Source organism: Gallibacterium genomosp. 1 (assembly GCF_000771875.1).
GTDB lineage: Bacteria > Pseudomonadota > Gammaproteobacteria > Enterobacterales > Pasteurellaceae > Gallibacterium.
The window spans coordinates 1-57,671 of record NZ_JPXX01000003.1 but is presented as its reverse complement, the minus strand read 5'-3'; the positions used below and the strand labels follow the sequence as shown (position 1 = coordinate 57,671).

Annotated in this window: 55 protein-coding genes, 1 other RNA gene and 1 riboswitch (1 of these 57 running past the window's edge); of the genes, 29 read left to right on the top strand and 27 right to left on the bottom strand. The window is 38.4% G+C overall.

The features are described 5' to 3' along the window. The 4 genes in view from JP36_RS00845 to JP36_RS00830 are tightly spaced (at most 11 nt apart) and all read right to left on the bottom strand, a layout consistent with a single transcriptional unit that may run on beyond the window. Positions 1-1,087, bottom strand: partial view of an FAD-dependent monooxygenase gene (locus JP36_RS00845; RefSeq protein ID WP_039171008.1) — the 5' portion only. It extends 134 nt beyond the left edge of the window; the window shows 1,087 of its 1,221 coding nt (coding positions 1-1,087); its start codon is at positions 1,085-1,087; the stop codon falls past the left edge of the window. After that, positions 1,087-2,274 carry a 2-octaprenyl-6-methoxyphenyl hydroxylase gene (gene ubiH, locus JP36_RS00840; RefSeq protein WP_039135215.1) on the bottom strand — a complete coding sequence of 396 codons (1,188 nt, stop codon included), beginning with the start codon at positions 2,272-2,274 and terminating at the stop codon, positions 1,087-1,089. The genes JP36_RS00845 and ubiH overlap by 1 nt, the downstream gene beginning before the upstream one ends. 2 nt (positions 2,275-2,276) lie before the next feature. Beyond that, the gene (pepP, locus tag JP36_RS00835) at positions 2,277-3,614 is read right to left on the bottom strand and encodes a Xaa-Pro aminopeptidase (protein WP_039171006.1); all 1,338 of its coding nucleotides are present in this window, start codon (positions 3,612-3,614) and stop codon (positions 2,277-2,279) included. Between the two features lie 11 nt (positions 3,615-3,625). Beyond that, a complete protein-coding gene (locus JP36_RS00830; protein ID WP_039135209.1) occupies positions 3,626-4,180 on the bottom strand; it encodes a UPF0149 family protein in 555 nt (184 codons plus the stop codon). A 138-nt stretch (positions 4,181-4,318) separates the two neighbouring features. On the opposite strand from JP36_RS00830, the gene JP36_RS00825 reads away from it, so the two are divergent. The 3 genes from JP36_RS00825 to JP36_RS00820 all read left to right on the top strand — a co-directional run bounded on the left by JP36_RS00825 (position 4,319) and on the right by JP36_RS00820 (position 5,484). Beyond that, a complete protein-coding gene (locus JP36_RS00825) occupies positions 4,319-4,621 on the top strand; it encodes a cell division protein ZapA (RefSeq protein ID WP_013745654.1) in 303 nt (100 codons plus the stop codon). A gap of 68 nt (positions 4,622-4,689) precedes the next feature. Continuing rightward, positions 4,690-4,869, top strand: a non-coding RNA gene (gene ssrS / locus JP36_RS11260) — 6S RNA. Between the two features lie 18 nt (positions 4,870-4,887). Then, positions 4,888-5,484 carry a 5-formyltetrahydrofolate cyclo-ligase gene (locus JP36_RS00820; RefSeq protein WP_039135206.1) on the top strand — a complete coding sequence of 199 codons (597 nt, stop codon included), beginning with the start codon at positions 4,888-4,890 and terminating at the stop codon, positions 5,482-5,484. Between the two features lie 79 nt (positions 5,485-5,563). On the opposite strand, the gene rne is transcribed toward JP36_RS00820, so the two are convergent. Beyond that, the gene (gene rne, locus JP36_RS00815) at positions 5,564-8,545 is read right to left on the bottom strand and encodes a ribonuclease E (protein WP_039171002.1); all 2,982 of its coding nucleotides are present in this window, start codon (positions 8,543-8,545) and stop codon (positions 5,564-5,566) included. 431 nt (positions 8,546-8,976) lie between these two features. Here rne and rluC point away from each other — a divergent pair, with 431 nt between their 5' ends. Further along, positions 8,977-9,942 (top strand): 23S rRNA pseudouridine(955/2504/2580) synthase RluC, encoded by a 966-nt coding sequence (gene rluC / locus JP36_RS00810; protein ID WP_039171000.1) that lies wholly within the window; start codon positions 8,977-8,979, stop codon positions 9,940-9,942. Positions 9,943-9,958: 16 nt separating this feature from the next. On the opposite strand, the gene recF is transcribed toward rluC, so the two are convergent. The 3 genes from recF to dnaA are packed head-to-tail and all read right to left on the bottom strand — an operon-like array spanning position 9,959 to position 13,520. After that, a complete protein-coding gene (gene recF, locus JP36_RS00805; protein WP_039170997.1) occupies positions 9,959-11,038 on the bottom strand; it encodes a DNA replication/repair protein RecF in 1,080 nt (359 codons plus the stop codon). Between the two features lie 2 nt (positions 11,039-11,040). After that, a complete protein-coding gene (gene dnaN, locus JP36_RS00800) occupies positions 11,041-12,141 on the bottom strand; it encodes a DNA polymerase III subunit beta (RefSeq protein WP_039170995.1) in 1,101 nt (366 codons plus the stop codon). An 11-nt stretch (positions 12,142-12,152) separates the two neighbouring features. Then, positions 12,153-13,520 carry a chromosomal replication initiator protein DnaA gene (gene dnaA, locus JP36_RS00795; RefSeq protein ID WP_039135194.1) on the bottom strand — a complete coding sequence of 456 codons (1,368 nt, stop codon included), beginning with the start codon at positions 13,518-13,520 and terminating at the stop codon, positions 12,153-12,155. A 331-nt stretch (positions 13,521-13,851) separates the two neighbouring features. Here dnaA and rpmH point away from each other — a divergent pair, with 331 nt between their 5' ends. The 5 genes from rpmH to mnmE all read left to right on the top strand — a co-directional run bounded on the left by rpmH (position 13,852) and on the right by mnmE (position 17,643). Next, positions 13,852-13,986: a 50S ribosomal protein L34 gene (gene rpmH, locus JP36_RS00790; RefSeq protein ID WP_013745661.1), complete on the top strand. Its 135-nt coding sequence runs from the start codon at positions 13,852-13,854 to the stop codon at positions 13,984-13,986. 12 nt (positions 13,987-13,998) lie between these two features. After that, positions 13,999-14,367: a ribonuclease P protein component gene (rnpA, locus tag JP36_RS00785; protein WP_039135191.1), complete on the top strand. Its 369-nt coding sequence runs from the start codon at positions 13,999-14,001 to the stop codon at positions 14,365-14,367. Next, on the top strand, positions 14,322-14,588 hold the full coding sequence (gene yidD, locus JP36_RS11255; RefSeq protein WP_021461367.1) for a membrane protein insertion efficiency factor YidD: 267 nt from the start codon (positions 14,322-14,324) through the stop codon (positions 14,586-14,588). Before rnpA ends, yidD begins: the two co-directional genes overlap by 46 nt. Continuing rightward, complete coding sequence (yidC, locus tag JP36_RS00780; RefSeq protein ID WP_039170993.1) at positions 14,588-16,210, top strand: membrane protein insertase YidC; 1,623 nt, start codon at positions 14,588-14,590, stop codon at positions 16,208-16,210. Before yidD ends, yidC begins: the two co-directional genes overlap by 1 nt. A gap of 71 nt (positions 16,211-16,281) precedes the next feature. Further along, the gene (gene mnmE / locus JP36_RS00775; protein ID WP_209434460.1) at positions 16,282-17,643 is read left to right on the top strand and encodes a tRNA uridine-5-carboxymethylaminomethyl(34) synthesis GTPase MnmE; all 1,362 of its coding nucleotides are present in this window, start codon (positions 16,282-16,284) and stop codon (positions 17,641-17,643) included. Between the two features lie 28 nt (positions 17,644-17,671). Here the strand turns inward: mnmE and JP36_RS00770 are convergent, their stop codons facing one another. Beyond that, positions 17,672-19,069: an alanine/glycine:cation symporter family protein gene (locus JP36_RS00770; RefSeq protein ID WP_039135182.1), complete on the bottom strand. Its 1,398-nt coding sequence runs from the start codon at positions 19,067-19,069 to the stop codon at positions 17,672-17,674. Positions 19,070-19,156: 87 nt separating this feature from the next. Further along, a riboswitch (glycine riboswitch) is annotated at positions 19,157-19,254 on the bottom strand. A gap of 170 nt (positions 19,255-19,424) precedes the next feature. After that, positions 19,425-21,854, bottom strand: coding sequence for a bifunctional aspartate kinase/homoserine dehydrogenase II (gene metL, locus JP36_RS00765; protein WP_039135179.1), 2,430 nt, complete (start codon positions 21,852-21,854; stop codon positions 19,425-19,427). Positions 21,855-22,006: 152 nt separating this feature from the next. On the opposite strand from metL, the gene metJ reads away from it, so the two are divergent. The 7 genes from metJ to JP36_RS00735 all read left to right on the top strand — a co-directional run bounded on the left by metJ (position 22,007) and on the right by JP36_RS00735 (position 28,103). After that, positions 22,007-22,324: a met regulon transcriptional regulator MetJ gene (metJ, locus tag JP36_RS00760; protein ID WP_039135177.1), complete on the top strand. Its 318-nt coding sequence runs from the start codon at positions 22,007-22,009 to the stop codon at positions 22,322-22,324. A gap of 206 nt (positions 22,325-22,530) precedes the next feature. Continuing rightward, positions 22,531-22,791: a FeoA family protein gene (locus JP36_RS00755; RefSeq protein WP_039135174.1), complete on the top strand. Its 261-nt coding sequence runs from the start codon at positions 22,531-22,533 to the stop codon at positions 22,789-22,791. Between the two features lie 4 nt (positions 22,792-22,795). Continuing rightward, on the top strand, positions 22,796-24,667 hold the full coding sequence (gene feoB, locus JP36_RS00750) for a ferrous iron transport protein B (protein WP_039170990.1): 1,872 nt from the start codon (positions 22,796-22,798) through the stop codon (positions 24,665-24,667). Further along, the gene (locus JP36_RS11250) at positions 24,664-24,807 is read left to right on the top strand and encodes a FeoB-associated Cys-rich membrane protein (RefSeq protein WP_081964318.1); all 144 of its coding nucleotides are present in this window, start codon (positions 24,664-24,666) and stop codon (positions 24,805-24,807) included. The genes feoB and JP36_RS11250 overlap by 4 nt, the downstream gene beginning before the upstream one ends. Before the next feature lie 320 nt (positions 24,808-25,127). After that, positions 25,128-26,114: a TRAP transporter substrate-binding protein gene (locus JP36_RS00745; protein WP_039171083.1), complete on the top strand. Its 987-nt coding sequence runs from the start codon at positions 25,128-25,130 to the stop codon at positions 26,112-26,114. Between the two features lie 69 nt (positions 26,115-26,183). Beyond that, a complete protein-coding gene (locus tag JP36_RS00740) occupies positions 26,184-26,816 on the top strand; it encodes a TRAP transporter small permease (protein ID WP_039135167.1) in 633 nt (210 codons plus the stop codon). A gap of 3 nt (positions 26,817-26,819) precedes the next feature. Then, positions 26,820-28,103, top strand: a complete 1,284-nt coding sequence (locus JP36_RS00735; RefSeq protein ID WP_039170987.1) for a TRAP transporter large permease — start codon at positions 26,820-26,822, stop codon at positions 28,101-28,103. 132 nt (positions 28,104-28,235) lie between these two features. On the opposite strand, the gene JP36_RS00730 is transcribed toward JP36_RS00735, so the two are convergent. The 3 genes from JP36_RS00730 to JP36_RS00720 all read right to left on the bottom strand — a co-directional run bounded on the left by JP36_RS00730 (position 28,236) and on the right by JP36_RS00720 (position 30,355). Then, positions 28,236-28,460, bottom strand: a complete 225-nt coding sequence (locus tag JP36_RS00730) for a YdcH family protein (RefSeq protein WP_039170983.1) — start codon at positions 28,458-28,460, stop codon at positions 28,236-28,238. A gap of 73 nt (positions 28,461-28,533) precedes the next feature. Then, complete coding sequence (locus JP36_RS00725; RefSeq protein ID WP_039170981.1) at positions 28,534-29,010, bottom strand: low molecular weight protein-tyrosine-phosphatase; 477 nt, start codon at positions 29,008-29,010, stop codon at positions 28,534-28,536. A gap of 88 nt (positions 29,011-29,098) precedes the next feature. Further along, a complete protein-coding gene (locus JP36_RS00720; RefSeq protein ID WP_039170978.1) occupies positions 29,099-30,355 on the bottom strand; it encodes an NRAMP family divalent metal transporter in 1,257 nt (418 codons plus the stop codon). Between the two features lie 352 nt (positions 30,356-30,707). Here JP36_RS00720 and JP36_RS00715 point away from each other — a divergent pair, with 352 nt between their 5' ends. Together JP36_RS00715 and yqfB are read left to right on the top strand one after the other, a co-directional pair. Then, positions 30,708-31,361: a trimeric intracellular cation channel family protein gene (locus JP36_RS00715; RefSeq protein ID WP_039170975.1), complete on the top strand. Its 654-nt coding sequence runs from the start codon at positions 30,708-30,710 to the stop codon at positions 31,359-31,361. Beyond that, the gene (gene yqfB / locus JP36_RS00710) at positions 31,361-31,690 is read left to right on the top strand and encodes a N(4)-acetylcytidine aminohydrolase (RefSeq protein WP_039135152.1); all 330 of its coding nucleotides are present in this window, start codon (positions 31,361-31,363) and stop codon (positions 31,688-31,690) included. Before JP36_RS00715 ends, yqfB begins: the two co-directional genes overlap by 1 nt. Here the strand turns inward: yqfB and JP36_RS00705 are convergent. The 3 genes from JP36_RS00705 to prfB all read right to left on the bottom strand — a co-directional run bounded on the left by JP36_RS00705 (position 31,654) and on the right by prfB (position 35,331). Continuing rightward, positions 31,654-32,481: a DNA ligase gene (locus JP36_RS00705; RefSeq protein ID WP_039170972.1), complete on the bottom strand. Its 828-nt coding sequence runs from the start codon at positions 32,479-32,481 to the stop codon at positions 31,654-31,656. The two genes, yqfB and JP36_RS00705, sit on opposite strands and share 37 nt — an antisense overlap. Before the next feature lie 145 nt (positions 32,482-32,626). Then, positions 32,627-34,135, bottom strand: a complete 1,509-nt coding sequence (gene lysS, locus JP36_RS00700; RefSeq protein ID WP_039170969.1) for a lysine--tRNA ligase — start codon at positions 34,133-34,135, stop codon at positions 32,627-32,629. Between the two features lie 97 nt (positions 34,136-34,232). After that, positions 34,233-35,331 (bottom strand): peptide chain release factor 2 gene (gene prfB / locus JP36_RS00695; protein WP_156106911.1). Its coding sequence is split into 2 segments (ribosomal slippage): positions 34,233-35,255 and positions 35,257-35,331, totalling 1,098 coding nucleotides; the frame shifts between segments, so codons are not numbered across the junction. A gap of 180 nt (positions 35,332-35,511) precedes the next feature. Between prfB and JP36_RS00690 the strand changes: the two genes are divergently transcribed. Continuing rightward, positions 35,512-36,351, top strand: a complete 840-nt coding sequence (locus JP36_RS00690; protein WP_039170966.1) for a formate/nitrite transporter family protein — start codon at positions 35,512-35,514, stop codon at positions 36,349-36,351. Positions 36,352-36,399: 48 nt separating this feature from the next. Here JP36_RS00690 and JP36_RS00685 read toward each other — a convergent pair whose 3' ends face one another. Both JP36_RS00685 and JP36_RS00680 read right to left on the bottom strand, forming a co-directional pair. Continuing rightward, positions 36,400-36,894 carry a YfbU family protein gene (locus JP36_RS00685; RefSeq protein ID WP_039170963.1) on the bottom strand — a complete coding sequence of 165 codons (495 nt, stop codon included), beginning with the start codon at positions 36,892-36,894 and terminating at the stop codon, positions 36,400-36,402. Between the two features lie 94 nt (positions 36,895-36,988). Then, on the bottom strand, positions 36,989-37,732 hold the full coding sequence (locus tag JP36_RS00680) for an MlaA family lipoprotein (RefSeq protein WP_039170961.1): 744 nt from the start codon (positions 37,730-37,732) through the stop codon (positions 36,989-36,991). 350 nt (positions 37,733-38,082) lie between these two features. On the opposite strand from JP36_RS00680, the gene carA reads away from it, so the two are divergent. The 8 genes from carA (at position 38,083) to apaH (ending at position 48,405) form a co-directional block, all read left to right on the top strand. After that, on the top strand, positions 38,083-39,240 hold the full coding sequence (carA, locus tag JP36_RS00675; protein WP_039170958.1) for a glutamine-hydrolyzing carbamoyl-phosphate synthase small subunit: 1,158 nt from the start codon (positions 38,083-38,085) through the stop codon (positions 39,238-39,240). Positions 39,241-39,266: 26 nt separating this feature from the next. After that, the gene (gene carB / locus JP36_RS00670) at positions 39,267-42,455 is read left to right on the top strand and encodes a carbamoyl-phosphate synthase large subunit (RefSeq protein ID WP_039170955.1); all 3,189 of its coding nucleotides are present in this window, start codon (positions 39,267-39,269) and stop codon (positions 42,453-42,455) included. Between the two features lie 151 nt (positions 42,456-42,606). Then, positions 42,607-43,926 carry an NCS2 family permease gene (locus JP36_RS00665; protein ID WP_039170952.1) on the top strand — a complete coding sequence of 440 codons (1,320 nt, stop codon included), beginning with the start codon at positions 42,607-42,609 and terminating at the stop codon, positions 43,924-43,926. Positions 43,927-44,057: 131 nt separating this feature from the next. Continuing rightward, a complete protein-coding gene (gene pyrR / locus JP36_RS00660) occupies positions 44,058-44,597 on the top strand; it encodes a bifunctional pyr operon transcriptional regulator/uracil phosphoribosyltransferase PyrR (protein ID WP_039153464.1) in 540 nt (179 codons plus the stop codon). 74 nt (positions 44,598-44,671) lie between these two features. Then, on the top strand, positions 44,672-45,613 hold the full coding sequence (locus JP36_RS00655; protein ID WP_039170950.1) for a peptidylprolyl isomerase: 942 nt from the start codon (positions 44,672-44,674) through the stop codon (positions 45,611-45,613). Positions 45,614-45,765: 152 nt separating this feature from the next. Continuing rightward, the gene (gene rsmA / locus JP36_RS00650; protein WP_039170948.1) at positions 45,766-46,614 is read left to right on the top strand and encodes a 16S rRNA (adenine(1518)-N(6)/adenine(1519)-N(6))-dimethyltransferase RsmA; all 849 of its coding nucleotides are present in this window, start codon (positions 45,766-45,768) and stop codon (positions 46,612-46,614) included. Next, positions 46,614-47,567 carry a calcium/sodium antiporter gene (locus JP36_RS00645; RefSeq protein ID WP_039170946.1) on the top strand — a complete coding sequence of 318 codons (954 nt, stop codon included), beginning with the start codon at positions 46,614-46,616 and terminating at the stop codon, positions 47,565-47,567. Before rsmA ends, JP36_RS00645 begins: the two co-directional genes overlap by 1 nt. 16 nt (positions 47,568-47,583) lie before the next feature. Beyond that, complete coding sequence (apaH, locus tag JP36_RS00640) at positions 47,584-48,405, top strand: bis(5'-nucleosyl)-tetraphosphatase (symmetrical) ApaH (RefSeq protein ID WP_039170943.1); 822 nt, start codon at positions 47,584-47,586, stop codon at positions 48,403-48,405. A 49-nt stretch (positions 48,406-48,454) separates the two neighbouring features. On the opposite strand, the gene hupA is transcribed toward apaH, so the two are convergent. From hupA to JP36_RS00615, 5 genes are all read right to left on the bottom strand, one after another. Continuing rightward, a complete protein-coding gene (gene hupA, locus JP36_RS00635; RefSeq protein ID WP_013745698.1) occupies positions 48,455-48,727 on the bottom strand; it encodes a nucleoid-associated protein HU-alpha in 273 nt (90 codons plus the stop codon). Positions 48,728-48,923: 196 nt separating this feature from the next. After that, entirely contained in the window at positions 48,924-49,514 is a 591-nt protein-coding gene (locus JP36_RS00630) for a YjaG family protein (RefSeq protein ID WP_039135120.1), read from the bottom strand. A 9-nt stretch (positions 49,515-49,523) separates the two neighbouring features. Beyond that, the gene (hemE, locus tag JP36_RS00625) at positions 49,524-50,591 is read right to left on the bottom strand and encodes a uroporphyrinogen decarboxylase (protein ID WP_039170940.1); all 1,068 of its coding nucleotides are present in this window, start codon (positions 50,589-50,591) and stop codon (positions 49,524-49,526) included. A gap of 3 nt (positions 50,592-50,594) precedes the next feature. After that, positions 50,595-51,374, bottom strand: a complete 780-nt coding sequence (nudC, locus tag JP36_RS00620) for an NAD(+) diphosphatase (protein ID WP_209434458.1) — start codon at positions 51,372-51,374, stop codon at positions 50,595-50,597. Between the two features lie 177 nt (positions 51,375-51,551). Beyond that, entirely contained in the window at positions 51,552-52,031 is a 480-nt protein-coding gene (locus JP36_RS00615) for a YchJ family protein (protein WP_039170934.1), read from the bottom strand. A gap of 278 nt (positions 52,032-52,309) precedes the next feature. On the opposite strand from JP36_RS00615, the gene JP36_RS00610 reads away from it, so the two are divergent. Next, positions 52,310-52,954 carry a TfoX/Sxy family DNA transformation protein gene (locus JP36_RS00610; RefSeq protein WP_039135111.1) on the top strand — a complete coding sequence of 215 codons (645 nt, stop codon included), beginning with the start codon at positions 52,310-52,312 and terminating at the stop codon, positions 52,952-52,954. 80 nt (positions 52,955-53,034) lie between these two features. Here JP36_RS00610 and JP36_RS11245 read toward each other — a convergent pair whose 3' ends face one another. Beyond that, a complete protein-coding gene (locus tag JP36_RS11245) occupies positions 53,035-53,301 on the bottom strand; it encodes a transposase (protein ID WP_081964317.1) in 267 nt (88 codons plus the stop codon). 183 nt (positions 53,302-53,484) lie between these two features. Here JP36_RS11245 and JP36_RS00600 point away from each other — a divergent pair, with 183 nt between their 5' ends. Continuing rightward, on the top strand, positions 53,485-56,274 hold the full coding sequence (locus JP36_RS00600) for an autotransporter domain-containing protein (protein ID WP_039170931.1): 2,790 nt from the start codon (positions 53,485-53,487) through the stop codon (positions 56,272-56,274). Positions 56,275-56,432: 158 nt separating this feature from the next. On the opposite strand, the gene JP36_RS11475 is transcribed toward JP36_RS00600, so the two are convergent. The 3 genes from JP36_RS11475 to JP36_RS11930 all read right to left on the bottom strand — a co-directional run bounded on the left by JP36_RS11475 (position 56,433) and on the right by JP36_RS11930 (position 57,481). Continuing rightward, entirely contained in the window at positions 56,433-56,618 is a 186-nt protein-coding gene (locus tag JP36_RS11475; RefSeq protein ID WP_039170928.1) for an integrase core domain-containing protein, read from the bottom strand. 12 nt (positions 56,619-56,630) lie between these two features. After that, positions 56,631-57,041, bottom strand: coding sequence for a DDE-type integrase/transposase/recombinase (locus tag JP36_RS11240; protein WP_234702130.1), 411 nt, complete (start codon positions 57,039-57,041; stop codon positions 56,631-56,633). A gap of 230 nt (positions 57,042-57,271) precedes the next feature. Further along, positions 57,272-57,481, bottom strand: coding sequence for a hypothetical protein (locus JP36_RS11930; RefSeq protein WP_081964319.1), 210 nt, complete (start codon positions 57,479-57,481; stop codon positions 57,272-57,274). Positions 57,482-57,671 lie beyond the last annotated feature (190 nt).

The following is a 57,671-nucleotide window of genomic DNA, read 5'->3' as shown; positions in this document are numbered from 1 at the left end:
ATTTTTTTAACGGCTGCTCACCGGCAAAAAGATCCTTAAAACCTTGCATTGCTGCCAACATTTTTAATGCTTCCGCCTTACGCCAACGCTCATAATGACGTAAATGACGATAACTGCCGATATCTTTATCCTGTGCTAAATGTTTATCCACCTCTTCCGCCAATGCCAACGCATCCATAAACCCTAAATTCACGCCTAAACCGGCAAGTGGATGAATAGTGTGCGCCGCATCGCCCACCAAAGCAATGCGCTGTGAGGCAAATTGCCGAGCAAATCGTGCTGTAAGTGGATAAACACTACGTTGCGTTACCAGCTTGCATAACCCCAATCTATTATCAAACGCTGTAGTTAAATAGCGATTAAACTGTTGCGGTTCACAACTCTTCATAGCCTCTGCCTGCACCGGATCCTGCGACCAGACTATCGAGCTTAAATTTGACTGATGTAACGGCAAAAAGGCTAAAATGGAATCCGGAGAAAAAATTTGGCGACAAATTTGTTGATGAGGTTCTTCCGTTTCCACATTACATACTAAAGCTGAATGTTGATAATCACGGAAAACCAGTGGAATATTTGCCTGTTGGCGTAACCACGAATTAGCACCATCTGCACCAACCACTAATTTTGCTACTAAAATTTCACCATTTTCTAAGCCTAAAATTGCATTATCCTGATTAATACCCAACGATACCGGTTTACTAACAATCACTTCTGCATTTTTTTGGGAAATAACCGCTTGATATAACGCTTGTCTAATCAATTGGTTCTCCACAATATGCCCTAGATGCTCAACTCCAAGTTGATCAGTATTAAGATCTATTCGTCCAAAGCTATCCTTTTCCCATACCTGCATTTCTGCATAGGCAGTTACTCGCCACGATTTTAACTGTCGCCAAACATCAAATTGTCGCAACATTGCTTCAGAAGAAAGATTTAATGCGCTTACTCTATAACCAACATCAGAGAAGTCAAATACCGCATTATTTGCCTCAATCACAGCTATCGAACAGGCACTCTGTTTTAGAGCCTGTGCAAATGCCAAACCAACCATTCCGCCACCAATGACGACAATATCGAACGTTTTCATTAAACTCTTCCCAAAGTAGGTTGTACAAAACGATTTCGTAATAAAGCGCAGCTACTTAATCCAATTAAACCCAAATTGCGCAAAATTTGTAACGGTAACAATGAATTACTAAAAATTTGCACTAAATTATCTGTTAAGCCAATAATATGCTGTTGATCGGCAAGGCGCTGCTGCTGATACTGTTGCAACATTGCTGCCGAACCGATCTCATCTGCTTCCGCCACGATTTTCGCTAATGCAAAAACATCACGAATTCCTAAATTAAAGCCTTGCCCTGCCACAGGGTGCAGTGTTTGTGCTGCATTTCCGACTAACGCAATACGATCTCCGACAAAAGATGTCGCCCGTTTTAACATTAATGGATAGGCATAACGGCGACTAACAGCCTGAAACGCACCTAAACGCCAACCGAACTGCTGTTGTAAATGCGATATGAATTGTTCATCATTCATATTAAGTAGCTGTTCCGGCGCTTTCGTACAAAACACTAATGACATCATTTTGTCCGCTAACGGCAATAATGCAATTGGCCCTTGTGTCGTAAAGCGTTCAAAAGCTCGCCCGTTATGTGAGCTGGAAATTCTCACATTAGCAATGATCGCTGTTTGTTGGTAATTATGCACCGTTTCGGTGGCAATCTTTGCCAATTCAGCAATTTTTGAATCACTGCCATCCGCTGCGACCAGTAATTTTGCACTTAGCTGTTGTCCACTTTGTAATAATACGGAAATCTGTTGTTTTGATGTTTGTAACTCAACAATGCTATCCGGACAAATAAAATCAATATTCTGTTGAGCCTTTAACGCTTGGCTAAACATTAACCCCATTTCGCTTAATGGAACAACCGCACCGACTTGCGACAAATGCAACTCTTGAGCATTAATTTCGACAATGCCTGAATGGTGCTGCTCAGAAATATGCACTTGTTTAATCGGTTCCGCAAATGAACATATTTTATCCCACAATGAATAGTGGTCGGAAAAAGGAATTTTGGCTAACTTACGACAAGTCCCATCAGATAAAGCAACACAACGAGTATCAAACCCAACTCCTTGTTGCTCCTGCTGCAACCGTTTTTCAACCACAGCAATTTTTAATCGCTGCAATGAAAAGTGGGATAACGCCAACGCAAGCGTCAAACCATTCATTGCACCACCACCAATGATCACGTCGTAGTGTTGTTGCATAATCAATCCTTGTTAGTAGCTGCCATTAAGGCTTCGATTTCATCTATCTCTTTTGGTACAGCAGCAGTTAACACTTTATTACCATACTCTGTAATCAGAAGATCATCTTCAATACGAACGCCAATTCCTCGATAAGCTTGCGGAATATCTTCCTCATTAGGAATGTATAACCCCGGCTCAACTGTTATTACCATTCCTGGTTCTAGCTTACGACTACGATTTTCACCATATTCACCAACATCGTGAACATCCAATCCGAGCCAATGTCCTAAACCGTGCATATAAAAGCGTAAATAGGCTTTATCTGCGATTAACTGCTCTACCTCACCGGATAAAATGCCTAATTTAGCCAAGCCTGCAACCTTAATTTTCAACACTTCATCATTCGCATGCTTGATGGAGCTGCCATTAACCAACAATTCTATCGCTCGTTTTTGTGCGTCAAGCACAATTTGATAAACCTCTCGCTGTGCTTGACTGAATTTGCCGTTCACCGGGAAAGTTCTGCTAATATCGCCGGCATACATAGCAAATTCACAACCGGCATCAATTAACACTAAATCACCGTCCTGCATTAAGCGATCATTTTCTGTATAGTGCAAAATACAGGCATTATCACCGCTTGCAACAATCGATCCGAAAGATTCAGATCTCGCACCGAAACGGTTAAATTCGTGCAACAATTCGCTTGCCAATTCATATTCAAACCGCTGCGGACGAGCCTGTTTCATTGCACGCATATGTGCCAATGCTGAAATTTGCCCTGCTTGCTGCATTAAACGAATTTCGTTTTCTGACTTAAATAGACGCATTTCATCTAAAATTGGACGCCAGCAAATTTGTGTCAATGGTACGCGCAATCCCTGACGCTGTTTAGCACGCATTAAAGACAATGTCTGACGCACAACTTCATCACCCCAAGCCTGAACTTCTTGCGCATAATAGAGTGTTTGTGTGCCGTTTAATAACAACGGTAGTTGTTGTTGCAAATCTTCAATCGAAAAAGCAGCATCCAAATTCAGCTCTGTTGTAGCCCTCTCTACCCCCAAACGGCGTCCGTTCCAAGTTTCCATTAATGGATCGGACGGGCGCAAAAACAGCATAGCGTGCTGTTCGTTATTGCTCTTTTTCAACAATAACACTGAATCCGGTTCGTTAAATCCGGTTAAATACCAAAAGTAACTGTCTTGACGAAACGGGTAGGTAGTATCCGCATTCCGCTTACACTCCAAACTTGAAAACAGAATAAGAGCGCTGTTATCCGACATTTGTTCCAATACACGCTGACGCCGTTGCTGAAACTCTTCTTTCGGCATTTCTGCCATATAACTTAAATCCATCAAATTCTTCCTTAATGCACAGTTTGGTGCATTGTTACCTGAGCCTGACCAAAATGGGAATAGAACAGCATTGCAATCGTTCTTAAATACTCAACAATCTCTTCAAAAGCTTGTTCCAGCCCCTCTTCATCATCACCGTCTTCATAGCCAAGTTGGCAAATTTCACGTAAATCAGATATTGCTTCAATAATATCTTCTTGTTTTTCTTGCTGTAAATTTGGTTGAGCTAATCCTAAGCCGAGTAAAAAATGATTACTCCATTCACTTAATGCATTGATATTTTGGAAAACATCGCCTGACTCGCCTAAATCAAGATCAAACTCAAATTCTGTAATATCAGCTAAATTTTTCTGTAGTGCTTGATAAAGTTCCGTGATCTTTGTTAATAATTGAATAGGGTAAGCGTGATCATCATTAGTAAATTTATAAAGCAAGGTTTTCCAACTTTCATCTCTAATACCGCCACAGATAAATCCGCTTAAAAGCCCGTGTAATTCAACACCGTTTAAGGCTATGCCTGCCTGTTTTAATTCATTGTTCAGTTGTTGAGCTGTTATTGCAACCATTCTATATTCCATCTGATCGTAAATGTTGTCATTCTATCACCAACCTTATATATCCACCAATAATCTATGACGAAACTTATTTGCTATGGCATAATACCGCCATTTCTATAATTTTATTATTTATCTAAGAGGTCTTTTATGTCTAAAAATATTGATTTGTATATTTTTGGTCAAAATCTGCGTTTAAGCTGCCCGGAAGATCAACAACAGGCATTAAGAGAAGCAGCTGAGGTTTTAGAAAAAAAGGTTTCTGAATTAAAAAATCGCACCGGAATTATTCAATTGGATAAAGCGCTCACTATTGTTGGTTTAAATTTATGCTATGAATTATTAACTCAGCAACAGCAAAATTCTGAACGAGAATATTTAATCAACAATAAAATTGAACAAATAGAACATTCTTTAAGCACTATTTTATCTAATATGCCTACCAGAAAATAAAATCTGATTTAAAACAAGAAATTCTAATCTCTGACTAGGCAAATTAAAAAATTTAAGGTACTATTATTCTCAACCTGGGGTGTTCGACAATGGGTTACGTCCCTGAGCCGATACTGATATTTTTTAGAGTTGGTTACCTACAGTCGGTGAGCATGCTTGTTATCAAGAAGCCTAATGATTGTAAGACTGACTCCCTTGAACCGTAGGGTTCAAGGACCGATCACCCACACCGGCACCTTGGGTTTCTAATTAAATTGAAACAAACAATGACTCTTCAATCCTCTATTGATATATCTGCAAATAAATCATATCAACGACAACAGTTGAGAAGATTTATTCGTCAAAGACGTTCCTCATTAACTTTACAACAACAGACAATGGCTGAACAGAAAGTTGCAAAAGTTGCTATGGATTTTCTAGCGCCTTTAAACGTAAAAAATATTGCAGTTTATTTATCTTTTGATGGGGAAATCTCAACGAGTTATTTAATTAAAACATTATGGCAGCAGGGTTACTGTCTCTATTTACCGGTATTACACCCTTTTAGCAAAGGGAATCTATTATTTCTTTCTTACACGCCAACAACAAAACTTGTTAAAAATAAATTTAATATTCTTGAACCGGAATTAGATGTCAGACAAGTTTTACCCCCTGATCGATTGGATATTATTTTTACCCCTTTAGTCGCTTTTGATCTGAAAAAAAATCGTCTTGGAATGGGAGGCGGTTTTTATGATAGAACTCTTGAAAATTGGCAAAATAAACCTTTTCTACCGATAGGATTAGCTCACCATTGCCAACAAGTTGAACATATTCCGACCGAAGATTGGGATATGCCTTTATTTGAAATTTTAGCCGTTTAATTCATTTCTTAATTTTCTATCCAAATAAAAAAGCCATACAAGCGACAAACTTGTATGGCTCTATGATTTTTCTGATTATCTATTCAGCTTTTGCTTGTGTCGGCTCCACAGTAGCGTGATCAATAGCAGTATGATAGCCTGCTGCGCCACGACCTCTAAAGCTATAACGTGAACCTTTCCATTCAACAATATTTAATAGCATCGTTGGCAACTCATCAGCCTGCGCTAATGTCATCCCTGCCTTAATATGATGTACCGCTGAAAATGTACCTAAACGACCATCAAATCGATAATCAGACAAATAAGGCTTTATCTTATCTTCTTTTTTCTCCTCTGAAACAGCAGATGATTGCTCCATTGTCCCATATCGAACTGCTGCCTGTTCGGCTTGCATCGCTTGATTAATGCTGCTGTTTGGTTTTGATTTTGCTTCCTTACCGTTCGCTTCCATTGTCAACACAGCTTCCAACGGACGAGGGTTGCTTTCTCTACTCTCCACTGCTGAAATTACTGGTACTAAAGTGTCATTTTTATGTTGTTTTTGCTGTTCAAGCATTTCATCAACAGAAACAAAGTTATTATTTTTCTCTTTTTCTATGCGGTTCACAAATGGTAAATGAATTTTTCCACTTGCTAATTCCGGTGAGGCTACCGCCATAAACAATGGCATTGGGGAAACAGTTTCTTGATAATGACGACGTCTGCGACTGTTCATTCGTAAATGACGCGGTAAACGACGGGTACGATTATTTTCACGATGACAGATTTCATTCTCTTCCGCATCCTCTGTATGGGCATTTTCCGCTACCGTTTCACTCTTCTCTTCTAAAAGCTGAGATTGTATTTTTTGCTTATCGTCTTGTATCTGCTCATTTTTTTCTTGTATAACTGTTGTTACGCCACTATTTTCCTTAACAACCTCAGTGACATTGTTTATTTCCATTTTTTCAATAGAAACTTGAGAAACATCCTCCGATTCAACCGTTTTTTCAACACTATTTCCTTCTCTATTAGCATTAAGCTGCGGATTATTTTCAGATAAACGAACTTTCTTACGTAAATCACGACGTTGGCGACGTGACGCAATCTGCTGTTCTTTACTATTTTCCTTGGTTTCATCCGCTTTCTTCGCTACCGAAACAGAGTCTGGCGCTTCATCCACCGCTTTGCGATTAGCGCGTTTTGTCCGCTTAAGCTCTTCCTTGTTTGAAGTATTAGAAGCATCTTTAGTACGGCGCTCTTCATTACGTCTATCTTTCTGACGATTGTTCTCTTTATCGTTGCGACGAGGACGTTTATTACCATTACGATTTCGATTCTGTTTCTCTTTTTCCTCTTGCGTATTATCAGCAAAAAACGCTTTTAATTTTTTCCATATGCGTGCTAATAAAGAATCTTTAATTTCTTCTTTTTTCACTAATGGTGCCGGCTCAGAAATAGTAATCTCCACCGCAGCCACTTCAGCTGCCGGATTAGCTGTCGTACTATTGGAAAGATCAATTGTACGATTGAGCAATGATTCTTCACTATCTGCATCTTCTTGAATATCGTGAAGTTTCGCCAAGTTATAACTTAAAGTGTGATTATCTTCCCCATCACGCAAGCGGAACACCGAGAAATGAGGGGTTTCCATTTGTTCGTGAGGCACTACAACAATTTGAACATTGTGGCGTTTTTCGATATCAGTAATTGCTTTACGTTTTTCGTTTAACAAATAAGTTGCAATTTTTACCGGTACAATTGTATGCACCTGTTTAGTATGTTCTTTTAACGCTTCCTCTTCCAACAAACGCAAAATGGAAAGTGACAATGATTCATTATCACGCACTTTACCTGTACCCTGACAACGAGGACAAATATGATGTGTCGATTCATTAAGCGAAGGGCTTAAACGCTGACGAGACATTTCCAATAATCCAAAACGAGAAATACGACTAATTTGGATTCTGGCACGATCTTGGCGCACTGCCTCACGCATTCTATTTTCCACTTCACGTTGATGACGAGCCGGTGTCATATCAATGAAGTCAATAACAATTAAGCCACCTAAATCACGCAAACGCAACTGACGTGCGATCTCATCGGCTGCTTCCAAGTTTGTATTCAATGCTGTTTCTTCAATATCTCCACCTCGAGTAGAACGGGCAGAATTAATATCAATTGCTGTCAATGCCTCTGTTACATCAATAACAATGGAACCGCCTGAAGGCAATTGTACTTCTCGTTGGAATGCTGATTCAATTTGAGACTCAATCTGGAAATGACTAAATAAAGGCACTTCACCCTGATAAAGTTTGACACGATTAATAAAATCAGGACGAACCAATTTAATATGTTCTTTAACTTTATCGAAAACCTTACGGCTATCAATTAAAATTTCACCAATATCACGACGCAAGTAATCACGAATCGCACGCACAATGACATCACTTTCCTGATGGATCAAGAACGGTGCAGGACGAGATTCCGAAGCCTGTTTAATGGCTTCCCAATGATGAAGCAGCACGTGCAAATCCCATTGCAACTCTTCTGGAGAACGCCCCACTCCAGCAGTACGGACGATAAGCCCGACACCTTCCGGTACTTCTAAAGAACTCAGTGATTCTTTAAGTTCTAAACGCTCATCACCTTCAATACGACGAGAAATACCACCGGCTCGTGGATTATTCGGCATAATCACCAAATAACTACCCGCCAAAGATACAAAAGTCGTTAAAGCTGCGCCTTTATTTCCTCGCTCTTCTTTACTGACTTGAACAATAACTTCCTGCCCTTCCTGCAAAATATCACGAATATTCGGTCTTCCTTGATAAACATAACCTTCCGGAAAATATTCTCGAGCAATTTCTTTGAGAGGAAGGAAACCGTGCCTTTCTGCACCATAATCAACAAATGCAGCTTCTAAACTAGGTTCAACACGAGTAATTCTTCCCTTATAGATATTAGCTTTCTTTTGTTCGTGTCCAGGTGATTCAATATCTAGGTCAAACAGTCGCTGACCATCAACTAAAGCGACACGCAACTCTTCTTTTTGCGTGGCGTTAATTAACATTCTTTTCATCGTTATTTCTCTATTCTTGTTATAGCTTTATCAATACGATGTTATACCAACACTTTATTCTGTCGTTGCAGGTTATGCCAATCTCTCGACTCTCATTATTTGCATAGAATACCAACCGGCAATCATTGGTCTATATCACTTACCGACTGACTTCTGTTGAATTTATTGAATCGTGTTCTGTATAACATCAACAATATTGGCGTCTTACGCCTACCGCAGCACCAAAAAATCTGTTTTATTCGACAACTCTTTGCAAATACAACTACAAAAATTCAGCAGCATCTGATTTACAAAAATGCTCTCTATTATTCCATTTTCTCTGACTTTTGGAAAGCTAAAGATAGTGCAATTAACCACAGCTCAACAGAATATTTTCGCAACTTAAAACGCTTAATGATATGATACGCACAAATTTTAAGGTTAGAGTACTTATGAATAAATCCAAAGACAAAGTGGTTAATACCTCTGTACAACTTATTACCATTGAAGCGGGGGAAGAGCTGCAACGCATTGATAATTATCTGCTTACCAAATTAAAAGGCGTACCAAAAAGCTTAATTTATCGTATTATTCGCAAAGGCGAGGTGCGTGTTAATAAAGGTAGAATTAAGCCTGAATATAAATTGCAAGTTGGAGATATTATCCGTATTCCTCCAGTACGCATTAGTGACAAGAGTAATAATGCACCAATTTCAACAAAATTAAATAAAGTAAATACGCTGGAACAACAAATTTTATTTGAAGATGATCAACTATTAATTATCAATAAACCTTCGGGTATTGCTGTACACGGTGGTAGCGGTCTAAGTTTCGGTGTTATTGAAGCACTTCGTGCTTTGCGTCCTCAAGCCAAATTTTTAGAGTTAGTACACCGTTTAGATCGAGATACTTCTGGTATTTTATTAGTCGCTAAGAAACGCTCCGCTTTGCGCAATTTGCACGAACAACTTCGTGAAAAAACAATACAAAAAGATTATTTAGCATTAGTACGTGGCGAATGGCAATCGCATTGTAAAGTTGTCAAAGCACCTTTATTAAAAAATGAATTATCCAGTGGTGAGCGGATAGTAAAAGTAAGTGATCAAGGAAAACCTTCGGAAACAAGATTTAAGGTTGAAGAACGTTTTAAAATCGCAACCTTAGTAAAAGCCTCACCTGTTACCGGCAGAACTCATCAAATTCGTGTTCATACGCAATATGCTGGGCATCCAATTGCGTTCGACACTAAGTATGGCAGTAAAGAGTTTGATCAACAATTGGCATCGCTCGGATTGCAACGTCTTTTTCTACACGCCGCAAGTATCCGTTTTACCCACCCAAAAAGTGGTGAACAAATGGTTATTGCTGCACCGTTAGATCAACAGTGCAAACAATTGTTAGCAAAGCTGCGCAGTTAATATTCCGCTTGGGGAATTATTCTAAAGGCGATAATTCCCCATTCAATAATTGAAATCTACTCCCTTCCTGCCAATAAGGTTGCTGTAATTGTTCTACAGTAATAGCTGTAATAATCACCTGAGAATGGCTCTCTTTTAAGCGTTGTGCCAATAAAGCCCGTTTATTCGGGTCAAGTTCCGAAGCAAAATCATCAATTAAAAAAATACAGTGTCGTTGCTGCTTCCGCATTAAATGCTCTCCCTGTGCTAATCGCAACGCACACATTAACAATTTTAATTGTCCTCTTGAAAGGATATCTTCTGCCGGCATTCCATTCGCCTTAAATTTAAAATCAGCACGTTGTGGACCGGACATCGTATAACCGAGGCTTCTATCGCGTTGAAAATTTTCAATTAAAATATCAGCATAGTCGCTCTCTTTATTCCAACCTTGATAAAAGTGAACATCTATTTCCACTTCTGGCAAAAATAATCGACAAGTCTGTGTAATTTCCTTCTTCAGTTCGTCCGCATAATGTTGTCGCCAGTCACTAATTTGTTGTGCTAGTTGACATAATGACTGATCCCAAATTTTTAACAATGCATAATCTTCCGTTTGTTGCAATGCTGCATTACGTTGCTTTAACAAACGATTCATCGCTGACCATTGATAATGAAATTGAGGTTCAAGATGAAATAAGCCCCAATCAAGAAAAGCACGTCGATAACTCGGCCCACCATTAATCAACGTTAACCCTTCCGGTGTAATAAGCTGCATTGGTAATAAATGGGCAAGTTCGGAAATCTTATGACCATCTTTACCATTAATCCGAATAATATTTTCACCTTGCCGTGTTTTCTGTAAACCCAATGTCCACGCTTGTTGCTGTTGTTCTACTTTAGCAAATAGAGTAAATTCAGGTTGATCATATTGAATAATACGATTCACTACCGAGCTTTTAAACGAACGCCCATGTCCAAGAAAATAGATAGCTTCCAACAGGCTGGTTTTACCGCTGCCGTTATGCCCAATCAAAAAATTAAAGCCTGAATTTAAGGCTAAATTCACGGCTTTAATATTTCTAAAATGTTGAATATTGAGTTGAGATAAAGCCATAACTATAAACGCATCGGCATAATCACATATTCGGCATTACTCTGTTCACAATCTTCAATTAAGCAACTTGAAGTTGCATCGGTTAAACGCATTCTTACTGACTGGCATTTCAACGCATTCAACACATCCAAAATATAGCTAACATTAAAACCGACTTCCATTGGTTCGCCTTGATAATTCACATCAATAACTTCTTCAGCTTCTTCCTGATCTGGATTCTGCGCTAAAATTTTTAGCTGATTGGCTTCAATAATCAAACGCACTCCACGAAAACGTTCATTAGATAAAATAGCTGCACGAACACACGCCTGTTTTAATGAATTCCAATCCACTTCCAAAATTCGATCCGCATTTTTCGGCAAGACACGGCGATAATCAGGAAAACGTCCGTCAATCAATTTTGAGGTAAAAATCACATTATTGAGGTGTACTTGGATATTACTTTGCCCCATTCGGATATAAGCATTCTCACTATTACTATCAAGCAAACGCATCAATTCAATTACACCTTTACGCGGCACAATAATCGCATAATCAGGAACACCCTGTTGCAATTGGATACCACAAACTGCTAATCGATGTCCATCAGTTGCCACTGTTCTTAATACATTATTTTCAGTTTCAAACTTCATTCCATTTAAAAAATAACGAGCATCCTGATTTGCCATTGAGAATTGAGTGGCTTCCATCACACGGCGTAATACAGATTGCTCAATATTTAATTCAACATCAAAATCTAATTGTGTTAAATTTGGATAACTCTCCGCTGGCAACGTTGCCAAGTTAAATTTACTGCGTTCAGCCGTAACCAAAACACGATCATTTTCGTAATTCACAGTAATTTGAGCATCTTCATTTAAGGAACGACAAATATCCAAAAATTTACGTGCAGGAATGGTAAATGTTCCGTTTTCACTGGATGACACTAATTGCACAAAAGTGGAAAGCTCAACCTCAAGATCAGAACCAGTTAAGGTTAAATGATCACCGTCTATCTGAACTAAAATATTATTTAACACAGGTAAAGATGGACGATTATTCAACACTCCACACACCTGCTGTAAAGGTTTTAATAAATTTTCTCTTGCGACAATAAATTGCATAATGCCCACCTTTAAGTTGATAACGTTCTAATAAGATTTGAATAATCTTCACTGATATTATTGTCTGAATCACGCAATTCAGCAATTTTCCGACAAGCGTGTAATACAGTAGTATGATCACGATCACCAAAAGCACGACCGATTTCAGGCAAACTATGATTTGTTAACTCTTTTGACAATGCCATTGCCATTTGGCGAGGACGAACTACTGATCGTGCTTTACTTTTTGATTTTAAATCAGCCACTTTAATGCGATAACGTTCTGCCACAACACGTTGAATATTATCTAATGTTACAGAACGATCGTGTACTGCCAGCATATCTTTCAACGTTTCGCGCACAAAATCAATCGTGATCGGCTGACCGGTAAAATTCGCATTGGCACTGACACGATTTAAAGCACCTTCCAACTCGCGCACATTAGTACGCAATTTCTGACCGATAAAAAAAGCCACTTCTTCAGGTAAAACAATATTGCTCTCTTCCGCCTTTTTCAACAAAATCGCCACCCTTGTTTCCAATTCCGGTGGTTCGATGGCAACACTTAACCCCCAATTAAAGCGAGATTTTAAACGTTCCTCTATTTTATCAATCTCTTTAGGATAACGATCAGATGTCAAAATGATCTGTCGTCCCCCTTCAAATAGACTGTTGAAAGTATGGAAAAACTCCTCCTGTGATCCTTCTTTACCAGCAAAAAATTGAATATCATCAATCAATAATGCATCTAAAGAACGATAAAACTTCTTAAATTTTTCAATAGTTTCCGACTTTAATGCTTTTACTAATTCTTGAACAAAACGTTCAGAATGAATGTAAACCACTCTTGCATTCGGTTTATTCTTCAAAATACCGTTACCAATAGCGTGCAATAAGTGTGTTTTACCTAAGCCCGTTCCACCATAAAGAAATAGCGGATTATAGCCTTCATCACCTATCTTTTCTGCAACTTTTTGCGCAACTACTCTTGCCAGTTGATTAGATTTACCTTGCACAAAATTATGAAATTCATATTTAGGATTAAGGTTGGTTTTAAATTTATGCGTTGGCTGTATTTGCTCCGTATTCGTTTCAGTAACAGTAATAGACATCTCTTCGGCTACCTGAGTCGCTTCCCTGACCGGACGCGTTCCCTCTCGAACACGCACAACAAATTGCGGATTTTCCGTTAAAAAACGAACAATTTCCTCTATTTGAGATACATATTTATCCTGAACCCAATCACGAACAAATCGATTCGGAGCATATAAAATCATTGTAGTATCTGAAATATCCGCCTGTAGTGGACGTAACCAAGTACTAAAATCTATCTCGGAAGTCTTATCTTGCAATTGTAATAGGCAACTTTGCCATAAAGAAGAAAATCTATGCTGTTCCATAGGTCTGGTCTATTGATGGTTATCTATTCTGTATGAATTCATTTAAAATCGATGTGTATCATACAATAAACTCAAGTTAAGATCTTCACTAAAGATCAATTTTTAGTTTTATTTCTAATGTCATTCAAATCTCTAATCATAGAATTACCCGTTGAGGCAAATGAAAAACTGCTTTTTTACCTTTAATATTTGACGAACAGCAAAATTATGATTAGAATTGCGACCTCTTTTTATTGTAACTTTTTGTTTTAATAAAATGGTACTGTTTAGATTTGCAGTAACAGGTTCACATTTTGAATATTAAAACTTTATTTATTAGGTAGATAAGAAAATGAAACGTACTTTCCAACCTTCTGTATTAAAACGTAGCCGCACCCACGGTTTCCGTGCTCGTATGGCAACTAAAAAAGGTCGCCAAGTTTTAGCTCGTCGTCGTGCTAAAGGTCGTGCGCGTTTAAGTGCATAATCTGATTATCGAGTGTCTAAGCTAGGTTTTTCAAGGGAGTTACGTTTACTAACTCCCTCTCAATTTAATTTTGTTTTCCAACAACCTTTCAGAGCTTCTTTGCCTGAAATCTCCATTATCGCTCGCCCCAATAGTTTGCAACATCCTCGATTAGGTTTAACTGTTGCCAAAAAATATGCAAAACGCGCCAATCAACGTAATCGTATTAAAAGGATTTGTCGTGAAAGCTTTCGTTTACAACAGCATTTATTACCTAATTATGATTTTATTATCATTGCAAGAAAAGGCATTAGTGACATAGATAATATGTTGTTATTCAAAATGTTAGATAAATTATGGCAACGACATCTACGCTTTTCAAAAAAATCTTCATCGGCATAATCCGCTTTTATCAGATTGCAATTAGCCCTTTAATTGGTCCGCGTTGTCGCTTCACCCCGACCTGCTCTCAATATGGGATTGAAGCAATTCAAACACACGGAGTGATAAAAGGGGGTTGGCTTACACTCAAGCGTATATTAAAATGTCATCCTTTTGGTTCATCAGGTTATGATCCTGTGCCACCACATATTGATAATCATAAACCACAGAGAAAAAAATAATGGATTCAAGACGTAGTTTACTCGTAATTGCTTTGTTCTTTATCTCATTTTTGATTTACCAACAATGGGAAATAGACAATAATCCTCAACCGGCACAGACTGCCACTCAAACTCAAGTTGATAAGAGTGAAGTGCCAACAACTGTCAGTACAGCAGCCAATACCACAATTGATAACAATCAACAGCAAGGTAAAATCATCACCTTACAAAGTGATGTCTTGCGTTTAAAAATTGATACTTTAGGTGGTGATATTGTCGAAGCCCAATTATTAAAATATGGCGCTGAATTACACTCTGAAACCCCTTTTGCTTTGCTGGAAAATACAGCAAAACACGTTTATATTGCTCAAAGTGGGCTAATTGGTGCCAATGGTAGCGATACTGTTGCTGGGCGTGCTGATTATCAAGTAGACGGCGATAATTTCACTTTAGCAGAAGGTCAAAATGAACTTAGCATTCCGTTTACATTTACCAAAGATGGTGTTACCTACCGCAAAATTTTTACATTAAACCGAAACAGTTATGATGTAAAAGTGAATTTTGAAGTAACCAATAACAGTGGTTCAACTATTCAAGTCCAACCATATGGTCAGCTTAAACATACTTTAGTAGAAAGCTCTGGAAACATTGCAATGCCGACTTATACCGGTGGTGCATACTCTTCATCAGAAACCAATTACAAAAAATACTCTTTTGAAGATATGCAAAAAGACAATCTTGCAATTAAAACTAAACAAGGTTGGGCTGCGATTCTTCAGCACTATTTCGTATCTGCGTGGATTCCAAATCAAGATGCCGATAATCAACTATATACTTCAACACAAGGTGATTTCGCTTACATCGGTTATCGCGGTCCAATCACATCCATTGCCAACGGAGCCACTGATACTATTACCAGCCAACTTTGGGTTGGGCCAAAATTACAAAATGAAATGGAAACCGTCGCTCCACACTTGGATTTAACTGTTGACTATGGTTGGGCTTGGTTTATTGCAAAACCACTCTTCTGGTTATTGCAGTTTATTCAAAGCCTTGTTCACAACTGGGGCTTGGCAATTATAGGTGTTACTATTGTTGTAAAAGCCATTCTTTATCCTCTTACTAAAGCTCAATATACTTCAATGGCAAAAATGCGTATGTTACAACCGAAAATTCAAGAAATGCGTGAACGTTTCGGTGATGATCGTCAACGTATGAGCCAAGAAATGATGAAACTTTATAAAGAAGAAAAAGTGAATCCTCTTGGTGGATGTCTACCAATTTTGCTGCAAATGCCAATTTTTATCGCACTATATTGGACATTCTTAGAAGCGGTTGAATTACGACACGCACCATTCTTTGGTTGGATTCAGGATTTATCAGCACAAGATCCATATTACATTTTGCCATTGTTAATGGGAGCATCAATGTTCTTATTACAAAAAATGTCACCAACTCCTGTTGCCGATCCAATGCAACAAAAAGTAATGATGTTTATGCCTGTGATGTTCACTTTCTTCTTCCTATGGTTCCCTTCAGGCTTAGTGCTTTATTGGTTGGTGTCTAACATCATTACCATTATTCAACAGCAACTAATTTATCGGGGCTTAGAGAAAAAAGGATTACACTCTCGTCATAAATAAATTTCCAAAATAACAGAAAGGCATCTTAATTAAGATGCCTTAAATTTATATAGAAACAAGAGAAAAATATGATAGAAAAAGAAACGATTGTCGCTCAAGCAACCCCTCCTGGTCGAGGAGGAGTAGGCATTTTGCGGGTTTCCGGCCCACTTTCTGAACAAGTTGCCAAAGAGGTGTTGGGAAAAACATTAAAACCTCGCTTTGCTAACTATCTTCCTTTTAAAGACATTGACGGCTCTGTACTTGATCAAGGCATTGCCCTCTTTTTCAAAGCACCCAATTCCTTTACCGGAGAAGATGTTTTGGAATTGCAAGGTCACGGCGGGCAGGTTATTTTGGATCTGCTCTTAAAACGCATTCTACAGATTAAAGGTGTTCGTTTAGCCAGACCAGGAGAGTTTTCAGAACAGGCTTTTTTAAACGATAAAATTGATTTAACTCAGGCTGAAGCAATTGCTGATTTGATTGATGCTAGTTCGGAGCAGGCAGCACGTTCAGCTTTAAAATCACTACAAGGCGAATTTTCCACCAAAGTTCACCAATTAGTAGACGAATTGATCTATCTACGAACCTATGTTGAAGCAGCAATTGATTTTCCGGATGAAGAAATTGATTTTCTTGCCGATGGCAAAATCGAAGCACATTTAAATCAAATTATAGCCAAAGTGGCAGAAGTTCAATCTCAAGCAAAACAAGGTTCTTTACTTAGAGAAGGGATGAAAGTGGTGATTGCCGGTCGTCCGAATGCTGGCAAATCAAGCCTGTTGAATGCATTCGCTGGTCGTGATGCTGCCATTGTTACTGATATTGCCGGTACAACTCGTGATGTATTGCGGGAACATATTCACTTGGATGGGATGCCGTTACATATTATTGATACCGCCGGTTTGCGTACAGCTACGGATGAAGTGGAGCGTATTGGAATAGAACGTGCTTGGCAAGAAATTGATCAAGCCGATCGTGTATTATTTATGCTCGACAGCACGACAACGGATGAAACGCTGCCGGAAAAAATTTGGCCGGAGTTTATGTCCAGATTGCCACCATCAATCCCTGTTACGATTATTCGTAATAAAGCAGATATTAGCGGCGAAGCAGAAGGCATTCGCACTGAAAATGGTTATACCACCATTACCCTTTCAGCTAAAACGCAGCAAGGTATTCAATTATTGAAAGCGCATCTCAAAGAGAGTATCGGCTATCAAACCGTTACCGAAGGAGGCTTTTTAGCTCGCCGTCGCCATTTGGAAGCATTAGAACAAGCGGCACAACATTTGCAGCAAGGGCATATCCAATTAACTCAATTCTATGCCGGTGAACTGTTGGCAGAAGAATTGAAAATGGCACAGAACGCACTCAGCGAGATCACCGGACAATTCACGTCTGATGATTTACTTGGTAATATCTTCAGCTCTTTCTGTATCGGAAAATAAAATGCGTGCTAAGCACGCATTTTTAGCATCAATTATAACTTTCACTCAACTTGCCATTTTCTGCTATCTCTTCATCTCGATCCTTAGCAGAAATTTGCAGACGAGCAAAATAGTCCTGTGTTTCGGCTATAATCACTTTGCGCAAGCCAATCAATGCAATTAAATTAGGAATTGCCATTAATCCATTAACAATATCAGCCAAACTCCAAATAATATCCAATTTAATAAATGCGCCGCACGCAATCAGTAAAATAAAGCAGCTACGGAAAATTTTAATACCCCTAATGCCGATTAAATAAACAAAACAACGTTCACCATAATAACACCAGCCAAGCATCGTGGTAAAAGCGAAGAACAATAAACCGATTGTCACAATAGTTGCACCGATACTGCTTCCTAAACCTTGAGCAAAAGCAAGATTAGTAACCGCTGCCCCTTCTACTCCTGATTGCCAAACACCACTGATAACAATGACTAGACCGGTCATAGTACAAACAATGATAGTATCAAAAAAAGTTCCTGTCATTGAAATTAATCCTTGGCGTACCGGTTCCTGTGTTTGTGCTGCTGCTGCTACGATCGGCGCACTTCCCAAGCCAGATTCATTAGAGAAAATACCTCTCGCCATTCCTGATTGAATCGCTTTAAGCACAGTAAAACCAACTGCTCCACCTAGTGCCGCTTGAGGGTTAAAAGCGCTTTCAATAATTAATGCTAACGCTTGTGGCACAACACTCCAATTAATTAATAAAATAAATAGCGAAGTACCAACATACAGTACTGCCATAAATGGCACAATAAATGAAGATACTACAGCAATACGGTTAACACCTCCAAGAATAATCATCGCCACCAACAGCGTCATTACAATAGCACTAATCACTGTTGATACACCGAACGTATCCTGCATAGCATGTGTAATAGCATTAACTTGTGGAAATGTCCCGATACCGAAAAAAGCAACCAACACACCAAATACTGCGAATAACTTAGCCAACCATTTTATGCCTAGACCACGTTCTATGTAATACATCGGCCCACCAGCCATAAAACCATTTTTATCTTTCACACGATATTTTACTGCCAACAGACATTCCGCATACTTAGTCGCCATTCCAAAAAAAGCAACAATCCACATCCAAAAAATCGCTCCGGGTCCCCCAGCTTGAATTGCTGTAGCAACACCAACAATATTACCGGTACCGATAGTCGCAGAAAGTGCGGTACACAACGCAGCAAATGCAGAAACATCGCCCTCACCGGAATTACCTTTTTGAAACAAATATCTTAATGCTCGTGGTAATGCTTTAATTTGTAAAAAACCTAAGCGAATACTGAAATAAATACCGGTTCCCGCTAATAAAATGAGTAATGGCGGCCCCCAGATAAAGCTGTCAATTTCAGCTAAAATTTGATTGAAATTCATTGACTTCCTCGTAAATAAAAAAGCTAAATACAAGGAGTAGAAAAGAAAAAAGAAATATCCAGAACTGATATTTGAAAAAAGATTATCTTTCCTGCCCCTGTCCTTTTGCCTGAGCGTTTCAAAAATCTAAGATTTTTTTGCGCCTTCGGCGTCCACTTAACGTGGATCTCTCCAAGGGTTCGTCCAGTAACAGTCCATGCTGTAAAACAGCGCCTGAAAGAGTTTACCTCGTCGGCGTAGAGTTAATTCTCTACTCTCCAGCTACCTTCATCCGAACTTGATGTTTATTACTAAGAATAAAAACGTTACGAATTTTAGCAAGTTATACTTCCTTGCTCAAGTGATGATCTCCTTACTACAATAATTTCACTAAGCGATTTAAATCTGCCTGAATCGCACCGGCAGTCATTTTTACGCCAGCACTTGGACCGTGAATCACCAATGGATTATCACGATACCAAAGACTACGAATTAAGAATAAATTCTCTCCCGGCAAAGCACGCGCAATCGGATCATCAGCATTACACACCTCTAAACCAATTTTTGACTGTCCATTCGCTAAAAAGCGAACCACATAACGTAATACCCCACGCTCTTCCTCAGCATCGTGATAACGCTCATAAATTAGCGGCTCAAGCTCATCCAATTTTTCAAAAAAGTCAGATAATGGCAAATCAATCATATCTTCCGTAATCAAAGATTCCACCTTAATCTCGGAACGATCTAAATCATAACCTGCGGTACGTGCCACAATTAATAGCTTACGCAACGCATCCAATCCTCTTAAATCTTCTCGCGGATCACGTTCTGTCATTCCTTGTTGCCACGCTTGCTCTAATAGCATTGAAAACGGTACAGAACCATCATATTGGTAAAATAACCACGCTAATGTACTGGAAAATGTCCCCTCAATCGACAAAATCGTGTCGCCGCTCTCTACCAAGTCGTGTACGATTGGATTAATAGGTAAACCACCACCTACTGTAGCGTTATACAACCAATAACTTCCAGATTGCAAAAAAGCGTTCTCTATTTGATGATATTTATCTAAATCAAAAGCAGCCGCACGTTTATTGGCACTAATCACGTGAAAACCATATTTTGCATAGTCTTCATAATGTGCCGCCACCTCATCGCTATTGGTAAAATCCAACACTACCAATTCATCAAACGGATGTAGACTCAACCATTGCAATAATTCCTCTGGCACCAATTCTCGACCATATTCTTCAAACTGTTGATCCCAATTATTTTCACTTAAATGTGCCAAAATACCTTGGTAATCTAACCACGCTTTTTGACTTGAAACCAAACCGATTAAAGAAAAATCAAAATGACTACGTGCCGCGATCTTCTCCTGCTCCTGTTTAAACAGGCTGATCCAGGTTTTTGAAACCTCTCCTTTACCTAATACCACTAAGCCAACCGTTTTATGCGCACGAAATAGATCATCGTGAACGTTGCGTAATAATTCTCGACTCACGGCTTGACGCAAAATCGCCACTACGCTGATTTTATCTTCAGATTGCCATACAAATTCTAGCGGCTGTGTTTTTAGCATTTGTGAAAAGCGTAACATTTGTAAAGAATTTTGGCATACTCCAGCCCCCACAATAGCCAACAAAGCCAAATCATAGCGAATAGAAATGGAATCAGTAATTAATGGCAATTTTTTAAACTGCATAAATGCCGTATCAATATACTCGTTGGTATAGATCAAACGCAGTGTACGTGATTGCTCAATAAATTGCTCTACCAACGGTTCCAACTGATGCTCCTGTAACCACGATTGCAAACGTTGTTTCCAACTATCTAACACTTGATTTTGCGGAATCACCAATTCGATCCAACCGATATGGTTATGAGATGTCACAATTTTACCTTGCGCTGAAGAAGAATAAATATGTTCAATACGACTCGTACCTTCATTGGGTTTCAAACTGCTGCGTAACTGCAATTTTAATTGAAACTCTTTAACAGGTTCTAGTGTGCGACTATGCAGCACAGGCGCGCCAAGACGTGCCAATTCATTTGCCTCATCCCAACGTAATAGTGGCAATAATGTAGCATTTTTTACGTGACGAGGATCCGCAGAATAAACTCCAGCTACATCACTCCAGATAGTAACATTCTCAATACCAGCTAACCCTGCTATTTGGGTTGCAGAATAATCGGAGCCGTTTCTTCCCAATAATACGGTTTCGCCTTTTGTATTTCGGCTGATAAAACCAGTAACAATCAAACGTTTATTGGGATTAGCATCTAAAATAGGTTGTAATCGACGCTGGCTTTGTGCAACCTGTACCTTAGGTAAAACGGTTCGCTCCGCCACCATAAAATCACGGGCATCAACAAAAATGGAAGGAATAGCTTGTTGATTCAGATAAGCGCTAACCAGCCGTGCCGACCAAATCTCTCCGTGTCCGACCACTTCGGAATAAATCGCTTCACTGAATGGTTTATCTAACAATGCGGAAAACTGATGAATATCATCAATGAAGGCTTGAGCAACCGGCTCCGGCTGTATAAGTAATGCATTAACCATTGACAGATACTGATGGCGAAGATTCTGCAAAATACGGTTAGCTCCCACTGTATCTTTATGTGAAGCTTCCACCCATTCAATCAATAAATTTGTGGTTTTACCAATTGCAGATACCACAATAACATCATTCTCTTTACTGTAATTCTGAATAATCGAAGCAACGCCTTTGATACATTCAACATTTGCTAAACTACTACCGCCAAATTTATGTAATTGATGACGAACAACCTGCTGCATCATAAACCTCCGCCTATATCAATGCAAAGACGCGCTATTTTAGCACGAATATATATAATCAAATAAAGAAATCTAGATGTCTTTAAGGCTAGATTGTCATTAGAATAAATTTTGATTAAAATACCACAACTTGTGTGGATTTGAAGGAAATAACTATGGCTGATTGGGATGGAAAATATATTAGTCCCTATGCGGAACACGGCAAAAAAAGTGAACAGGTAAAAAAAATTACTGTATCAATTCCAATTAAAGTATTAGAAATACTCACTAACGAGCGTACTCGTCGCCAAATTCGCAATTTACGTCACGCAACCAATAGTGAATTGCTCTGTGAGGCATTCTTACACGCTTTTACCGGTCAACCTTTACCGACCGATGAAGATTTGTTAAAAGAACGTCACGATGAGATTCCGGAAGAGGCTAAAGTATTAATGCGACAAAAAGGTATAGATCCAGACACTTGGGAATATTAATTTATCTATCCTTCATATTACTTTTTATCTAAACCAAAGGATAAGCCTTTTTTCAGCTTATCCTCCCTCTTACTCTCTTACTAATATTGATATATATCAAATTTTATTCTGTCATTGTTCGCTAAAATGTCGCCACGAATATTATTAGGAATATTTCTTATTTAGATTAAAATAGGCTATTCCATTTTAGAAGTAAGGAAATCATTATGTCAGTATGTCCTCTTCATCAATTACCCAAACACCAAGAAGCCTACATTAAAGATATTATCGCCAATCCGGCATTCGGATCCCAAGATAATTCTGTTAGCCGGCGTTTAGCAGATCTCGGTTTTTCCTCCCATCGACCGGTTACCATTATTGCTAAAGGATTATTAGGACGTGGGCCTTATGTCGTTCGTTTGGATCATCACTCTCAATTTTCATTACGTAAAGCAGAAGCAGAAAAGATTCTCTGCTATTTAAAATAACTCTATGAATAATCAACTTAAATTTGCCCTAATCGGGCCACCCAATTGTGGTAAAACCGTACTATTTAATGCTTTAACTGGATCGAATGCTAGAATTGCCAACTATCCCGGAGTAACGGTTGATCGCCGTGAAGGAACTTTACTCGGACACACTAATATCACTATTCTCGATCTACCGGGAACTTACAGCTTACATACAACAAGCCCAGACGAGGAAGTTTCTCGTAATGTTTTACTAGGTCATCTTGGCGACATTCCGGATGCTATTATTGCCGTTGCTGATGCTACCAATCTGCGAATGACTCTGCGAATGGCTCTAGAATTAAAAGCACTTGGTTTGCCAATGGTGATCTCAATTAATCTGTTTGACATTGCTAATGCACGCGGACTGCAAATTGATACCAATAAAATGTCGGAGTTACTAGGTGTACCTGTCATAGGAACAGTTGCAGTGAGTAAAAAAGGGCAACAGAAAATTAAACAAGCCGTGGAACAACTTGCCGGACAAGTATCAACACATCAAAAAACATCTCAACAATTGGAGCAGATTACAAATCAACTCGATAGTGATCAACTTTTCCAACAAGTTGATCATATTCTTGACCAAAGTGTACACAATATCAATTTTTTGCCGCGTTGGCACCAAAGGCTAGATCATATTTTCTTACATCCCATTTGGGGCATACTTACTCTAATTATCGTGATGTTACTAATGTTCCAAGCTGTTTACGCTTGGGCTGCTCCATTTATGGATGGTATTGAAACCGGTTTTAGTCTTTTGTCTGAATGGCTAGCATCTGTTCTACCAGACGGTATTCTTAAGGATCTATTGATTGATGGTATTGTTGCCGGTGTAAGTAGTGTTCTAGTTTTCTTACCACAAATTGCGATTTTATTTGCATTGTTACTTATTCTGGAAGATTCCGGATATTTGCCTAGGGCTGCTTATTTACTAGATAGCTTCTTAGCGAAAAGTGGTTTATCTGGGCGCTCCTTTATCCCTTTACTCTCCGGTTTTGCTTGTGCCGTACCGGCAATTATGTCAGCACGCACCATTACCGACCCAAGAGAGCGTTTAGTTACTATAGCAATCGCACCTCTATTAACTTGTTCTGCAAGATTGCCAGTATATACTTTAATCATTGCAGCAGTTATTCCAGATCAACAAGTCTGGGGAATTTTTAATCTACAAGGTTTAACATTATTCGCACTATATGCTATTGGAGTGCTTTCTGCCGGCTTTATTGCTTTCATTCTAAAATTATTCGCTAAACATAAAGGTAAAATTCAGCAATTTCCATTATTGATGGAGTTGCCTACTTATCGTATGCCTAATTTTAGACACATTGTCATCACTTTATGGGAACGTGTCAGCGCATTTTTAAAACGTGCCGGAACAATTATCTTCGCATTAAGTATCATTTTATGGGTGCTTGTTAGCTTTCCTGCTGCGCCTGAAAATGCCGTTTCACCACCAATCGATTACAGTTTTGCTGGTGCGTTGGGGCATCTAATTGAGCCAATTTTCCGCCCATTAGGCTTTACTTGGGAAATGTGTATTGCAATGGTACCCGGCATTGCCGCTAGAGAAGTGGTAGTTGCTGCGTTAGGGACAGTCTATGCCGTCGGTTCAACCAATGAAGAAGCCGCTCAACAAATGCTTATTCCATTGATACGCGATAGCTGGGGTTTGGCTACTGCATTCTCTTTCCTTGCCTGGTACGTTTATGCCCCAATGTGTATGGCAACGCTTGCCGTTATTAAGCGCGAAACCAAATCAGCTAAGCAGACTTTACTAATTACGTGCTATTTAACCGCATTAGCCTATCTATTTGCTTATATCGTTTATCATATCGCACGAGGAGCAGGATTATGATTCAATATTTAATTGTTATAGCTTTATTTATCGGCGCTGTCGGCTACCTTATCGCAAACTTCCGCAAAAAACGACAAAGCGGATGTGGAGATTGCTGCCGTTGCGGATCTACTTCTAAAACACAAAAATCTTGTCATTAAGCATTGTATAGGAGTTGAAAACCTTCAACTCCTATCTTCCTTTTTACACTTCAATTTAAGAAAAAATTACATTAATTACTTCAAAAGAATTAATTTTCTTTTTTTCGAGAATTATTTATCAAAATATTGTTCAATAAGCACACACAAATATGACATTTCTCACATTTTTATTAATTTTTTATTAAATTTTTGAGAAAGAGATCAACTTTTTAAAAAAATCTACTTTACTAAATTTTAGCATTTACATAGTCTTATCTGTGCATTCACATATATCATTCATACACAAGAAGAGGATCAAACTTATGAAATTCAAACAAAATATGTTCAAAATACTCGCTACTGTTACTGCATTAGGATCACTATTATCATTCAATGCTTTGGCTGCTGATCCTATTGTGATCAAGTTTTCTCACGTGGTAGCGGAAGATACACCTAAAGGTCAAGGTGCATTAATGTTTAAAAAATTGGCTGAAGAAAAATTCCCAGGCAAAGTGGTCGTTGAAGTTTACCCTAACTCATCTCTTTACGGTGACGGCAAAGAAATGGAAGCATTATTATTAAATAATGTACAAATGCTTGCGCCATCTTTGGCTAAATTCGATAAATATACGCCAAAAATCCAATTATTCGATCTACCGTTCCTATTTGACGATATTGAAGCCGTTCAACGTTTTGAAAAAAGCGAAGCCGGTAAAAGCCTGCTTAACAGTATGAAAGATAAAGGCATCACCGGTATCGGCTACTGGAATAATGACTTAAAACAACTTTCCGCCAACAAAAAATTGGTACTGCCGAAAGATGCACGCGGATTAAAATTCCGTGTACAAAATTCCGAAGTACTTGATGCTCAGTTTAAACAATTAAAAGCTGTTCCTCGTAAAATGGCTTTCGGTGAAATGTATCAAGGGTTACAAACCGGCGTAGTAAACGGTGCAGAAAACCCATACTCAAATATCTATTCACAGAAGATCAACGAAGTACAAAAATACATTACTGAGTCCAACCACGGTTTACTTTCTTATATGGTTATCGTAAACACCAAATTCTGGGAAGGTTTACCTGAAGATATCCGTAAAGGTTTGATGGAAGTAATGGATATTGTTAGTGATGATGTAAATAAAAAATCTCACGAATTTAACCTTGCTGATAAACAACGCATTCTTGATGCAAAAACAACAGAAATTACTATTTTAACTCCTGAACAAAGAAAAGAGTGGCGTGAAGCTATGCGCCCTGTTTGGAAAAAATTTGAAGATGCTATCGGTGCTGATTTAATTAAAGCTGCCGAAGAGTCTAATAACAAATAATTTTCAAATCTCAAAGTGCGATAGACTGACTATCGCACTCTCATCGCTCAAGTCGGTTAAGGAGCAATTATGCAACACTTTAATTATCTCTGGGGAAAACTCGAAGAATTTATGATCGGTTTTTCTCTAGCGTTAATGACATTAGTAACTTTTGTCTATGTAATGTTCAATAATCTTTATAATCCTTTCTACGATTTAGCCGATGCTTATCCGAGCCTTGAATTTATTTTCGAGCCTATCGCTACTTTTTGTATGACAGTAGCACAAGAAATGACTTGGAGTGTCGCACTGACTAAATTATTTTTTGCAATGCTCATCTTTTTCGGTGCCTCTTATGGTGTTCGTACTGCCGGACATATTGGTATTGACGCATTAGTGAAAAAATTTAGTACTCCAGTGCAACGCTATATCAGTATCTTTGCCTGTCTTACTTGTCTTATTTATTCAGGGATTATTTTTATTGCGAGTTATGATTGGGTTCAAGCTTTATTCATTGCTAAAGTCGGTGCAGAAGACCTACAGCAATTTGGCATCAAACTTTGGCATCTCGGTCTGATTATTCCTATCGGTTATATTATGATTTTCGCCCGTTTTGTTGAGATATTTATCCGTTTATTACAAGGAAAACAAAATGATCTTGGCTTGGCTGATGAAGCAAAAGATGCAGTAAAACTACAAGAATCTGAAGCACATAAGGAGTAATTTATGACTATTGTTTTCTTATTTGCCTGTTTATTCTTTTTAATGTTTATTGGAGTGCCCATTTCCGTTGCATTAGGATTATCCGGTTCTCTTGTAATAATTCTCTTCAGCCAGGATTCCATCAGCTCGGTTGCGATTAAACTTTTTGAAACTTCTGAACACTATACTTTATTAGCAATTCCATTCTTCTTGCTTGCCGGTGCATTTATGACCACTGGTGGCGTGGCTCGCCGATTGATCGATTTCGCTAATGCAACCGTTGGACACATACGTGGTGGATTGGCAATTGCATCTGTTCTTTCCTGTATGCTTTTCGCCGCACTTTCCGGCTCAAGTCCTGCAACCGTGGCAGCTGTCGGCTCCATTGCAATTGCAGGAATGGTTCGTTCTGGTTATCCGCAAGCATTCGGAACAGGCATTATCTGTAATGCAGGTACATTGGGTATTCTTATCCCTCCTTCTGTGGTAATGGTGGTTTATGCAGCGGCAACCGAATCATCCGTCGGTCGACTCTTTATGGCTGGCGTTATGCCCGGCTTATTATTAGGTGTTGCCTTAATGATCGGTATTTATGTTATCGCTCGCATTAAAAATTTGCCGGCATTACCGCGTGCCAGTGTGAAAGAGTGGTTCAAAGCGGCTCGCCGTGCATTATGGGGTTTAATCCTGATGGTGATTATTCTCGGCGGTATCTATAGCGGAGCGTTTACGCCAACGGAAGCTGCTGCCGTAGCAGCGGTTTACTCTTTCTTCGTCGCCGTTTTTGTCTATAAAGATATTAAATTGAAAGAGTGTCCGAAAGTCCTATTGGAAGCCGGTAAACTCAGCATTATGCTGATGTTTATTATCGCTAACGCAATGCTCTTCGCTCACGTCCTAACAACCGAACAGATTCCGCAGCAATTAACCGCCTTAGTGGTAGAAATGGATTTGCACGCTTGGCAGTTCCTCATTATCGTCAATATTATCCTGTTGATTGCCGGTGCATTTATGGAACCTTCCGCTATCATTCTGATTTTAGTACCAATTCTCTTCCCAATTGCGACTCAACTCGGTATCGACCCGATCCACCTCGGAGTAATTATGGTAGTAAATATGGAAATCGGTATGATTACACCGCCTGTCGGACTTAACTTATTCGTAGCATCTGCTATCACTGGCTTAACTCTACCACAAGTCATCAGAGCAGCACTACCTTGGTTAATGCTAATGCTAGCATTCTTGATCGCCATTACTTACATTCCTGCAATCTCCTTAACCTTACCGAACTGGATTGCAATGAATTAAAACTGACACTGCAAAACAGGGCTAAACATAAATTTAGCCTTGTTTTTATTCTTAAAATTTAAAAATCATTTTAGGAGAAGAACAAAAAATAAACCCAGCATTAATACTGGGTTTCAGTTTAATTAAATATCACTATTTTCTTTTCGCATCATACTCTTTTAAAATAGCGTACATTTCATCTTTTAAACGAAGTTTAATTTTTTTCAAGTTTTCAATCTCTTCCGGCGTACCGAATTCAATTTTTTCCAACATATTCTGAATTTTATGATCCAATTCATTATGCTCTTCAAATAAACGGGCAAAATGTTTATCTTCATTTTTTAACACACTGATCAAATCACGATATTCTGGAAACATAACTATTCTCCTCTATATTATTATTACACATTGTTAATATAGCTTTTTTTCGCTTCTTCTGCTGTGAACAACGTCACATTTTACTTATCTTCTGTTTAACTTTTTGCAACAAAGCATCACAACAGCGATCTAGCAAATGGTAAGTTTCATTAAAATTGTGTGTGTACCAAGGATCAGGAATATGATCTTTTTCTAAATCTGGGCATAGCTGAGTAATTTTAAAAATTTGTTGTGGGTGTTTGCCGAAAAAACGCTCCAAATCCTCTAAATTGCTGTCATCCATCGCAATAATATAATCAAAATTTGCCAAATCCTGTTTTCTGATTTGACGGCTACGAAAACCGTTACTGTCTATTTTGTGTAGCTCCAACATATCCGCTGTACCACAATGCATTCCCTCACCACTATGCCAACCGGCAGTACCAGCACTATCCACATTAACCAATTCAGATAAACCTGCCTGTTGTAATTTATGTTTAAAAATAAATTCCGCCATTGGTGAACGGCAAATGTTACCTAAACAAACAAATAAAACACTAAACTCTTGCATCATTCTGCTCACTTTTTAGTTAAAAGTGTTTATCATAAACAAAGAAAAGACGGTAAACAATTACCGTCTTAGTGATAAAAATAAAGTTTTAACTTAACCATCCCATCTGATAAATAATAAATAATAAGGTAAATACGGTAAGGTATAACAAACCAATAAGAGAAAGCCACAATAGTCCGCCCTTCACTTTATGTTCACCTTTTAACACTAATAACAAATTCAAAGTAGCAAATACAGGAGTGGTAACAAATGAAGCTATCATTGCAAATTTAAGCATTGGTCCTAATGCATTATTAAAGAAGAAAATAATCAATGCTCCGGAAATAGATGCCGCAACGAATGCAATATTCAAATAACTGGCTCTTGTACCTTTCTTCTTCAATAAAATACGCAAACTTTCGATATTTGAACGAGAGTAACCATCAATAACAGTAAGCGTTGTTCCAAACATACATAGGAAAGCAATCAATGCAATTAATCCCCTAGCCCAATCGCCAATAGTTGTCGCATACATACCAATTAATTGGGCAATATATTTTCCTCCCACCATTTCAACTGGTATGCCTGAACCATATTGAACCAAAGCACCTAATGCCAAAAATACTAAAGCCAATAATGCAGTACCAATATAACCCACATTAAAATCAAAAATACCATCTCGATAAGAAACTTTGGTTATGCGTTTTTTCGCTACCACCCACATTGAATTGATAGCAGAAATTTCAATCGGTGCCGGCATCCATCCCATTAACGCCACAATAAACGCTAATGCACCTAACTGCCACGGGCTTTCACCCACATAACCTGCCGGAGCAACCGCACCACGAGAAGCAGCAATCGCAACCGCTAACACAGTAGCTAAAGTAAGGCAAATCATCACGAACTTGGATAAGCCATCCAAAAGTCGATATTGCCCGAATAAAAGAATCGCAGTACTCACCACTAATACTGTTAAACTTAACGTTGGCACAGGTAATGGTACAACAAAAGATAAAATAACAGCGGACAATAAAGATACAGCGGCCGTGTTAATTACTGTAGAAAAAACATTCAATAAAAAAAAGATGAATAAATAAGCTGTTCCTTTCTCTTTATAGCCTTCAAGCAAGGTCTTATTTGTATCTAGCGTATACTGCACACCAAAACGGAAAAACGGATACTTAAACAGATTTGCTAAAATAATAATTATCGCTAACTGCCAACCATAAATTGCACCCGCTTGTGTTGAAGCAATAAGGTGAGAACCGCCTACCGCAGCAGAAGCCATTAAAATTCCTGGACCTAGTGCAGAAAGACGACTTTTTAATGTAGAGGACTGCTCTTCAGTCGTTATTGATGCTGTCATAAATTAGTCTCTTTTTTTAATATAAATGAAACAGTTTTGTAATATCATCACAAATGTTTTTTGAAAGCAACAGGAAGAGATAATTAAAATAGTCAGTCATTATTATATAAAATTCTGAATTATTGTTTATTTTTAGTATAAAAAACTAACTTATAATCATAACAAGAGGTTTGTTTTTAAACCAAAATAATTATTAGCGTTTAATTTTTTTAAAATTTAATGCTCCCTATTATTTTATTTGACTATCTTTTATACATAAAAACTTTTTACCAATAAACTCAATAAACAAAACTAACGAAATGGTAGAGTTTCTAGTACAATCTTCCATACTGAATCATCGTTCAATAAGATTATGCTACTCACCATTCTCTATTTAATTGGAATTACTGCCGAATCAATCACCGGCGCTTTAGCTGCCGGCAGAGAAAAAATGGATATTTTCGGCGTTATTATTATTGCCTCCGTTACCGCTATTGGTGGTGGTTCTGTTAGGGATGTTCTCTTAGGTCATTATCCATTAGGTTGGGTAAAACATCCGGAATATATCGTTATCGTTGCCGGCGCAGCGGTATTAACCGTGATCATTGCGCCATTAATGCGTTATTTAAAAGCGGTTTTCTTAATTTTGGATGCACTAGGTTTAATCGTATTTTCCATTATTGGCGCACAAGTTGCTCTCACTATGGGGCATGGTTTTATTATCGCCTCTGTTGCCGCTATCATCACAGGAGCCTTTGGCGGTGTACTGAGGGATCTACTCTGCAACCGTATTCCATTGGTTTTTCAAAAAGAACTTTATGCCAGTATCGCTTTTCTTGCTACCGCTATCTATATAGGACTACAACATACCAATATCTCACAAGATATTGTGATTTTAATCACGTTAGTGACCGGTTTCTTATTACGTTTGCTAGCTATCCGATTTGGCTTAGGACTCCCTGTTTTTGATTATCAGGAAGATAAAAACTGGTCGTGGGTAGAAAAATTACCAAAAAGGAAAAAATAATGATGGAAATCACTTTTTATCAATGCTTTAGAGAGAACATACTTAATGGTAGTAAAACCATTACTATTCGTGATAATAGTGAAAAAGATTTTAAAATCGGCAGTATCATTGATGTTTTTACGTTTGAACAACATCAGTGGTTCGCCAAAATTAAAATCCTCTCTGTAACACCAATTCAATTTTCACAACTAACAGAAAAACACGCACAGCAGGAAAATATGACACTAACCGAGCTAAAAAAAGTAATTCGTCAAATTTATCCTGATGCCGAACAACTTTTTGTTATTCATTATCAATTAGTTTCAACAGATGACATTGACGAACGTTGACGCCAATAAGTAGCAAATTTTGGTTTACCGTTTTTGGTTAGCCCACGATATTTATAAGTAATTATCGAACCAATCGCCGGCGGATTAGCCCGATCAGCTAAACTGAAACCAGAACCAATTTTAAATTGCCCCTGTTCATTTTCACAAGTTAATGATCCCATCACATTATGAAACTGTCCTTTTCCTTTATGGTGAGCTATCACAGTACACTCTTCATCTTGATGACGTTTCAACTTTAAAATTTGGCTACTTCTCCCTACGATATAATTCGCTTTCGGATTTCTTACCACAACCCCTTCTCCACCTAAACTTTCTACTTGATCAAGAAACTGATAAACAGCTTGTTTATTCTCTATCGGCATCTGCGGTAAGATTTCAATATAAGGTGTTGGATGTTGTAACAAATATTTCCTAAGTACATCTAATCTTTGTAATAAATCCCCTTTTTCTTTTGGTACATCAAATACATATAATTTTAATTTATGCCAACCTTTATCTTTTGTAGAACGAGTAATACTTGTTATTTCCTCAAATTTGCCTCGCTCACTGAATAGCTCCCCATCAATCGCAAATGGTGGAAAATCTTTAATAAAATAACCCGGAGGATTCAAAAGATTATCCTGACGAGTAAACAATTTTTCTCCATCCCAATATCCTCTTACACCATCTAGTTTTTCGCTCATCACCCAACCTTGTAAATCTTGATCTTTATACTCCTGCAATAACATTACCGACTCTTTTGCCATCACAGAAAAAGAAATTAAACCTAAAAATAGATATAGATAATACATTTATGCTCTCCTTTAAATATCAGGTGTTCAGCATAAAGTATTTGACGGGCATACAAGCAAAAAAAGAGAAAAAATGTGGAGCAGATCGCAAAAATCAAAAAGGTTGATTGCCTTTCACAACCAACCTTTTCGTTACTAAAAAATTTTAAGATTTATGTTTCATTGCTGGGAATAAAATCACATCACGGATTGATTCCGCATTAGCAAACAACATCGCCAAACGGTCGATTCCCAAGCCTTCACCTGCTGTTGGTGGCAAACCGTGTTCCAACGCCACCACGAAATCTTCATCTTTAAACATTGCTTCATCATCACCTGCTTCTTTCGCTGCTACTTGTGCGTTAAAGCGTTCATTTTGATCTTCCGCATCATTCAACTCAGAGAAACCGTTACCAATTTCACGTCCACCAATAAATAATTCAAAACGATCCGTAACTTCTGGATTTTCATCATTACGGCGAGCCAACGGTGAAATTTCAGCAGGGTGAGCCATTAAGAAGGTTGGCTGAATTAAGTGATGTTCCGCTACCTCTTCAAAAATCGCATTGACTAAACTTCCCAAGCCCCAAGACTTTTGAATTTCAATGCCAAGTTTTTGAGCTACCACTTTAGCTCGTTCAAAGTCATAAAGATCTTCTTTAACAATGCCTTTATCTGCACCATATTTCAATACCGCATCGTGCATTGTAATACGTTCAAACGGTTTACCGAAATCAAATTCATATTCACCATAAGGCACAATAGTTGTACCTAAAATATCCAAAGCTAATTTGCGTAACAATTCTTCGGTATTATCCATTAAATCGTGATAATCTGCATAGGCTTGATAGTATTCAATCATCGTAAACTCAGGATTATGACGTACAGAAACCCCTTCATTCCGGAAGTTACGGTTTAGCTCAAATACACGCTCAAAACCGCCCACGACAAGGCGTTTCAAATAAAGTTCCGGTGCGATACGAAGGTACATATCAATATCAAGCGCATTATGGTGAGTAATAAACGGACGTGCCGCCGCCCCACCCGGAATCACTTGCAACATTGGGGTTTCGACTTCGATAAAACCTTTGCCGATAAAATATTCACGAATACCTGCAATCACTTTTGAACGAATAATAAAAGTGCGACGAGATTCTTCATTAGAAATCAGATCTAAATAACGTTGGCGATAACGCATTTCTTGATCTGCTAAACCGTGGAATTTATCCGGTAATGGGCGCAATGCTTTAGTCAACAATTCAAGCTCAGTACAGCGTACAGTCAATTCATTAGTTTTAGTTTTGAATAGCGTTCCTTTTGCTCCAACAATATCGCCAAGATCAAGCATCGCCATAATTTCTTCATAAACACCTTCCGGTAATAAATCCCTAGCAACATACAGTTGGATTTTTCCACTCATATCCTGCAACGTGATAAAACTAGCTTTTCCCATTTTACGTCGTGTCATAATACGCCCTGCTACGCTGACAGGAATAGCTTTCTCTTTTAATACTTCACCATCTTCATTTTCATATTGTTGATGAAGATCACCGGCTAAACTGTCTCGGCGGAATGTGTTCGGAAATGCATTGCCTTTTTGGCGTAAGGTTGCCAATTTTTCACGGCGAGCAAGCATTTCTCCATTTAAATCTAACTCTTGAGTATGTTCTGTCATTTTTTTACCTTTAATTTTTTAATGCATATTCTTGCAAATCGTTATTCAATTCTTACTAAAATCAGTCAATTTTATTTACTAAACAAACCTTGCATAGCTATAGTCCAGCTTTCAAACTTGCTTCAATAAATCTGTCTAAGTCGCCATCCAATACAGCTTGTGTATTGCGGTTTTCAACGCCAGTGCGTAAATCTTTAATACGTGCATCATCCAACACATAAGAACGAATCTGGCTACCCCAACCAATATCCGACTTACTCTCTTCTAATGCCTGTTTTTCAGCATTTTTCTTTTTCAATTCAAGCTCATACAATTTAGCTTTTAACTGCTTCATCGCCTGATCTTTATTTTTATGCTGAGAACGATCATTTTGACACTGCACTACAATACCGGTCGGGATATGAGTAATTCGCACTGCACTCTCAGTTCGGTTGACGTGTTGCCCACCAGCACCAGATGCACGATAAACATCAATGCGTAAATCCGCCGGATTGATTTCAATATCAATATCATCATTAATTTCAGGATAAACAAATACCGCACTAAAGGAGGTATGGCGACGATTATTAGAATCAAATGGGCTTTTACGCACTAGACGATGAATACCAGTTTCTGTTCGCAACCAACCAAAAGCATATTCACCACTAACACGAATGGTTGCTGATTTAATGCCAGCAACATCACCATCGGACACTTCCATTAATTCAGTTTTAAATCCTTTACTCTCTGCCCAACGTAAATACATCCGTAACAACATTTCTGTCCAGTCTTGGGCTTCAGTACCACCTGAACCAGCTTGCAAATCTACATAGCAATCAGCGGCATCATTGGCGCCACTGAACATTCTTCTAAATTCAAGTTTAGCCAAACTTTGTTCCAGTTGTTCCAGTTCGGCAACAGCTTCATCAAATGTTGCCTGATCATCTGCTTCAATTGCTAATTCTAATAATCCGTCAACATCATCTAAACCTTGTTGCAAAGATTTAATGGTATTTACCACTGATTCTAATGAAGAACGTTCTTTTCCTAGTGCCTGTGCTTTTTCCGGATTATTCCATACATCCGGCTGTTCCAATTCAGCACTGACCTCCTCTAATCGTTCAACTTTATTGTCGAAGTCAAAGATACCCCCTAAGTGCCAAGGTTCTTTCACTAATATCACTGATTTTATTTTTTACAGGATTAATTTCAAACATATCTTTTCATTTATTCTTTCTATTTCAAGAACGCGTGATTATAAAATATTCCGTTGTTTTAGCCTAGTTTCTTTAACAAGAAAATTAGGTGTGATTTTTGCATTATGTTAAGATATGCGCCCTATTTTTTAGATAGTTTTCGCTATTATTTTTATAATTTTTAACTAAAAAGGAAACGCAATGAAATCAGAATTAGATACTTCAACCCTTTCCTATCGAGATAAAATGGCGATTGAGGAATATGAACGTCTTAGTCCACGATTATTATATGAAATTATTCGACAGGATGGCATTGAAGAGCTAACTCGTCCAACAAAAGCCCTTATCTTCTCCGGTATTACTGCCGGTTTAGTAGTAACATTCTCATTTGTTTTTAAAGCAATTTTTACCGCCTATTTGCCTAACGAAAACTGGTCACCGTTGGTCACTAATATGGGATATACTGTCGGCTTTCTACTTGTGATTCTCGGACGAATGCAATTGTTTACGGAAAATACTATCACAACTGTTGTACCGCTGTTTAATCCATTGACTTGGCGTAAAGTCGCAGCAGTCGCACGTTTATGGTCTATTGTGCTTATTTCAAACTTAATAGGCACAGCATTAGCCGCACTATTTTTACAAAATCATCAAGCATTTAACCCTGAATTTGTCAATGCAATGCACGAAATTGCAATGCACGTTAAACAGATGACTGTTTCCGAAAATATTTTAAAAGGAATCCCTGCTGGGATACTGATTGCTTCTATCGTTTGGATGATGCCATCAGTCAACAGTGGAAAATTCATTATGATTTTCTTCTTTATTTATCTGATAGCTCTTGGTGATTTTGCACACGTTATTGTCGGTTCAGCGGAAATTGCCTATCTTGTTTTCCAAGGTGAAGCTTCACTTTATGACTACTTCATCACTTTCTTATTGCCAACCTGTTTCGGCAATATTCTGGGTGGAACAGTTGTCTTTACGATGATGATTTACGGTCAAGTTAATAAAGAAATAGAAATTCAGGCAAACAAATAAAGAAAAACGGTAGGCACTTAAACCTACCGTTTTTGCCATGCACTCTTGCTAAGCTACCAAAATACGATGTATTTCTTCCGCACTGAGGTGGTATTCGTGTGGACAACTACGCCAAACAGCCAACATTTTTTGATATTTTTCTGCCATACAGATTTGTGCATCACTATCATCTGCATAAAATTCAACATCCGCATAAAGTTTTTCACTTTCTCGTAAAAATTTCACATATTGACAATATTTTTTCTCTCTAATAGCACAATAACCAATAAACTTGATTTGGTTAGCACTAATCACGGATTTATCCGGTAATTTGTTATAGCAAATCTGCAATGCGTGATACATCTCTAAAGTATCTCGTACGGCATCACATTCCGCTTCACCCAAATAGGAGAAGCCTTTATCCAATTCTTGCAATTCTTTTGCAAAACCTGACTGTACAATTGTTTTCAACCGACGAAAATGCACTGCCTGTTCTGGATTTAATAATGCCATTAATTCATACTGGTTAGCCAAAATTAAACGTTGAATGGATGTCATTTCCATATTTTTATCCTTTTCTAAATCAAAAATTAAACTGCCAACTACTGTAAAGGATTCTTCGACTGTAGTTATTAATTTCAATCAATAAAATTAAAGATTAATCGATTTCATCTAAAATATTTTTATCCAGCTTCTCACTTGTCTTCGTTTCTGACTTACCATCACTCACTTTAAATTTAAGGTTTTGGAAATAAGCCTCACGATAAGTAACATATGGATCTTGTGATCGTTGTAATAGAACATCTTGATCTAATACTCTAGAACGACTATCAATACCCTGAACTCCCCATTTCAAAAGCCCCCAAGGTCCAAGAAAAGACAACATTGGATAAGTCATATCAACTAAATGCCCTAAGTCCTGGCGTGGTGTCGCAGCACCATACCCTGGCACCATCACATAAGCACCAGTACCAACACCATAATGCCCCAACATATCACCAAATTCACGCTTTTCCTGCTTTTTTAATGGTTCACTTGCACTGGCAAGATCAATAAAGCCTCCTAAACCAAAAATCGTATTAATCCAAAAACGGTCAAAATGCACCATTGCTTGTTTAAAATTACCTTCCAATAATCGATTAACAAAGCTCATAGGCTCATCTAAATTATCTGCAAAATTAATAATTCCTGTTTTCACTGGTTGTGGCACATAATCACGCCAACCTTTAGCCATAGGACGTACAATATAGGGATCAAGATAATTATAATTTACGTTCCACATTGTACGATTAATCCCCTGTAATGGGTCACTGCGTTCTCCATTATCCTGATGGCTTGAGCAACCACCAACCAGAATTATTACCATTGCAGTAAATAATATTTTTTTCAATTGTCTTACCATAGTCATTCCCATTTTATTTTTCTCTAAACTTTATTTATTCTAATCAAATTTCAGGCTGAAAAAAATCGTTAAATCAAAAATACCGCTTGTCTTAAATGAATAAATATTCAAAAATATTGCATATTATTTCATAAAGTACACTACAACATTAACAATTAAACAAGATTGTTAGCGGTTGAAACATTGTATTTAATCGTTTGCTCAATTAAAATAATGCGATTTTTTCGGTTTTAGCGAAAACTTTCAGGCACAATTTAGCCAAAAGCGTAAATCGCCATTTGATCTAAGTTGTGGTTAATGAGCATTCGTAAGTGTTCAACCTAACACATAAAATTATTTAGGAGTAATTGATGTCTGAACAAGCTATCCTCGTCCTCGCTGACGGTTCTGTTTTCCGAGGTAAAGCCATTGGCGCACTAGGACATACCATAGGTGAAGTGGTTTTTAATACTTCAATGACTGGTTATCAGGAAATCCTCACTGATCCTTCATACACAAAACAAATTGTTACCTTAACCTATCCACATATCGGCAATACCGGTGCCAACAGCGAAGATGTAGAATCCGATGCAGTTTACGCTGCTGGCTTAATTATTCGTGATCTGCCACTCTTACACAGTAACTTCCGCAGTGAAATGTCTTTGCATCAATATTTACTGCAAAATAATGTAGTCGCAATTGCAGATATTGATACTCGCCGCTTAACTCGTCTATTACGAGACAAAGGTGCAATGTCTGGTTGCATTATGGCAGGTGAAATTGATGAACAAAAAGCATTAACTCTAGCACAAAGTTTCGGTTCAATGGCAGGTAAAGACCTCGCTAAAGAGGTAACTTGTAAAAATAGTTATGAATGGACTGAATGTGTTTGGCAGCTTGGCATAGGTTATCCTCAACAACAACATTACCGTTTTCACGTTGTCGCTTATGATTTCGGCGTTAAACGGAATATTCTCAGAATGTTGGCGGAACGTGGTTGTCATATTACGGTTGTTCCTGCAGATACCCAAGCTAGTGAAGTGCTAGCACTTAATCCGGATGGCATTTTTCTTTCTAACGGCCCTGGCGATCCTGAACCTTGTGAATACGCCATTATTGCTATCCGTCAATTATTAGAAAGTAAAAAACCTATTTTCGGTATCTGTTTAGGACATCAATTACTCAGTTTAGCTGTTGGCGGGAAAACAAAAAAAATGGCATTTGGTCATCACGGCGGAAACCATCCTGTTGAAGACTTAGATAACAAAAAAGTATTAATTACCAGTCAAAATCACGGTTTTGAAGTGGATGCTGATAGTCTGCCAAATAATGTTCGCATCACACATCGTTCTCTGTTCGATGGTTCGGTTCAAGGAATTGAATTGACAACACAAGCCGCATTTTCGTTCCAAGGTCATCCAGAAGCCAGCCCAGGTCCGCACGATGTTGCTTATCTCTTTGATAAATTTATTCACAAAATGGATATTGCAAGCCATACACAAACAGCAACTTCTTATGTGACACGTTAATCAGTAAAATGGGTGAAAAATAAATTATGCCAAAACGCACAGACATTAAAACAATATTAATTATCGGTGCCGGTCCAATCGTTATCGGGCAGGCGTGTGAATTTGACTATTCCGGTGCACAAGCCTGTAAAGCATTGCGTGAAGAAGGATATAAAGTTATCCTTGTTAACTCAAATCCAGCAACCATTATGACCGACCCGAATATGGCTGATGTTACCTACATTGAGCCAATTCGTTGGCAAACAGTGGAACAAATTATCGCCAAAGAGCGCCCGGATGCCATTTTGCCGACAATGGGCGGACAAACTGCATTGAACTGCGCATTAGATCTTTCCAAAAACGGTATCTTACAAAAATATAATGTGGAATTAATCGGTGCGACTGAAGATGCAATTGATAAAGCAGAAGATCGCGGTCGTTTTAAAGAAGCAATGGCGAAAATCGGTTTACATACGCCAAAATCATTCATTTGCCACACCTTTGCTGAAGCGTGGCAAGCTCAGGAACAAGTTGGATTTCCAACCTTAATTCGTCCGTCATTCACAATGGGCGGTTCTGGTGGTGGTATCGCTTATAATCGGGAAGAATTTCAAGCTATTTGTGAACGTGGATTTGATGCCTCCCCAACTCACGAACTATTAATTGAGCAATCGGTGTTAGGCTGGAAAGAGTATGAAATGGAAGTAGTACGTGATAAAGCAGATAACTGTATTATTGTTTGCTCCATTGAAAATCTCGACCCAATGGGAGTACACACTGGAGACTCAATTACCGTTGCTCCGGCACAAACTCTCACTGATAAAGAATACCAAATTATGCGTAATGCAAGCCTTGCGGTGTTACGCGAAATTGGTGTAGATACCGGTGGTTCAAATGTACAATTTGCTATCAATCCTGAAAACGGCGAAATGATTGTGATCGAAATGAATCCTCGTGTTAGCCGCTCTTCTGCACTTGCTTCAAAAGCAACAGGATTCCCGATTGCCAAAGTAGCGGCTAAATTAGCGGTCGGTTACACATTAAACGAGTTACGCAATGACATCACTGGCGGATTAATTCCGTCATCATTTGAGCCTTCAATTGATTATGTTGTTACTAAAGTACCACGTTTCGCCTTTGAAAAATTCCCACAAGCAGATGACCGTTTAACCACGCAAATGAAATCTGTCGGTGAAGTGATGGCAATGGGGCGTACTTTCCAAGAAAGTTTACAAAAAGCATTGCGTGGTTTAGAAACAGGCATTTGCGGATTTAATTTACGTTCAGAAGATAATGAAAAATTACGTCACGAAATTTCTAATCCTGGCCCTGAACGCCTACTCTATGTTGCAGATGCTTTTGGTTTAGGTTGGTCATTAGATGAGGTTTATCGTTACACTAAAATTGATCCGTGGTTCTTACGACAAATTCAAGATCTTGTACAAGAAGAGTTGACACTAGAACAAAAAACATTGGATCAATTAGACTACGCTGAGTTGCGCCGTTTAAAACGAAAAGGTTTCTCCGATAAACGTATTGGGCAATTAACTAAAACTAGTGAAAGTGATGTGAGAACACGCCGTAATCAATTCAATCTACATCCAGTTTACAAACGTGTTGATACCTGTGCAGGTGAATTTAATTCAGATACGGCTTACCTCTACTCTTGCTATGAAGAAGAGTGTGAAGCTACCCCATCAAATCGTAAAAAGATTATGATTTTGGGAGGTGGTCCAAATCGTATCGGTCAAGGAATCGAATTCGATTATTGCTGTGTACACGCCGCTCTTGCCTTGCGAGAAAGTGGTTTTGAAACTATTATGGTTAACTGTAATCCGGAAACCGTTTCTACTGATTTCGATACTTCTGATCGTCTCTATTTTGAACCGCTAACACTTGAAGATGTTTTAGAGATTATTCACATTGAAAACCCGTATGGCGTAATCGTGCATTATGGTGGTCAAACCCCACTAAAACTAGCCAATAAATTGCAACAAAACGGCGTCAATATTATTGGAACATCTGCCGACAGCATTGATGCAGCAGAGGATAGACAACGTTTCCAACAGATCTTAAATGATCTGAAATTAAAACAGCCATCTAACCACACGGCAAAAAATGCAGAAGAAGCCGTAAAATTAGCTGACGAAGTCGGTTATCCTTTAGTTGTGCGTCCGTCTTATGTTTTAGGTGGCCGTGCAATGCAAATTGTTTACAACGTAGATGAACTTAATAAATATATCCGCGAAGCCGTACAGGTTTCTGATGATAGTCCGATTTTACTGGATCATTTCCTCGATAATGCAATCGAAGTCGATGTCGACTGTATTTGCGATGGGAAACAAGTTGTTATTGGCGGTATTATGCAGCACGTTGAACAGGCTGGTATCCATAGTGGCGACTCCGCTTGTTCTCTTCCTGCATATTCTTTGAGCCAACAAATTCAGGATGAGATCCGCCGTCAGACCACTGAAATGGCATTTGCTTTAAAAGTGGTCGGGTTGATGAACGTTCAATTTGCCGTTAAAGGCGACACTATTTATGTGCTTGAAGTTAATCCACGTGCCTCTCGTACAGTTCCTTTCGTTAGTAAAGCTACCGGCGTACCTTTAGCTAAAATCGCTGCACGCGTTATGGCAGGTATTTCCTTAGCAGAGCAAAATATTAAAAAAGAAGTGATTCCGGAAAAATTTGCAGTTAAAGAAGCAGTGTTCCCATTTATCAAGTTCCCGGGAGTAGACACTATTTTAGGCCCTGAAATGCGTTCGACTGGCGAAGTAATGGGCGTAGGTGAAACTTTTGCTGAAGCCTTTATCAAAGCACAACTTGGTGCTGGTGAACATATCCCTCACGGAGGAAAAGTGTTCCTATCTGTTGCCGATCAGGATAAACAACGTTTATTGACTGTAGTCAAACAATTACAAGCACTTGGCTTCGGTTTATGCGCAACTTACGGCACTGCTAAATTCCTTGCCGAACAAGGTATTATTGTTCAACACGTGAATAAAGTTCGTGAAGGTCGCCCGCACATTGTTGATGCAATTAAGAACGGTGAAATTGCACTGGTTATCAACACTGTTGACGGCAAACCGGAATCTGTTGCTGATAGCCATTCTATTCGCCGTAGCGCTTTGCAGCATAAAGTGATGGTGTTGACCACAATGAACGGTGCTACCGCTTTGGCAAACGGCTTACACAAACTTGATCAATTAAATATCTATTCATTACAGGGCTAGAATCAATAACGCCTTACCTTGCTGCCTTTAGCGGGTAAGGCGTTTTATTTCCAAAAAAACGCAAACGTTTGCATTTTTTAATAGTAGATTGTCGCCGACTCAGGTAAAATTCTTCCCCTATTTTCCTTTCGTTATAATTTAAGGTATTTCAATGTCTAATATGCTTGAACAGCGTTTTGAACTCTCCGCCCGCAAAAGTTCTTTACGCCAAGAAATTATTGCTGGGCTCACAACATTCTTAGCAATGGTTTATTCCGTTATTGTTGTGCCGGGAATGTTAAGTAACGCCGGTTTTTCCGCTGAATCCGTCTTTATTGCGACCTGTTTAGTAACAGGTTTAGGTTCAATTCTTATCGGTTTTTGGGCAAATGCGCCGATGGCTATCGGCGTGGCAATCTCATTAACCGCCTTTACCGCTTTTAGCTTAGTGCTTGGGCAACAAGTCAGTATTCCGGTGGCATTGGGTGCCGTTTTCTTAATGGGGGTTGTCTTTACATTAATTTCCGCCACCGGTATTCGTGCTTGGATTTTACGTAATCTGCCAGCCAGTATCGCGCACGGTGCCGGTATCGGAATCGGTCTATTCCTGCTTTTGATTGCTGCGAACGGTGTAGGTTTGGTGGTCGGTAATGATGCCGGTTTACCGGTTAAATTAGGTGATTTCACCTCTTTCCCAGTAATGATGGCTTTGATCGGTCTTGCCGCCATTATCGGTTTGGAACGTTTGAAAGTAAAAGGTGGCATTCTGTTAGTGATTATCGCCATCACCATTATCGGTTTAATTTTCGATCCTAATGTTAAATTTTCCGGTCAAATTTTCAAATTGCCTTCTTTCGGTGAAACCTCTCATTTCTTACAGTTGGATATCGCCGGTGCATTGCAACCAATGGTTTTACCGGCAGTGTTCGCCTTAGTAATGACAGCTGTTTTTGATGCAACCGGTACCATTCGAGCTGTTGCCGGTCAAGCCAATCTTTTGGATAAAGATGGGCAAATCATTAACGGTGGCAAAGCCTTGACGTCAGACTCATTAAGCAGTTTGTTCTCCGGCTTATTCGGCACCGCACCTGCAGCCGTTTATATTGAATCAGCAGCCGGCACTGCTGCTGGAGGTAAAACTGGTATTACTGCCATTGTTGTCGGTTTATTATTCTTATTAATGTTATTCTTCCAACCACTAGCTGCTCTAGTACCCGGTTATGCCACGGCACCAGCATTGATGTATGTTGGTCTATTAATGTTGAGCAATGTTGCTAAATTGGATTTCAATGATTTTGTCGCTGCAATGAGTGGTTTAATCTGTGCGGTATTTATCGTCTTAACCGCCAATATCGTTACCGGCATTATGTTAGGTTTCGCCTCTTTAGTTATCGGACGAATCATTGCCGGCGAATGGCGTAAACTCAACCTTGGTACAGTCATTATTGCGATCATTTTAGTGATATTCTATGCCGGCCACTGGGCTATCTAATCTGAACTATTAGGTTTTGTCATTTCGACAAAACCTAATTTTCTTTGAAAAATAGGTTTTCAATGTGCGTTAACGCTAATTTTATGCTATTTTTAACTCTGTTCTATCCTAATTAGAAGGTTACTTTATTTATGGAAAAAGTGATTATCGATGAAAGCCAGTTTTTTCGTACGATCTCACGTATCTCCCATGAAATTATTGAAAAACACCAAACATTGGATGATTTAATCATCGTGGGTATTCGCCGTAGAGGCGCTGAAATTGCCGATCTTTTACGGCAGAAAATTGCGCAGCTGACCGGCATAATCCTACCCTATATGGAACTGGACATCACTTTTTATCGTGACGATTTGCAATATGCTGAAGCGAGCGAATCTCCGGTTTATCACGGTGCTTCGGAAGCCATTAATATTCAAAATAAAAAAGTTATCCTAGTGGATGATGTATTATTTACCGGTCGAACTATTCGTGCGGCATTGGATGCACTGATTGATTTCGGTAGGGCTGCAAAAATCGAACTGGTAATTTTTGTTGATAGAGGGCATCGTGAACTGCCTATTCGTGCCGATTATGTTGGTAAAAATATCCCTACTTCAAGACAGGAACAGATACAAGTGAAAACAATGAAATATGATGGCTGTTATCAAGTGGATTTAATAAGGAACGATTAAGAACCTTTTTTTAATTTCGTCATCTAATGTGAAACGGAACACAGTACAAAATATAGCAAATAGGACAATAGGTTATGAAAACAAAATGGATCAAATTTTTACTTTTAACAGGCTGTTTATCATTAGCATCAACAAGCTATGCCGTAGAAAAAGTTGTAGCAACTGTTAACGGTACTCCTATATTAAATAGTCAAGTTAAACAGGCTTTGGGTAAACGCGCCAATACTGAAGCCAATCGTGCAGCCGCACTGGATGATATCATTGACGATATGTTAGTACAAAAAGCAATTAAAGATGCAAACATCAATGTATCTCAACAACAAATTCAACAAATTATGCACCAAATTGCCAATGAGAATGGCTTAACTTATGGGCAATTCCTCGATGCATTAGATTATCAGGGAATCGGTGAAGCAAAGTTCCGTCAACAGATTGCCCACCAAATTATTATGGGAGAAGTTCGTAATAAAGCAATAAACGAAAGTATCTCTGTTTCACGTGAACAAATAGAAAAATTGGGTATGCAGATGTACAATGAAGCAAAGCAAAAAGGTACATTGCAGACTGTAAAATCTCCACAATATCTTGTCAGCCATATCCTTATAAAGACAAATCCTCTATTAAATGATGCTCAAGCCAAAAAACAATTATCTGATTTGCGTAGTGATATTATCGCAGGTAAAACCACTTTTGCCGCTGCAGCAAAATCTTACTCAAAAGATTACCTTTCCGGAGCTAACGGTGGGAGTTTAGGTTGGAATTTCCCTGAAGTATATGATCCGGAATTTCAAGCAATGATAAAAAATAGCAAAAAAGGTGTGATCTCTCAGCCGTTTAAAACCCAATATGGTTGGCATATTCTAGAAGTTGTCGATAAACGTGAAGGGGATAAAACTAAAGAAGCCTATATGCAAAAGGCCTATCAGCAAGTAGTTAATCAACAAGCAATGGAAGCCTCTAAAGATTGGGTGAAAACATTGAGAAAATCAGCCGATATTAAGATTTTACAAAAATAATTGCTCGGTTATTCAACACTAAGCGATTTAGTTATAATAGCGACCGCACACACTGTGTGCGGTTATTTTTTCTAGAAAACAACTTGCTAAAACAACAATAAATACATTCTGTCGCCACCAACAGCAAGATTCCAACTATTGAGGAGATTTTGATGAATTCAAAAACACATTTAGGACATACGGCACGAAAACGTTTCGGGCAAAACTTTTTACACGATGATCAAATTATTCAAAGTATTGTTGCTGCGATTAATCCGCAAGCAAATGATTTTCTCATCGAAATTGGTCCCGGTCTCGGTGCCTTAACCGAACCGGTTGCTGAACAAATTGAACATTTAACCGTGATCGAATTGGATCGTGATTTAGCAGAAAGATTACGCCACCATCCGTTTTTACATCAAAAATTGACCGTTATTGAGCAAGACGTAATGCGTTTTGATTTTCAACAATTAGCACAGCAGGCAGAGAAACCATTACGAATTTTCGGCAATTTGCCTTATAACATTTCAACACCTTTGATGTTTCACCTTTTTCAATATCACGATGTCATTCAAGATATGCACTTTATGCTGCAAAAAGAGGTGGTAAACCGTTTATGTGCAGGCCCAAATAGTAAAGCATACGGTCGCTTAACCATTATGGCTCAATATTTCTGCCAAGTTATTCCTGTATTGGAAGTTCCCCCATCAGCTTTCAAACCTGCTCCCAAAGTAGATTCCGCCGTTGTACGCTTAGTTCCCCATAAAGTATTGCCTCATCCAGTAAAAGATCTTTACTGGTTAAACCGCGTTTGTACCCAAGCATTTAATCAACGTCGTAAAACTTTAAGAAATTCATTGATGGATCTCTTTACAGCTGAACAACTTACAGAATTAGGTATTAAACTGACCGATCGTGCAGAAAATCTCACTATTGCCGATTACGCTCGCCTCGCCAATTGGCTTGCCGATAATCCACCGCTTGCCGATGCCGGAACTGTCAATCAAGATGAGGAAGAATAATGGAATATATTACGTTATTGATCGGCATTGTCGGCATTCTTTGGGGTGCTGATCGTTTCACTGATGGCGCTATTGCCGTTGCTCGCCGTTTTCAAATTAATGAGTTAATTATTGGTTTAACCATTGTTGCTTTCGGTACTTCACTGCCTGAATTCATTACCAGCTTCTGGGGGGCATTAAAAGGTAATTCCGGTGTTTCTGTCGGCAATATTATTGGCAGCAACCTATTTAATACTTTGGTTATTGTCGGTGCCAGTGCGCTCGCCTCACCTATTATGATCAAAGCAAGTTCGGTTAAAAAAGAGATCCCTTTTGCGCTGTTAGCCTCGTTAGCTTTCATTTTTCTCTGTTTTGATCGTTTACTAAACAATCAAGCGATCGACTTTATTTCGCGTGGTGATGGCTTAATTTTATTGCTGTTTTTCGCTATTTTCCTAAGTTATACCTTTGCTAATGCCAAGCAGGATCAATCAGAGGAAAGTGAACAGGATGAAACTACACCGCTCTCTTCATTAAAAATTGGATTCTATCTGCTGATTGGTCTAGCGGTATTAATTATCGGCGGCGATTTCTTTGTTTCCGGCGCGATTCAAATCGCACAAAATTTCGGGGTCAGTGATGCTGTCATCGGTTTAACCATTGTTGCCGGCGGTACTTCACTTCCTGAATTGGCTACATCTGTTTTTGCTGCTAAAAAAGGAAGTTCCGATCTGGCAATTGGTAACGTTGTCGGCAGCAATATTTTCAATATATTCTTCGTGATGGGTGCCTGTTCAAGCGTATTTCCGCTTGCTGTCGGTGATATTTCTTATCTTGATTTCGCAATGCTGATTATCAGTATGCTCTTACTTTGGCTATTTGCATCAACAGGCAGAAAAATATCCCGAAGTGAAGGTGCGATATTGCTCGCAACTTATTTTATCTACCTCGCTTATTTACTCATTACACTATAAAGAGAAGGGGGAATTTATGGCGACCTATATTGTTGGTGATTTACAAGGTTGTTTTGATGAACTGCAACTGCTGTTACAACAAGTTCATTTTAATCCGGCACAGGATAAACTCTATCTGGTCGGTGATCTGGTCGCTCGCGGCGATAAATCTCTCGAATGTCTACGTTTTGTCAAAGCATTGGGTAAATCAGCACAAACCGTATTGGGCAATCACGATCTGCATTTGCTTTCTACCGCTTTTGGCATTAAGAAAATCAAAGCAAAAGATCATGTTGATGCTATTTTTTCCGCGCCGGATTTTAAAGACTTGATTGATTGGCTGCGTCATCAGCCTTTACTGATTGATCGTTCCGATCTTGGTTTCGTCATTACTCACGCCGGTATCTGTCCGCAATGGAATTTGGCAACGGCGAAACAGTGTGCTGCGGAAGTTGAACAGGTATTGCAACAAGGTGATTATCTACAATTATTACGTGAAATGTATCAAAACTCACCGGATCTCTGGTCTGAAGATTTAAGCGGCATTGAACGTTTACGTTACAGCATTAATGTTTTTACGCGTATGCGTTACTGCTATCCGGATAATCGCTTAGAATTTGAGTGTAAATTACCGCCAAATGAATCACCAGCCCCATTAAAACCTTGGTTTGAATTAGAAAATCCACTATATCAGCAAATAGCAATCTTATTCGGTCACTGGGCAAGCCTTGTTGATTATCCAACGCCTAAAAATATTTATGCATTAGATACCGGTTGTGTTTGGGGCAATAGATTAACGATGTTACGCTGGGAAGATAAACAACTATTTACTCAACAGGCAATAAAAGCCTATTTTTAGCCATTAAAAAAGCCGCTATTATAAAAAATAGCGACTTTTTTCACCAAAATTATTTTACAGCATCTTTTAAAGCTTTACCGGAAACAAATGCAGGCACTTTAGTTGCTGGGATTTTGATTTCTTTACCGGTTTGTGGGTTACGTCCTGTACGTTCTTGACGTTGGTTAACCTTAAATGTACCGAAACCAATTAATTGTACTGCATCACCTGCTTTAAGGCTTTCAGTAATTGCTTCTAAGGCAGCTTCTAATGCTGCTTTAGAATCCTTTTTGCTTAACTTAGTTTTTTCTGCAATTACGTCAACTAATTCAGTTTTGTTCATAAATATTACCCTCTATATTTTACTGTGGTTTAGAAATTGAATAGATTCTCTTTCAATTTTTTGAAAAAGCCGAGATAGCCTCGTTGGTGAATATCCCTTGATCCACCCCAGCTCAAGCCTTGTCTTGAGTGAACAGATTAATCTAACTTTAATCATATTAAAAGAGATTTATTACTAAAATTAGAAAAAAGTCACATTAATTGCTTAATTCAACTCCGATATTACTCATTTTTGTGGCACGGATCTCATTTTTCAAACCGTTAATCACCTCAATATCACGTTTTTCCAGTTCATTGAGTGTACGATAAATCGCCCATTGAATATCTAACTCATCAATAATTAACTCATTATTTTTCAATTCATCATCACTAAAATGGCGATTTTCTTCCGTTTCCAATAATGACACAATGGTTTGCAAAGATAACAAACTAATTCTTATTGCTTGCTCTAAACTTTCTCCACCAATTAGCGCGTGTAACAAATTAGATAATGCTTCACAAGCATCCACCGCCGGAACAATACCGAAAAAATCGTAGTCATTAATATTCGGGATAACTTGCTCAAACTTCTCCAACTGGTGTTCAAAATTAATATTTGCATTTTTAATAGTTAAATGTTCCCAAACAAGGTTCATAATATTATGGTAAACCTTTGCCTGCTGCGGTTGTTCGGTAATATTGCAAAACATCACAAAATTAGGATACATTCGTTCACACAAACAGGCCATAAAAACACACTGTTGCCAACTTTCCAAATTTGCCAAACGTTTTTGAATCGGGTTCCTCATATCTACCTCTTAGGCTGTCTTATACACTTTTGAAAAACGATGAATCGCATCAACAAACACTTTAGGACTTTCAACCGGCACATCTTGGTGAATGCCGTGTCCTAAATTAAAGACGTGTCCATAACCTTTACCATATCCAGCTAAAATGGCTTTAACTTCCTGTTCAATACGTTCTGCTGGCGCATATAAAACACTAGGATCCATATTTCCCTGCAACGCTACCTTATCACCAACACGCTCTTTTGCTTGCGCAATATCAATCGTCCAATCCAAACCTATTGCATCACATCCGGTATCTGCGATTGCTTCCAACCACAAACCACCACCTTTAGTAAATAAAGTAACCGGTACAATCCGCCCTTCAGATTCCCTAATCAAACCCTTAACAATTTTTTCCATATAACGCAATGAAAATTCACGATATTGTTGGTGAGCTAACACACCACCCCACGTATCAAAGACCATTACTGCCTGCGCGCCGGCTTTAATCTGCGCATTAAGATACAAAATCACACTATCCGCTAATTTATCCAATAAAGCGTGTAACAATGCGGGTTCGCTATAGAGCATTTTTTTAATCTTGGTAAACGCTTTGCTTGATCCGCCCTCTACCATATAAGTCGCTAATGTCCACGGGCTACCGGAAAAACCGATTAATGGCACCGAACCATTTAATTCACGACGAATGGTTCTCACCGCATTCATCACATAGCCCAACTCTTGCTCCGGATCAGGAATCGGTAATTGCGCTATATCCGCCTGACATTGAATCGGTTTCGCAAATTTAGGCCCTTCCCCTGCCCCAAAACTCAACCCTAACCCCATCGCATCCGGAATGGTTAAAATATCGGAAAACAGGATTGCCGCATCCAGATCATATCTACGCAATGGCTGTAAAGTGACCTCACAAGCCAACTCTGCATTACGGCATAACGACATAAAATCGCCGGCTTGCGCCCGAGTCGCCTTATATTCAGGCAAATAGCGCCCGGCTTGACGCATCATCCAAACCGGCGTCATATCAACCGGTTGCCGTAATAAAGCGCGTAAATAACGATCATTTTTTAATTGGGTCATAAATTATTTATCCTCTGCACAAAGTGCCAATGTTGTTTTAATCAATTTGCGTGCAATTGTTCCCTCCTCCGGCAATAGAGGAAGTTCATCATCATAACGAAACCATTTTGCATCGTGAATTTCATTATCTTGTAAACGAATTTCACCGCTGTCATAATCCGCCAAAAAACCGACCATTAATGAATTTGGAAATGCCCAAGGCTGGCTGCCGAAATAGCGAATATTCTTCACTTTTAAGCCGACTTCTTCAAAAATCTCTCGCTCGACCGTTTGCTCCAATGATTCGCCCTCTTCGACAAAGCCTGCCAATGTGGTGTAAATTCCGCCGATATGGCGTTGATGATTTGCCAATAAAATTTCTTTTCCTCTTCTAATAGAAACAATAATTGAAGGACAAATCACCGGATAATGACGATAGCCACATTTAGGACATTCCACAGCAAATTCACCAGTTGTCAAATAGGTTTTCTCGCCACATTTTCCACAATAACGGTGTGTTTTAAAGAAATAATTCAACGCCACACCTCGATTTAATAGATTAAATTCCTCTTCTTTACGATAAAGCTGTGAACGCAACGATACATACTCGCGTTGCTCATCATTAGGAATCTCTTCCACCAACCATAATGGGTGTTGGTGATATTCACCAATTACACAACCAAATAACCCTTCTACTCCATATAATGCTGCCTCTCCATAAGGCAACTCTCCCTGCTGCAAATAAATTGCCGATCCTTGCGTTAATAACCAATATCCTTGATCCTGTTTGTGAATAGCCTGCATCATTATTTACACCTCTTTAATGATTGAACTTCGACCTTTCTCCAATTTTTACAGGCTATTATAGCGAAATTCCGTCTATTCCGTTGTTTTTTTACTTTGAGGTAAACAAGGAAAAGAATTGATGGAAGCGTATAGTACATACAACGATAATAACTAAGAATTTAAGGATACGATTATTTACAAATATTTAGCACAACACTGTTTAAATTTTCTTCCTGAATGACAGAAACAGGGCTCTTTTAATCCCCATTTAGTGGCAACTGTCGGATCTAAAAAATACCATTGTTGCGCAATCCGCACAAAAATAGATAATTCGTGGTGTGTCATTCGTTTCTTTTGGTGCAGAAAAAAAGCTTTAAATTCAACCAGTGCGTGATGATTATCCATTTCCGGTACGACCTTCACGATCTCCAATCCGTCCCATTGGGTATTTAACGCCCATTGATGTAACGCTTTGCTATTTAGTAGTGATTGCTGTACTGGTGCTGTCGTCTTTACAATATAATCAATCTCTGCCAATACAAATGCCGAATAACGGGAACGCATTAATTGTTCTGCAGTTGCTGCTTTTTTTTGATATAGATGTAATGGCTGACAACAGTCTTGATATTCAAATCCAGATTGGCAAGGACATTGTATATTATGGTTTCCTTTCATTGTTCTAATCTCTTTTATGTTTCCGTATAGCAGAACACGATGCATTTACAAACATCAAATGTTAAAAAAACTTACATTTTATATCATTATTATTCACATAACGGCAAAAGTGTTATAAAAAATGCAAGTTTTTTTCAGTTTATCGATCAACCTCACATAATCCATTTTTTTATCATAAAAACGTTTCTAAATAAAAATTTTTATTGATATATTTTCTATGCAATCGTTACCGATAGTGCAATTTTTGTTTAAATTACATCAACTATAGGTGAATTATTATGATTCTGCAAACGTATACAGGAAGAAACACTGACGAAGTATCTAGAATTATGGGAGAGTTAGTTGGGACGGTCGTAATAAAGAGTCTATTTAACGGCTATGGCATTTTCAAAGATTCTCATATGTTTGCTATCTATAGAAATAATGTTGTTTATATTCGAGCTGTTGGAGAATTAGCAAAACTTATCATTCAACTTGGAGGTGTTCCCTATCCATATACATCACCTTCAAATATGTATTTCTATCTACCTAAAGAAATTACTGAAGATAAGCAAAAATATCGTTCATTGATATTACTTTCTATAGAACAAGTCAAACAGAAAAAACAGCAAACTAAGAAAAAACGCCAATCTCGTATTAAGGATCTACCAAACCTTAATTTCAAACACGAGTTGTTATTGAATCGTGTTGATATAAAAAATGTCCGCACACTAAGACAGATAGGAGCGATAGAAACTTATATTCGGATCAGAAAATTGATTGGTAATGTCCATCTAGATCTATTTTGGAAACTCATTGGCGCATTGCAGCACAGATATTATTCACTTATTACGTATGAGGAGCGATTACAACTATTACAGGAACTCAATTTCGCACTAAAAAATGCGAATTTATCTGAAGAATCAATGAAATTCAGGAGGTAACTTTGTGTCTTAATAAGACTTAATCTGGAATTGCAAAATTCAACAAAATATTGGGTGTACTAGTCGGTAATATTATAATGTTAAATACCTGTTGATACATTTATTAACAGGTATTTAATTTTTTCATCACACCACAGTTGCATTAAAGCCATCTTACTCTTTTCGTCTGTGGAAACCGCTGAACTGGAAACGTATGTCAATGAAAAAAACAAGCTACCGCACCACCAACGACGTAAGGCCGTTTCACCTATCCCTAATTCTAAACAAGCTTGGGCAACGGAATAACCTTGTTCGGTGACTAATTTTACTGCGGCAACTTTGTAATTTGGGCTAAATGTTCTTTTCATTTTAATGTCCTCTTTTTGTGATAGTTTACCACCTATTGAGGACTGCAAAATTAGTCTACCACTACACTAGCAAAAAATAAAAATAAGCTTATACTAATAAAGTGTTATTTTGAATAACTTTTTTTGTAGCAGTGATGTGGACTGCTATTTCTTTAAATACCCCTCTGAGATAAGGAACTTCTTATGAATCATATCTATCGTTTAGTTTGGAATGCTGTTCAGCGGTTATGGCAGTGTGCTTCTGAAAATACCAGAACAAAGGGTAAAACCAGCATAGTAAAAGCTGTAACAAATACTCAAGTTTCCCCCCCCCTTCTCCCTTCATTAGTAACTTATAAATCACAAAAATTTCCTCTAAATATCATTGTAGCAACATTATTAGCATTTTTTTCTTTACCTGTTTTAGCAGTATGTCCAGACAAAATTACTTCTTCAGGAACCTATTATTTAGTTGGAAATTCATGTTCAACAATACTAGTTGAAAGAGCATCTGATGTTATATTAGATGGACAAGGAAATATTAATCGTCTTATTGTTTCAGATGGTTCGCAAATAGTGTTACGTGGAAATATTAATTCGAAGTCTGTCGCTGTATATAGTGATAGCTATACATCGGCTAAAAATCATTTTATCTTAGAGAGTGGTAATGTAGGCTCTATTAAGATAGATGAATATACTGATCTTACAATATTAGGCGGGACAGTAGATGATTTTGATACAGATGATGAGGGAATAGGTGATCTTGTTATTGCAGGAGGAAATATCAAGAATGGGGTTAATCTACCATATGGAGTAAATTCCGTTACTATGACAGGGGGAGAAATTAATAGATATGGACTCAATGTATTTGGGGGCGGAGATCTCACTATGATGGGAGGGAGTATTAAAGGAGTTATTGGACTTCACATAGGGAATGGTAAAGCAGGTGGTATAACTACTATTGGTGGGAATGCTACTGTGACAGCAATACCCGGTATGGCTGGTCCAGCTTCTTCTGGTGAAGCTGTTGGTGCAGTTGTTTTTTCTTTTATGGATGTAGAAGGAGATAGATGGACTAGTTATAAACCTCAACGGCAAACCTTAAAGCTGATGAGAAGCCCAGAAGGAATAGAAGGAATTATATTTTCGATAAGTAATATAGATTTATCTAATATAACATTATGGAATACTAATACTTTAATGTTATCAGGTGAAAATATCCTATCCCTACATTTAGGGGAATTAGGTGATATTACCAAGGATATTAAGATAAATGATCCATTTAGTGTTACTTATTCCACAGGAAAAAAATTCTTTGCTTTTGACACTATTGAAAAAACAGGTACAGGTACTTGGAGCCTTACAGGTACCCTAAATAAAGATATTATTACTGGTTATATCGATGATAAGGGAATCCATCGTCCAGGTTTATCCATTAATGAAGGTAAAATTGCATTAGCACCAAATACCATTGTGCATACCGATATAGTAGTTAATCCAAATGGTACTTTGTATTCCCAGGCTGGAGGTAAACAACTGGTTGATTCGTTAACGATAAAAGGCACTTATCAAGTCGATGTTAATAGTCATAGCGATTACAGCCAATTACATAGTGCCAAGGATATTGTGATTGATGATGGTAGTAAACTTTATGTGTATGCCGATAAGCTGCAAGGCGGTGATGATACTTTCTTAAATGTGTTAAGTACTGATGGGGTGCTGAAAGGACGTTTTAATCCGAAAATAGAAGATAATAGTATATTATTTGATTTTACTGCGATATATGACCCACAAGCGATGCATTTAAATGTTAAAGCTACTCCTGTATCAGAACCTGAGCCAACTCCGGAACCTAACCCAACCCCAGAACCTAACCCAACTCCAAATCCTACTCCTGAACCGAAGCCAGGCTTAATTGAACATCTGGTGAAACAAGCGTGTGATGATTGCTTAGTTCCAGTAGCAGCTAGCTTAGATAAAATTAAAGCATCAGCAGACAATGATATTGCTTTTGGTTTAATAAAATTAAATAGTGAAAAAGAGGTGGTTAAAGCGGTAGAACAACTTCAGCCATTACTTGGTATTCGTACCAGTCGAGTCATAATAGAAGCAACCGATACTTTAACAAAAGCAATACCGACAGGACGTTGTTTAGTGGATACTGATGAGAATCAAGTGTGGGCAAAAGTGTTAGGTGAATGGAATGAGCGAGATGGATCATTTGGATTGTCAGGCTATCAAGCTAACCATTATGGTATTGCAGTAGGTAATGAACGTTGCGTCACTGAGAATACCAAATTAGGTTTAACAGCAGGTTATATTAAAACTGATGCAGATAGTTATGATTCATCAGCTAATCATAACTTAAAAGCGGATACTTGGCAGGTTGGTGTATATGGTAATACTGTCTTAACCCCACAATGGGATATTGATTTTTATGCAGGAGTTGGTCAATCTTATTTAGATGGAAAACGTCGGTTAACTTTCTTAGAGCGGACAGCGGAAAGTGAAATGAAAGCGAATCATTTTCGAACTGGTATCACATTAAATAGAGAATTCCAAATTAATCCTCAAACGAAAGTAACGCCATTCTTGACATTAGATTATCAACGAGTTGAAGTCGAAGATTATATAGAGAAAGGAGCAAAAGATTTTGATTTTGCAGTAGATAAACAAAGTACAGAAGCCTTTATAGTAAAAGCAGGTATAAAAGGTGATTTCCAAGTCAATGACAGATTAAGTTTACAAACGAAAGCGGCTGTGGGGTATGATATGACATATCGAGGTAATTATTTACGTGCAGGTTTTGTGAATTATCCACAATATCGGTTTACATTAGATGATTGTGATGTATCACGCGTAATTGGTGAACTTAATGTGGGAGCAAAATATCAAATTAGCAAAAATATTGCATTGAGTACTGGAGTACAATCGACTTTTGCGAAAGGGTTTAACTCTGTTTCTGGTAATGTGAATTTAGCAATTCAGTTCTAATTTAACTATTAGGTTAGATAAAAATACCTCGTTACTACGAGGTATTTTTTTATCTGAAGCTTTATATAAGTTTTTGATTTATATTCTATTTATTGTGATATAACTGATACCCCTAAGTGTAACGAAAGGGAACTAAAAATTTTGAATGTAGTGATCCACTAAATTAGCAGTCCTTGATAGTTTTTTTTCGCTAAAATTGGCGGTAATCCTTGATTATAGCTATGCGGTCTCACTCTGTTATAGTAAAACACATAACGCTTAATATCTTCCTTAGCTTCTTCTAATGAAGAATAACCGTCCTTTAACATCCATTCATATTTAAAACATCTAAACCAACGCTCCATCGGAGCATTATCTCAACAATTTCTTCGATGACTCATACTTTGTATCAAACCATGTTGTTTGACACATTGGATAAACGCCTCACTTCCATAAATACTGCCTTGGTCTGAATGAAACAACATCTTCTCTGTTCTTTTCGTTGTCAGCATCGCATGATTTAATGCATCAACAACTAACGTTGCATCATGCTGTTTCTGCAATCGCCAACCCACGACTTGACGTTGTGCTAAATTCATTACTATCACTAAATAATACCATTCCCCCAGTACCTTCACATAGGTGGTATCACCACATAACACCGTTGTCTCTGAGTGGGGACTAAATTGCCGATTTAACACATTATTAAACAATGTGGACGCTTTCTCTGATGTGCCTGAACGCCAACGCTTTCGTGGCTGTTTACTGACTAATCCCTGTTGTTTCATCAGGTTTCGAATTAAGGCTAATCCTACCTCAAGCCCCTTACTTTTAAGTCTCGCCTTTAAAGTTCACTTTCCTGCTGAACCTCGACTTTCATCAAATAACGCCTTTATCTCTACCGCCAAACCGAAATGTTTATTCGGCTTAGCCTGACGCTTTCTCTTCGCATAATATGTCCGCTCTGAAAGCGCAAATAACGCACAAACCCGTTTTATTCCATACGATTTTAATGTCTTTACCGCTTGGTAGCGTTGCGCTCGAGTGACATGAAAATCGCGGTAGCCTTTTTTAGGATTTCTTTATCCTCCTCGAGAATTTTAATCCGTTGTTCAAGCTCTCTTATCCGTTGTTGCTCTGGCGACAGTGGCTTCGTTCCTGGTAATACATAGCCTTGTTCTTCTGCTTGGAGTTGTTTTATCCAACGCCGTAAGGCCGTTTCGCCTATCCCTAATTCTAAACAGGCTTTGGCAACGGAATAACCTTGCTCAGTGACTCATTTTACTGCGGTGACTTTGTAATTTGGGCTAAATGTTCTTCTCATTTTAGTGTCCTCTTTTTGTGATAGTTTACCACCTATTGAGGACTGCTAATTTAGTGGCTCACTCCCATTAAAGCGAAAAAAAAACGCTAACCTC

Bases quoted from the DNA above. Each gene is read 5' to 3' on its own strand.
- ubiH (WP_039135215.1), bottom strand. From the start codon at position 2,274: ATGCAACAACACTACGACGTGATCATTGGTGGTGGTGCAATGAATGGT.
- pepP (WP_039171006.1), bottom strand. From the start codon at position 3,614: ATGGATTTAAGTTATATGGCAGAAATGCCGAAAGAAGAGTTTCAGCAA.
- JP36_RS00830 (WP_039135209.1), bottom strand. From the start codon at position 4,180: ATGGTTGCAATAACAGCTCAACAACTGAACAATGAATTAAAACAGGCA.
- JP36_RS00825 (WP_013745654.1), top strand. From the start codon at position 4,319: ATGTCTAAAAATATTGATTTGTATATTTTTGGTCAAAATCTGCGTTTA.
- JP36_RS00820 (WP_039135206.1), top strand. From the start codon at position 4,888: ATGACTCTTCAATCCTCTATTGATATATCTGCAAATAAATCATATCAA.
- rne (WP_039171002.1), bottom strand. From the start codon at position 8,545: ATGAAAAGAATGTTAATTAACGCCACGCAAAAAGAAGAGTTGCGTGTC.
- rluC (WP_039171000.1), top strand. From the start codon at position 8,977: ATGAATAAATCCAAAGACAAAGTGGTTAATACCTCTGTACAACTTATT.
- recF (WP_039170997.1), bottom strand. From the start codon at position 11,038: ATGGCTTTATCTCAACTCAATATTCAACATTTTAGAAATATTAAAGCC.
- dnaN (WP_039170995.1), bottom strand. From the start codon at position 12,141: ATGCAATTTATTGTCGCAAGAGAAAATTTATTAAAACCTTTACAGCAG.
- dnaA (WP_039135194.1), bottom strand. From the start codon at position 13,520: ATGGAACAGCATAGATTTTCTTCTTTATGGCAAAGTTGCCTATTACAA.
- rpmH (WP_013745661.1), top strand. From the start codon at position 13,852: ATGAAACGTACTTTCCAACCTTCTGTATTAAAACGTAGCCGCACCCAC.
- yidD (WP_021461367.1), top strand. From the start codon at position 14,322: ATGGCAACGACATCTACGCTTTTCAAAAAAATCTTCATCGGCATAATC.
- yidC (WP_039170993.1), top strand. From the start codon at position 14,588: ATGGATTCAAGACGTAGTTTACTCGTAATTGCTTTGTTCTTTATCTCA.
- JP36_RS00770 (WP_039135182.1), bottom strand. From the start codon at position 19,069: ATGAATTTCAATCAAATTTTAGCTGAAATTGACAGCTTTATCTGGGGG.
- metL (WP_039135179.1), bottom strand. From the start codon at position 21,854: ATGATGCAGCAGGTTGTTCGTCATCAATTACATAAATTTGGCGGTAGT.
- metJ (WP_039135177.1), top strand. From the start codon at position 22,007: ATGGCTGATTGGGATGGAAAATATATTAGTCCCTATGCGGAACACGGC.
- JP36_RS00755 (WP_039135174.1), top strand. From the start codon at position 22,531: ATGTCAGTATGTCCTCTTCATCAATTACCCAAACACCAAGAAGCCTAC.
- feoB (WP_039170990.1), top strand. From the start codon at position 22,796: ATGAATAATCAACTTAAATTTGCCCTAATCGGGCCACCCAATTGTGGT.
- JP36_RS11250 (WP_081964318.1), top strand. From the start codon at position 24,664: ATGATTCAATATTTAATTGTTATAGCTTTATTTATCGGCGCTGTCGGC.
- JP36_RS00745 (WP_039171083.1), top strand. From the start codon at position 25,128: ATGTTCAAAATACTCGCTACTGTTACTGCATTAGGATCACTATTATCA.
- JP36_RS00740 (WP_039135167.1), top strand. From the start codon at position 26,184: ATGCAACACTTTAATTATCTCTGGGGAAAACTCGAAGAATTTATGATC.
- JP36_RS00735 (WP_039170987.1), top strand. From the start codon at position 26,820: ATGACTATTGTTTTCTTATTTGCCTGTTTATTCTTTTTAATGTTTATT.
- JP36_RS00730 (WP_039170983.1), bottom strand. From the start codon at position 28,460: ATGTTTCCAGAATATCGTGATTTGATCAGTGTGTTAAAAAATGAAGAT.
- JP36_RS00725 (WP_039170981.1), bottom strand. From the start codon at position 29,010: ATGCAAGAGTTTAGTGTTTTATTTGTTTGTTTAGGTAACATTTGCCGT.
- JP36_RS00720 (WP_039170978.1), bottom strand. From the start codon at position 30,355: ATGACAGCATCAATAACGACTGAAGAGCAGTCCTCTACATTAAAAAGT.
- JP36_RS00715 (WP_039170975.1), top strand. From the start codon at position 30,708: ATGCTACTCACCATTCTCTATTTAATTGGAATTACTGCCGAATCAATC.
- yqfB (WP_039135152.1), top strand. From the start codon at position 31,361: ATGATGGAAATCACTTTTTATCAATGCTTTAGAGAGAACATACTTAAT.
- JP36_RS00705 (WP_039170972.1), bottom strand. From the start codon at position 32,481: ATGTATTATCTATATCTATTTTTAGGTTTAATTTCTTTTTCTGTGATG.
- lysS (WP_039170969.1), bottom strand. From the start codon at position 34,135: ATGACAGAACATACTCAAGAGTTAGATTTAAATGGAGAAATGCTTGCT.
- JP36_RS00690 (WP_039170966.1), top strand. From the start codon at position 35,512: ATGAAATCAGAATTAGATACTTCAACCCTTTCCTATCGAGATAAAATG.
- JP36_RS00685 (WP_039170963.1), bottom strand. From the start codon at position 36,894: ATGGAAATGACATCCATTCAACGTTTAATTTTGGCTAACCAGTATGAA.
- JP36_RS00680 (WP_039170961.1), bottom strand. From the start codon at position 37,732: ATGGTAAGACAATTGAAAAAAATATTATTTACTGCAATGGTAATAATT.
- carA (WP_039170958.1), top strand. From the start codon at position 38,083: ATGTCTGAACAAGCTATCCTCGTCCTCGCTGACGGTTCTGTTTTCCGA.
- carB (WP_039170955.1), top strand. From the start codon at position 39,267: ATGCCAAAACGCACAGACATTAAAACAATATTAATTATCGGTGCCGGT.
- JP36_RS00665 (WP_039170952.1), top strand. From the start codon at position 42,607: ATGTCTAATATGCTTGAACAGCGTTTTGAACTCTCCGCCCGCAAAAGT.
- pyrR (WP_039153464.1), top strand. From the start codon at position 44,058: ATGGAAAAAGTGATTATCGATGAAAGCCAGTTTTTTCGTACGATCTCA.
- JP36_RS00655 (WP_039170950.1), top strand. From the start codon at position 44,672: ATGAAAACAAAATGGATCAAATTTTTACTTTTAACAGGCTGTTTATCA.
- rsmA (WP_039170948.1), top strand. From the start codon at position 45,766: ATGAATTCAAAAACACATTTAGGACATACGGCACGAAAACGTTTCGGG.
- JP36_RS00645 (WP_039170946.1), top strand. From the start codon at position 46,614: ATGGAATATATTACGTTATTGATCGGCATTGTCGGCATTCTTTGGGGT.
- apaH (WP_039170943.1), top strand. From the start codon at position 47,584: ATGGCGACCTATATTGTTGGTGATTTACAAGGTTGTTTTGATGAACTG.
- hupA (WP_013745698.1), bottom strand. From the start codon at position 48,727: ATGAACAAAACTGAATTAGTTGACGTAATTGCAGAAAAAACTAAGTTA.
- JP36_RS00630 (WP_039135120.1), bottom strand. From the start codon at position 49,514: ATGAGGAACCCGATTCAAAAACGTTTGGCAAATTTGGAAAGTTGGCAA.
- hemE (WP_039170940.1), bottom strand. From the start codon at position 50,591: ATGACCCAATTAAAAAATGATCGTTATTTACGCGCTTTATTACGGCAA.
- nudC (WP_209434458.1), bottom strand. From the start codon at position 51,374: ATGCAGGCTATTCACAAACAGGATCAAGGATATTGGTTATTAACGCAA.
- JP36_RS00615 (WP_039170934.1), bottom strand. From the start codon at position 52,031: ATGAAAGGAAACCATAATATACAATGTCCTTGCCAATCTGGATTTGAA.
- JP36_RS00610 (WP_039135111.1), top strand. From the start codon at position 52,310: ATGATTCTGCAAACGTATACAGGAAGAAACACTGACGAAGTATCTAGA.
- JP36_RS11245 (WP_081964317.1), bottom strand. From the start codon at position 53,301: ATGAAAAGAACATTTAGCCCAAATTACAAAGTTGCCGCAGTAAAATTA.
- JP36_RS00600 (WP_039170931.1), top strand. From the start codon at position 53,485: ATGAATCATATCTATCGTTTAGTTTGGAATGCTGTTCAGCGGTTATGG.
- JP36_RS11475 (WP_039170928.1), bottom strand. From the start codon at position 56,618: ATGGAGCGTTGGTTTAGATGTTTTAAATATGAATGGATGTTAAAGGAC.
- JP36_RS11240 (WP_234702130.1), bottom strand. From the start codon at position 57,041: ATGAAACAACAGGGATTAGTCAGTAAACAGCCACGAAAGCGTTGGCGT.